Origin of the sequence: Natronomonas salinimetallica, assembly GCF_013839515.1 — an archaeon.
GTDB lineage: Archaea > Halobacteriota > Halobacteria > Halobacteriales > Haloarculaceae > Natronomonas.
This window is the reverse complement of the sequence record NZ_JACDNQ010000008.1, coordinates 50,584-103,792: the sequence shown is the minus strand read 5'-3', so window position 1 is coordinate 103,792 and position 53,209 is coordinate 50,584. Positions and strand designations below refer to the sequence as shown.

The 53,209-nt window shown below is 65.3% G+C and carries 64 protein-coding genes and 2 tRNA genes (1 of these 66 cut by a window edge); 42 read left to right on the top strand and 24 right to left on the bottom strand.

What is annotated here, in order from left to right; genetic code table 11:
* A tRNA-Trp gene (locus tag HZR14_RS08605) sits at window positions 1-165 on the top strand; it begins 15 nt to the left of the window's first position.
* 56 nt (window positions 166-221) lie between these two features.
* Here HZR14_RS08605 and HZR14_RS14195 read toward each other — a convergent pair.
* From HZR14_RS14195 to HZR14_RS08595, 3 genes are all read right to left on the bottom strand, one after another.
* A complete protein-coding gene (locus HZR14_RS14195; protein ID WP_220132498.1) occupies window positions 222-362 on the bottom strand; it encodes a hypothetical protein in 141 nt (46 codons plus the stop codon).
* Between the two features lie 233 nt (window positions 363-595).
* On the bottom strand, window positions 596-1,090 hold the full coding sequence (locus HZR14_RS08600; RefSeq protein ID WP_255479211.1) for a type IV pilin domain-containing protein: 495 nt from the start codon (window positions 1,088-1,090) through the stop codon (window positions 596-598).
* The gene (locus HZR14_RS08595) at window positions 1,090-1,476 is read right to left on the bottom strand and encodes a type IV pilin domain-containing protein (RefSeq protein WP_181692455.1); all 387 of its coding nucleotides are present in this window, start codon (window positions 1,474-1,476) and stop codon (window positions 1,090-1,092) included. Before HZR14_RS08595 ends, HZR14_RS08600 begins: the two co-directional genes overlap by 1 nt.
* A 382-nt stretch (window positions 1,477-1,858) precedes the next feature.
* Here HZR14_RS08595 and HZR14_RS08590 point away from each other — a divergent pair, with 382 nt between their 5' ends.
* Entirely contained in the window at window positions 1,859-4,222 is a 2,364-nt protein-coding gene (locus tag HZR14_RS08590) for a heavy metal translocating P-type ATPase (RefSeq protein ID WP_181692454.1), read from the top strand.
* Between the two features lie 69 nt (window positions 4,223-4,291).
* On the opposite strand, the gene HZR14_RS08585 is transcribed toward HZR14_RS08590, so the two are convergent.
* Window positions 4,292-5,473 carry an outer membrane protein assembly factor BamB family protein gene (locus tag HZR14_RS08585; RefSeq protein WP_181692453.1) on the bottom strand — a complete coding sequence of 394 codons (1,182 nt, stop codon included), beginning with the start codon at window positions 5,471-5,473 and terminating at the stop codon, window positions 4,292-4,294.
* Window positions 5,474-5,744: 271 nt separating this feature from the next.
* On the opposite strand from HZR14_RS08585, the gene HZR14_RS08580 reads away from it, so the two are divergent.
* The gene (locus HZR14_RS08580; RefSeq protein ID WP_181692452.1) at window positions 5,745-6,029 is read left to right on the top strand and encodes a hypothetical protein; all 285 of its coding nucleotides are present in this window, start codon (window positions 5,745-5,747) and stop codon (window positions 6,027-6,029) included.
* 31 nt (window positions 6,030-6,060) lie between these two features.
* Window positions 6,061-6,696 carry a triose-phosphate isomerase gene (gene tpiA, locus HZR14_RS08575; protein ID WP_181692451.1) on the top strand — a complete coding sequence of 212 codons (636 nt, stop codon included), beginning with the start codon at window positions 6,061-6,063 and terminating at the stop codon, window positions 6,694-6,696.
* A 164-nt stretch (window positions 6,697-6,860) separates the two neighbouring features.
* Here the strand turns inward: tpiA and HZR14_RS08570 are convergent, their stop codons facing one another.
* From HZR14_RS08570 to pdxS, 4 genes are all read right to left on the bottom strand, one after another.
* Window positions 6,861-8,774: a helicase HerA domain-containing protein gene (locus HZR14_RS08570; protein WP_181692450.1), complete on the bottom strand. Its 1,914-nt coding sequence runs from the start codon at window positions 8,772-8,774 to the stop codon at window positions 6,861-6,863.
* A gap of 242 nt (window positions 8,775-9,016) precedes the next feature.
* Complete coding sequence (locus HZR14_RS08565; protein WP_181692449.1) at window positions 9,017-9,292, bottom strand: hypothetical protein; 276 nt, start codon at window positions 9,290-9,292, stop codon at window positions 9,017-9,019.
* A 119-nt stretch (window positions 9,293-9,411) separates the two neighbouring features.
* Window positions 9,412-10,629: a DNA polymerase Y family protein gene (locus HZR14_RS08560; RefSeq protein ID WP_181692448.1), complete on the bottom strand. Its 1,218-nt coding sequence runs from the start codon at window positions 10,627-10,629 to the stop codon at window positions 9,412-9,414.
* 106 nt (window positions 10,630-10,735) lie between these two features.
* Window positions 10,736-11,641 (bottom strand): pyridoxal 5'-phosphate synthase lyase subunit PdxS, encoded by a 906-nt coding sequence (gene pdxS, locus HZR14_RS08555; RefSeq protein ID WP_181692447.1) that lies wholly within the window; start codon window positions 11,639-11,641, stop codon window positions 10,736-10,738.
* 136 nt (window positions 11,642-11,777) lie between these two features.
* Between pdxS and HZR14_RS08550 the strand changes: the two genes are divergently transcribed.
* The 5 genes from HZR14_RS08550 (at window position 11,778) to HZR14_RS08530 (ending at window position 14,961) form a co-directional block, all read left to right on the top strand.
* Entirely contained in the window at window positions 11,778-12,464 is a 687-nt protein-coding gene (locus tag HZR14_RS08550) for a DUF1405 domain-containing protein (protein WP_181692446.1), read from the top strand.
* A 215-nt stretch (window positions 12,465-12,679) separates the two neighbouring features.
* Window positions 12,680-13,237, top strand: a complete 558-nt coding sequence (locus tag HZR14_RS08545) for a flagellin (protein ID WP_181692445.1) — start codon at window positions 12,680-12,682, stop codon at window positions 13,235-13,237.
* Between the two features lie 2 nt (window positions 13,238-13,239).
* Window positions 13,240-13,809, top strand: a complete 570-nt coding sequence (locus tag HZR14_RS08540) for a flagellin (protein ID WP_181692444.1) — start codon at window positions 13,240-13,242, stop codon at window positions 13,807-13,809.
* A gap of 3 nt (window positions 13,810-13,812) precedes the next feature.
* Window positions 13,813-14,505 carry a flagellin gene (locus HZR14_RS08535; RefSeq protein ID WP_181692443.1) on the top strand — a complete coding sequence of 231 codons (693 nt, stop codon included), beginning with the start codon at window positions 13,813-13,815 and terminating at the stop codon, window positions 14,503-14,505.
* 261 nt (window positions 14,506-14,766) lie between these two features.
* The gene (locus HZR14_RS08530; RefSeq protein WP_181692442.1) at window positions 14,767-14,961 is read left to right on the top strand and encodes a hypothetical protein; all 195 of its coding nucleotides are present in this window, start codon (window positions 14,767-14,769) and stop codon (window positions 14,959-14,961) included.
* 613 nt (window positions 14,962-15,574) lie between these two features.
* Here the strand turns inward: HZR14_RS08530 and HZR14_RS08525 are convergent.
* Complete coding sequence (locus HZR14_RS08525; protein WP_181692441.1) at window positions 15,575-16,039, bottom strand: type II toxin-antitoxin system VapC family toxin; 465 nt, start codon at window positions 16,037-16,039, stop codon at window positions 15,575-15,577.
* Window positions 16,032-16,316, bottom strand: coding sequence for an AbrB/MazE/SpoVT family DNA-binding domain-containing protein (locus HZR14_RS08520; protein WP_181692440.1), 285 nt, complete (start codon window positions 16,314-16,316; stop codon window positions 16,032-16,034). Before HZR14_RS08520 ends, HZR14_RS08525 begins: the two co-directional genes overlap by 8 nt.
* 197 nt (window positions 16,317-16,513) lie before the next feature.
* Here HZR14_RS08520 and HZR14_RS08515 point away from each other — a divergent pair, with 197 nt between their 5' ends.
* On the top strand, window positions 16,514-16,708 hold the full coding sequence (locus HZR14_RS08515; protein WP_181692439.1) for an antitoxin VapB family protein: 195 nt from the start codon (window positions 16,514-16,516) through the stop codon (window positions 16,706-16,708).
* A gap of 157 nt (window positions 16,709-16,865) precedes the next feature.
* Here the strand turns inward: HZR14_RS08515 and HZR14_RS08510 are convergent, their stop codons facing one another.
* Window positions 16,866-17,201 (bottom strand): type II toxin-antitoxin system PemK/MazF family toxin, encoded by a 336-nt coding sequence (locus HZR14_RS08510; protein ID WP_181692438.1) that lies wholly within the window; start codon window positions 17,199-17,201, stop codon window positions 16,866-16,868.
* Window positions 17,202-17,558 (bottom strand): MarR family transcriptional regulator, encoded by a 357-nt coding sequence (locus HZR14_RS08505; RefSeq protein ID WP_181692437.1) that lies wholly within the window; start codon window positions 17,556-17,558, stop codon window positions 17,202-17,204.
* A 153-nt stretch (window positions 17,559-17,711) separates the two neighbouring features.
* Here HZR14_RS08505 and HZR14_RS14190 point away from each other — a divergent pair, with 153 nt between their 5' ends.
* The 8 genes from HZR14_RS14190 to HZR14_RS14590 all read left to right on the top strand — a co-directional run bounded on the left by HZR14_RS14190 (window position 17,712) and on the right by HZR14_RS14590 (window position 22,529).
* The gene (locus tag HZR14_RS14190; RefSeq protein ID WP_220132497.1) at window positions 17,712-17,843 is read left to right on the top strand and encodes an antitoxin VapB family protein; all 132 of its coding nucleotides are present in this window, start codon (window positions 17,712-17,714) and stop codon (window positions 17,841-17,843) included.
* A gap of 262 nt (window positions 17,844-18,105) precedes the next feature.
* Window positions 18,106-18,531 carry an archaellum stator protein ArlF gene (gene arlF / locus HZR14_RS08500; protein WP_181692436.1) on the top strand — a complete coding sequence of 142 codons (426 nt, stop codon included), beginning with the start codon at window positions 18,106-18,108 and terminating at the stop codon, window positions 18,529-18,531.
* Entirely contained in the window at window positions 18,528-19,010 is a 483-nt protein-coding gene (arlG, locus tag HZR14_RS08495; protein ID WP_181692435.1) for an archaellum stator protein ArlG, read from the top strand. Before arlF ends, arlG (HZR14_RS08495) begins: the two co-directional genes overlap by 4 nt.
* Before the next feature lie 79 nt (window positions 19,011-19,089).
* Window positions 19,090-19,551: an archaellum stator protein ArlG gene (gene arlG, locus HZR14_RS08490; RefSeq protein ID WP_181692434.1), complete on the top strand. Its 462-nt coding sequence runs from the start codon at window positions 19,090-19,092 to the stop codon at window positions 19,549-19,551.
* Between the two features lie 7 nt (window positions 19,552-19,558).
* Window positions 19,559-20,206 (top strand): DUF7500 family protein, encoded by a 648-nt coding sequence (locus HZR14_RS08485; protein ID WP_181692433.1) that lies wholly within the window; start codon window positions 19,559-19,561, stop codon window positions 20,204-20,206.
* A 96-nt stretch (window positions 20,207-20,302) separates the two neighbouring features.
* Window positions 20,303-20,659: a chemotaxis protein CheY gene (gene cheY, locus HZR14_RS08480; protein WP_181692480.1), complete on the top strand. Its 357-nt coding sequence runs from the start codon at window positions 20,303-20,305 to the stop codon at window positions 20,657-20,659.
* Between the two features lies 1 nt (window position 20,660).
* Window positions 20,661-21,857, top strand: a complete 1,197-nt coding sequence (locus HZR14_RS08475; protein WP_181692432.1) for a chemotaxis protein CheC — start codon at window positions 20,661-20,663, stop codon at window positions 21,855-21,857.
* A 3-nt stretch (window positions 21,858-21,860) separates the two neighbouring features.
* Window positions 21,861-22,529, top strand: coding sequence for a chemotaxis protein CheD (locus HZR14_RS14590; protein ID WP_370464970.1), 669 nt, complete (start codon window positions 21,861-21,863; stop codon window positions 22,527-22,529).
* On the opposite strand, the gene HZR14_RS08465 is transcribed toward HZR14_RS14590, so the two are convergent.
* Window positions 22,524-22,697 (bottom strand): hypothetical protein, encoded by a 174-nt coding sequence (locus HZR14_RS08465; protein ID WP_181692431.1) that lies wholly within the window; start codon window positions 22,695-22,697, stop codon window positions 22,524-22,526. The genes HZR14_RS14590 and HZR14_RS08465 overlap by 6 nt on opposite strands.
* 59 nt (window positions 22,698-22,756) lie before the next feature.
* On the opposite strand from HZR14_RS08465, the gene HZR14_RS08460 reads away from it, so the two are divergent.
* From HZR14_RS08460 to HZR14_RS08440, 5 genes are all read left to right on the top strand, one after another.
* Entirely contained in the window at window positions 22,757-22,918 is a 162-nt protein-coding gene (locus tag HZR14_RS08460; RefSeq protein ID WP_181692430.1) for a hypothetical protein, read from the top strand.
* A gap of 206 nt (window positions 22,919-23,124) precedes the next feature.
* Window positions 23,125-23,499: a thioredoxin gene (locus HZR14_RS08455; RefSeq protein WP_181692429.1), complete on the top strand. Its 375-nt coding sequence runs from the start codon at window positions 23,125-23,127 to the stop codon at window positions 23,497-23,499.
* A gap of 76 nt (window positions 23,500-23,575) precedes the next feature.
* Complete coding sequence (locus tag HZR14_RS08450; protein ID WP_181692428.1) at window positions 23,576-24,850, top strand: Single-stranded DNA binding protein; 1,275 nt, start codon at window positions 23,576-23,578, stop codon at window positions 24,848-24,850.
* Entirely contained in the window at window positions 24,847-26,397 is a 1,551-nt protein-coding gene (locus HZR14_RS08445) for a hypothetical protein (RefSeq protein WP_181692427.1), read from the top strand. The genes HZR14_RS08450 and HZR14_RS08445 overlap by 4 nt, the downstream gene beginning before the upstream one ends.
* Window positions 26,398-27,135 (top strand): metallophosphoesterase, encoded by a 738-nt coding sequence (locus HZR14_RS08440; RefSeq protein ID WP_181692426.1) that lies wholly within the window; start codon window positions 26,398-26,400, stop codon window positions 27,133-27,135.
* 121 nt (window positions 27,136-27,256) lie between these two features.
* Here the strand turns inward: HZR14_RS08440 and HZR14_RS08435 are convergent, their stop codons facing one another.
* Window positions 27,257-29,362, bottom strand: coding sequence for a thioredoxin domain-containing protein (locus tag HZR14_RS08435; RefSeq protein ID WP_181692425.1), 2,106 nt, complete (start codon window positions 29,360-29,362; stop codon window positions 27,257-27,259).
* Between the two features lie 148 nt (window positions 29,363-29,510).
* Here HZR14_RS08435 and HZR14_RS08430 point away from each other — a divergent pair, with 148 nt between their 5' ends.
* From HZR14_RS08430 to HZR14_RS08400, 7 genes are all read left to right on the top strand, one after another.
* Window positions 29,511-30,290: a hypothetical protein gene (locus HZR14_RS08430; RefSeq protein WP_181692424.1), complete on the top strand. Its 780-nt coding sequence runs from the start codon at window positions 29,511-29,513 to the stop codon at window positions 30,288-30,290.
* 103 nt (window positions 30,291-30,393) lie between these two features.
* Window positions 30,394-31,686 (top strand): phosphoribosylamine--glycine ligase, encoded by a 1,293-nt coding sequence (purD, locus tag HZR14_RS08425; RefSeq protein ID WP_181692423.1) that lies wholly within the window; start codon window positions 30,394-30,396, stop codon window positions 31,684-31,686.
* A gap of 80 nt (window positions 31,687-31,766) precedes the next feature.
* Entirely contained in the window at window positions 31,767-32,612 is an 846-nt protein-coding gene (locus HZR14_RS08420) for an HpcH/HpaI aldolase/citrate lyase family protein (RefSeq protein WP_181692422.1), read from the top strand.
* A gap of 165 nt (window positions 32,613-32,777) precedes the next feature.
* On the top strand, window positions 32,778-34,037 hold the full coding sequence (locus tag HZR14_RS08415; RefSeq protein WP_181692421.1) for a Glu/Leu/Phe/Val family dehydrogenase: 1,260 nt from the start codon (window positions 32,778-32,780) through the stop codon (window positions 34,035-34,037).
* 422 nt (window positions 34,038-34,459) lie between these two features.
* Window positions 34,460-35,431 carry a phosphomevalonate decarboxylase MvaD gene (mvaD, locus tag HZR14_RS08410; RefSeq protein ID WP_181692420.1) on the top strand — a complete coding sequence of 324 codons (972 nt, stop codon included), beginning with the start codon at window positions 34,460-34,462 and terminating at the stop codon, window positions 35,429-35,431.
* Window positions 35,432-35,511: 80 nt separating this feature from the next.
* Complete coding sequence (locus HZR14_RS08405; protein WP_181692478.1) at window positions 35,512-37,347, top strand: cation:proton antiporter domain-containing protein; 1,836 nt, start codon at window positions 35,512-35,514, stop codon at window positions 37,345-37,347.
* 101 nt (window positions 37,348-37,448) lie between these two features.
* Window positions 37,449-38,183 carry a DUF429 domain-containing protein gene (locus HZR14_RS08400; protein WP_181692419.1) on the top strand — a complete coding sequence of 245 codons (735 nt, stop codon included), beginning with the start codon at window positions 37,449-37,451 and terminating at the stop codon, window positions 38,181-38,183.
* Between the two features lie 15 nt (window positions 38,184-38,198).
* Here the strand turns inward: HZR14_RS08400 and HZR14_RS08395 are convergent, their stop codons facing one another.
* The gene (locus HZR14_RS08395) at window positions 38,199-38,438 is read right to left on the bottom strand and encodes a DUF7120 family protein (protein ID WP_181692418.1); all 240 of its coding nucleotides are present in this window, start codon (window positions 38,436-38,438) and stop codon (window positions 38,199-38,201) included.
* A 110-nt stretch (window positions 38,439-38,548) separates the two neighbouring features.
* Between HZR14_RS08395 and HZR14_RS08390 the strand changes: the two genes are divergently transcribed.
* The 6 genes from HZR14_RS08390 to HZR14_RS08365 all read left to right on the top strand — a co-directional run bounded on the left by HZR14_RS08390 (window position 38,549) and on the right by HZR14_RS08365 (window position 41,881).
* Window positions 38,549-38,701, top strand: a complete 153-nt coding sequence (locus HZR14_RS08390) for a DUF7560 family zinc ribbon protein (protein WP_181692417.1) — start codon at window positions 38,549-38,551, stop codon at window positions 38,699-38,701.
* A 334-nt stretch (window positions 38,702-39,035) separates the two neighbouring features.
* Window positions 39,036-39,581, top strand: a complete 546-nt coding sequence (gene cysE, locus HZR14_RS08385) for a serine O-acetyltransferase (RefSeq protein ID WP_181692416.1) — start codon at window positions 39,036-39,038, stop codon at window positions 39,579-39,581.
* Between the two features lie 88 nt (window positions 39,582-39,669).
* Window positions 39,670-39,870 (top strand): XapX domain-containing protein, encoded by a 201-nt coding sequence (locus HZR14_RS08380; RefSeq protein WP_181692415.1) that lies wholly within the window; start codon window positions 39,670-39,672, stop codon window positions 39,868-39,870.
* A gap of 69 nt (window positions 39,871-39,939) precedes the next feature.
* Window positions 39,940-40,584: a thiamine phosphate synthase gene (gene thiE, locus HZR14_RS08375; RefSeq protein WP_181692414.1), complete on the top strand. Its 645-nt coding sequence runs from the start codon at window positions 39,940-39,942 to the stop codon at window positions 40,582-40,584.
* Window positions 40,577-41,416 carry a hydroxyethylthiazole kinase gene (gene thiM / locus HZR14_RS08370; RefSeq protein WP_181692413.1) on the top strand — a complete coding sequence of 280 codons (840 nt, stop codon included), beginning with the start codon at window positions 40,577-40,579 and terminating at the stop codon, window positions 41,414-41,416. The genes thiE and thiM overlap by 8 nt, the downstream gene beginning before the upstream one ends.
* A gap of 84 nt (window positions 41,417-41,500) precedes the next feature.
* Window positions 41,501-41,881 carry a cupin domain-containing protein gene (locus HZR14_RS08365; RefSeq protein ID WP_181692412.1) on the top strand — a complete coding sequence of 127 codons (381 nt, stop codon included), beginning with the start codon at window positions 41,501-41,503 and terminating at the stop codon, window positions 41,879-41,881.
* A gap of 134 nt (window positions 41,882-42,015) precedes the next feature.
* Here the strand turns inward: HZR14_RS08365 and HZR14_RS08360 are convergent, their stop codons facing one another.
* The 5 genes from HZR14_RS08360 to HZR14_RS08340 form a co-directional block, all read right to left on the bottom strand.
* Entirely contained in the window at window positions 42,016-43,845 is a 1,830-nt protein-coding gene (locus HZR14_RS08360) for an FAD-binding protein (protein WP_181692477.1), read from the bottom strand.
* Window positions 43,846-43,888: 43 nt separating this feature from the next.
* On the bottom strand, window positions 43,889-44,752 hold the full coding sequence (locus HZR14_RS08355) for a succinate dehydrogenase/fumarate reductase iron-sulfur subunit (RefSeq protein ID WP_181692411.1): 864 nt from the start codon (window positions 44,750-44,752) through the stop codon (window positions 43,889-43,891).
* Between the two features lie 2 nt (window positions 44,753-44,754).
* A complete protein-coding gene (locus tag HZR14_RS08350) occupies window positions 44,755-45,120 on the bottom strand; it encodes a succinate dehydrogenase hydrophobic membrane anchor subunit (protein ID WP_181692410.1) in 366 nt (121 codons plus the stop codon).
* A gap of 1 nt (window position 45,121) precedes the next feature.
* Complete coding sequence (gene sdhC / locus HZR14_RS08345; protein WP_181692409.1) at window positions 45,122-45,514, bottom strand: succinate dehydrogenase, cytochrome b556 subunit; 393 nt, start codon at window positions 45,512-45,514, stop codon at window positions 45,122-45,124.
* Window positions 45,515-45,674: 160 nt separating this feature from the next.
* Window positions 45,675-46,688, bottom strand: a complete 1,014-nt coding sequence (locus tag HZR14_RS08340) for a succinylglutamate desuccinylase/aspartoacylase family protein (protein ID WP_370464969.1) — start codon at window positions 46,686-46,688, stop codon at window positions 45,675-45,677.
* Between the two features lie 106 nt (window positions 46,689-46,794).
* On the opposite strand from HZR14_RS08340, the gene HZR14_RS08335 reads away from it, so the two are divergent.
* The 3 genes from HZR14_RS08335 (at window position 46,795) to HZR14_RS08325 (ending at window position 49,015) form a co-directional block, all read left to right on the top strand.
* A complete protein-coding gene (locus tag HZR14_RS08335; protein WP_181692407.1) occupies window positions 46,795-48,141 on the top strand; it encodes a putative ATP-dependent zinc protease in 1,347 nt (448 codons plus the stop codon).
* A gap of 68 nt (window positions 48,142-48,209) precedes the next feature.
* Complete coding sequence (locus HZR14_RS08330) at window positions 48,210-48,392, top strand: DUF7576 family protein (RefSeq protein ID WP_181692406.1); 183 nt, start codon at window positions 48,210-48,212, stop codon at window positions 48,390-48,392.
* Between the two features lie 188 nt (window positions 48,393-48,580).
* Window positions 48,581-49,015, top strand: a complete 435-nt coding sequence (locus HZR14_RS08325) for a CBS domain-containing protein (RefSeq protein WP_181692405.1) — start codon at window positions 48,581-48,583, stop codon at window positions 49,013-49,015.
* 185 nt (window positions 49,016-49,200) lie between these two features.
* Here the strand turns inward: HZR14_RS08325 and panB are convergent, their stop codons facing one another.
* Complete coding sequence (gene panB, locus HZR14_RS08320; protein WP_181692404.1) at window positions 49,201-50,007, bottom strand: 3-methyl-2-oxobutanoate hydroxymethyltransferase; 807 nt, start codon at window positions 50,005-50,007, stop codon at window positions 49,201-49,203.
* A 102-nt stretch (window positions 50,008-50,109) separates the two neighbouring features.
* Here panB and HZR14_RS08315 point away from each other — a divergent pair, with 102 nt between their 5' ends.
* Window positions 50,110-50,349 carry a DUF5822 domain-containing protein gene (locus HZR14_RS08315; RefSeq protein ID WP_181692403.1) on the top strand — a complete coding sequence of 80 codons (240 nt, stop codon included), beginning with the start codon at window positions 50,110-50,112 and terminating at the stop codon, window positions 50,347-50,349.
* Window positions 50,350-50,427: 78 nt separating this feature from the next.
* Here the strand turns inward: HZR14_RS08315 and HZR14_RS08310 are convergent, their stop codons facing one another.
* A complete protein-coding gene (locus HZR14_RS08310) occupies window positions 50,428-50,916 on the bottom strand; it encodes a helix-turn-helix domain-containing protein (RefSeq protein WP_181692402.1) in 489 nt (162 codons plus the stop codon).
* 293 nt (window positions 50,917-51,209) lie between these two features.
* On the opposite strand from HZR14_RS08310, the gene HZR14_RS08305 reads away from it, so the two are divergent.
* A tRNA-Leu gene (locus HZR14_RS08305) sits at window positions 51,210-51,294 on the top strand.
* A 370-nt stretch (window positions 51,295-51,664) separates the two neighbouring features.
* Complete coding sequence (locus tag HZR14_RS08300; RefSeq protein ID WP_181692401.1) at window positions 51,665-52,228, top strand: DUF420 domain-containing protein; 564 nt, start codon at window positions 51,665-51,667, stop codon at window positions 52,226-52,228.
* A 32-nt stretch (window positions 52,229-52,260) separates the two neighbouring features.
* On the opposite strand, the gene HZR14_RS08295 is transcribed toward HZR14_RS08300, so the two are convergent.
* Both HZR14_RS08295 and HZR14_RS08290 read right to left on the bottom strand, forming a co-directional pair.
* Complete coding sequence (locus tag HZR14_RS08295; protein ID WP_181692400.1) at window positions 52,261-52,434, bottom strand: DUF7836 family putative zinc-binding protein; 174 nt, start codon at window positions 52,432-52,434, stop codon at window positions 52,261-52,263.
* A gap of 117 nt (window positions 52,435-52,551) precedes the next feature.
* On the bottom strand, window positions 52,552-53,209 hold a 658-nt coding region (locus HZR14_RS08290; protein ID WP_181692399.1), incomplete at its 5' end, for a transcription initiation factor IIB.

The following is a 53,209-nucleotide window of genomic DNA, read 5'->3' as shown; positions in this document are numbered from 1 at the left end:
CCAGGCATGGCGACTGACTCCAGAGGCCACGCGCCCGGTGACGAGACTCCAGACTGATATACCGAGCGGCCGACTGATCATCGCGCCGCGTTGACGACCCTCTGGAGTTCCGAGGCGCACACCGGAGATATCAGTAAATCGGGGGTTCAAATCCCTCCGTCCCCACTCGATTCTTCTAATTTTTTCACCTTTCGCTGACACTTCTAGGGTACTGAAAACCGTCATTTTTCACCCTCCTGACATTCGTTCTCAGACAGATCTTCAGGAGCCAGGTGCCGCTCGATATCGATGTGTTCGGTGTCGGCCCGTCGACGGTCGAGAGCTTCATCGAGATCGGGCTGATCGTAGTAGCGACGGATCACATCGGGCGTCGTCGCCGCTCGGCTTGCCACCTTCTCGACGGGAATCCCGAGGTTCCGCTGCCAGGTGATCGAGCCGCGCCGAACCGGATGCGGTGATCGACTCGACGGACACTTACTCGAGTGGCTTCGCGGGACGTAGGAGCAGTTCGGTCGACGTCGACCGTGCGGACACTCGACAACGTTGCACGGAAGAGTCGCCTCATATACCCAGCTCGTGATAAAAAGTGAGAAATTTAGCTGTCGAAATTGAACGAAGCTTGTCTCAGAATCTGTGTGTCGTCCGAATTAGGATCTTCCCAGATGAGTCGGACCGTCGTGTCCCCGCTTATACCAGCTCCAGCTTCAGTGACTTCTAGTGTATTACCAGCACTCGTCTGGGTTCCCCAGTCGTTTGTATCCTCAGACCAGTCGCCGGTTTTTACTGAATTATCTTCAAATGCTGTTGATGAACCAATTGTAAGTTTCAAATTGTTTGCGTCAATTTGGTCTCCACCGTTGTGGGTGATTTTGACACCATCATTGTCGGCAGTTCCGTCGTTCAGATTTACGCTCTCAATATTCCACGACGCTTGTGGTGACGACTCAACGCTATCACCCAGACCGAGCACGAACGTTCCGATGACGGCTGCTAGGATAACAGTAATGGCAACCATTAGGATCACACCGATAACTGGGGAGACGGCGCGATCTTCGTCTAATAAATTGAATTTTTGTTGCATAGTACTCATTATGGTTGCGTGCATCCCTCATCACGGAGGATCTGCGTATCGTCGCTATTTGGATCTTCCCAAACAAGGGTATTGGCATCAACAAAGCTAGTTACTATAGTACTGCCTGCAGTATATGGTGAATTGCCGCTTTCGACCGAGTTACTGCCACCATTAACCACTAATTCTGAGTCTGTAAGCTCATCTCCACCATTATGAACAAGATCGCCACTTTCACAAGTGAACGATGCCTGAGGCGCTGAACTGGTCTGGTCACCAAGCCCCAACACGAACGTTCCGATGACGGCCGCCAGAATCACCGTAATGGCGACCATCAGGATAACACCGATAACGGGCGATACGCCTCGCTCGTCTTCCGACCCGTCGAATAACTGTCGTAGTTTCATGATTGTTGTATGTTGCAGCCGGCAGGGGGTCGTTTCAGTTTCGTTCGCCGTGTTCGCCCCGCCGTCGGTCGGCCGGAGGGTTTCCTGACCCGCGCATGGCTGCTTGCTTAAAGCTACGCCGGCACGAGGTAAAAATCTCCCGGTGGATGTAGCCGGTACGTGTCGGGTTCTGAGTGGGTACCTGCGGGGTCGTCTCGCGCCGGGGTCGGATCCGCGGTGGGCGACGATCACTTCCGCCGGATGGTGGATGTTTATATACGGGAGTTGGGGGTGCGGGGGCGTGCGTCGATGCCGGCGGCATCGCCGTCAACGCCGGCGGCATCGCCGTCGATGCCGCCCCGGAACCCAAACCGAATTACTCTCGGAGCCCCAAATTATATTGATGGGATCGTGTACGCTGTGTGATCTGTCGACGCCGTCGGAGCCGGTCACCGACCCCGACGTCGACGGCGCGTTCTGCTGTCGGGGCTGTCTGGAGGTGTATCGGACCCTCGGCGACGTCGACCCAGAGGAGGTCGACGCCGGGGCGCTCCGGGAGGAGGCCGACGCGCCGGGGGTCGGGGGCGAGGCGATCCCCGACGACGTCGACAGCGAGACCGCCTACCTCTCCATCGACGGGCTGCACTGCTCGACGTGTGAGCTGTTCATCGAGTCCACCGCGACCGACATCGAGGGCGTCTACGGCGCGGAGGCGAGCTACTCGACGGACATGGCGCGGGTGAGTTACGACCCCGAGACGTGCGACCGCGAAGCGCTCCCCGACGCGTTGAGTCGATTCGGCTACTACGCCTCCGAACCGGGCGAGGAGCCGGAGGGCTTCTTGGATCGGCTCTCCCTGGGGGAGTACCGCGCCGCCATCGCCGTGATCGTGATGATGCCCGTGATGGCCCCCTACGTTCTGTTCGTCTACCCGACCTACCTCGGGATCTACCCCCGCGACTTTCTCTACGGGTCGAACCTCTATTTCATGGTGTTCGTCCCGCTTTTCGTCTGGAGTACGATCATCGTCGTCGGCGTCGGCTACCCCTTCTTCCGCGGGGCCTACGTCAGTCTGAAGGTCGGCCAGCCGAACATGGACGTGTTGATCGCCCTCGCCGTGGCGGCGGCGTATCTCTACTCGGCGGTCTCGCTTTTCGTCTTGGAGGGCCGGACCGTCTACTTCGACGTCGCGGTGATGATCCTCGCGGTCGTGACCGTCGGCGACCACGTCGAATCGCGGTTCAAAGAGCGCGCGCTCGGGTACTACTCCGAGCTGGCCGAATCGCGGGTGACACACGCCCGACGGCTCGGCGAGGACGGCTCGACCGAGCAGGTACCGATCGAGTCGATCCGCGCCGGCGAACGAATTTTGGTCCGACCGGGCGAGCGGATTCCCGTCGACGGCGAGGTCACAGAGGGCACCGCGGCGGTCGACGAGTCGGTCGTGACCGGCGAGTCGATCCCGGTGGCGAAATCCGCCGACTCGCACGTCATCGGCGGCTCGATCGTCACCGACAACGCCCTCGTCGTCGAGGTCGGCGACGAGCGCACGAGCACGGTCGATCGGCTGATGGAGCTTCTGTGGTCGGTCCAAAGCACCGATTCGGGCGTCCAGCGGGTCGCAAACCGCTTCGCGCTCGTGTTCGTCCCCGTCGTCGTGACGATCGCCGTGTCGACCACCCTCGGGTGGCTCTGGCTCGGTCGGCCCCCGGGCGAGGCGATCCTGATCGGCGTCTCCGTACTCGTCGTCTCCTGTCCGTGTTCGCTCGGCATCGCGACGCCTTTGGCGCTCGCGGCGGGGTCGAACGCCGCCTCCGAATCGGGGCTACTCGTCTTCGACGGCTCGGTCTTCGAGCGGGTCACCGACACCGATACGGTCGCCTTCGACAAGACGGGAACGCTGACCACCGCGGAGATGTCCGTCGTCGACGTCGTCGGGGACCGCGACGAAGTGCTCGCCCGGGCCGCGGCCGTCGAGGGACGCTCGAATCACCCGATCGGGGCGGCGATCCTCGAAGCGGCGCCCGATCCGGCCGCGGACGTCTCCGGGTTCGAACGAAACCCCCGAAGCGTCGCGGCGACGGTCAACGGTGATCGGACGATGGTCGGCCATCCGGACGCCTTCGCCCGGGCGGGCTGGACGGTCCCCGACGGTCTCGCCGACGCCGTCGGTTCGGCGCGGGCGGACGGTGCCCACCCGACACTCGTCGGCTGGGACGGCACCGCGGCCGGCGTCGTCGTGCTTCGGGACACGCCCCGCCCCGGCTGGGAGGACGCCATCGCCGCCCTCGATGAACGCACCGACGTCGTCGTGATCACCGGCGACGACGCGCGCGCGGCGCGGCACTTCGAGACCCACCCCGACGTCGACGAGGTGTTCTCGGAGGTCCGCCCCGAGGCCAAACGCGAGTTGATCCGACGGCTCCGAGCCGACGGCACGGTGACGATGGTCGGCGACGGGACCAACGACGCCGCGGCGCTCGCGAGCGCGGATCTCGGGATCGCGATGTCCCACGGGACCGAACTGACGATCGATGCCGCCGACGCCGTCGTCACGGACGACGACCTCTCGACGGTCCCGGCTTTCTTCGGAATCGCCGACCGCGTCCGGAGCCGGATCCGACAGAACCTCCTGTGGGCGGTCGGCTACAACGTGGTCGCGATTCCGCTCGCGGTCTCGGGACTCGTCAACCCGCTTATCGCGGCCGTGTTGATGGCGATAAGCAGCCTCATCGTCGTCTCGAACTCGCGGCGATCACTCGTGTGATCGAACGCACGCGGTCGTCGGTCCGATCGAGCTCGCCGTGGCCGTTCGTCGGATGCACGGCGGACACGTTCACCGCGAGCCGAGCCCGTACACGGTCCCGTCCGCGTCGCCGAAATAGAGCCACTCGTCGGTGACTGCCGGACCCGCCTGAACGTCGACGTCGGGCTCGAAGCGCCAGACAGTCTCGCCGTCCTCCGGGAGGAGACAGAACACGTTGGCGCTCGTCGAGGCCACGAAGACGTGCTGTTGGGTCGCGGCCGGGCTGGCGATGACTGAACCGCCGGTCCGGAACCGCCACCGCCCGTCGGGTGTCCCGCCGTCGGCGTCGACCGCATAGAGGTAGCCGTCACTCGATCCGACGAACACCGTCCCCGCCGCGACGGCCGGGCTGCCCGGTATCTGTGCGCCGACGTCGAAGCGCCACGACTGCTCGCCGTCGTCGGCATCGAGCGCGTAGAGGACGTTACCCCTCGATCCGGCGTAGACGGTGCCGTCGGCGACCGCCGGCCCCCCACCGACGATACCGCGAGCCCGGAAGCGCCACACCTCCTCGCCGTCGTCGGCATCGAGCGCGTAGACGTGTCGATCGCTCGATCCGACGTAGACGGTGCCGTCGACGACCGCCGGCGTGCTGAGCACCGACGCGCCGGTCCCGAACCGCCAGCGACGCTCGCCCGACGCCCGATCGACGGCGAACACCGAACTGTTGACGCCGCCGACGTAGACGGTGTCGTCGACGACCGTCGGACTCGATCCGATCCGGTCGCCGACGTCGAAATGCCACCGTTCGGTTCCGCCGTCAGCATCGATCGCGTACAGCCGCTCGTCGCCGGAACCGACGTAGACGGTGTCGTCGACGATCGCCGGGGTGGTAGTCACGGGACCGCTGGTCTCGAAGGACCAAAGCTCCGCGCCGACGTACGGATCGAGGGCGTACACGGAGCCGTCGGTGGCACCGACGTAGAGGGTGTTACCGGCGACCGACGGGCTCGCGGCGATGGAGCCGTCGGTCTCGAAGCGCCAGCGCTCGCCGATCTCGGTGTACGGTCCCGAGATATCCGGTGCATACCCGGTATTCGCCGCGTCCCGCGAGAACGTGGCCCACTCGCTACCGACGGAATCGCGCTCGTCGTCGGGGATCGGCGTCGGACGCTGTGCCCCGTCGTCACCGTCGACACACCCCGCGAGCGCGACACCAGCCGCGGCGAGTACGGCCCGTCGACCCATCCGTCGGTCCGCGAGTCGGTCCATACGGTGGTCTCGAACGGTTCGGACAAGAATCACACGGAACGAGCGAGGACGCGGACGGCGGGGACCGACGGTGTGTTCACGACGCGTGTCGCATACGACCCGTACGGACCGTCGTCCGTTCGGTTCCCGCCTCCCGCCCGGCGACGACCGGTGTATCGACACGCCATCCGTCTCGCGGCCGTCCGGGATGCATCTCGCGGAGGCCAGCGCGCGTCCGTAGCGTCACTCACCCACCCGATAACCTATATACCATCACCGAACCATACCCCCCGTGAACCGAGTCTCAGCGATCGAAGGCATCGTGTACGGATACCGGATGATGGCGTACTACCTCGGCGTGATCGTCCTCGGGCAGGTAGCGCTCGCCGGCGGCGCATGGCTGCTCGGAACCGGGTTCGACACCGGATTCGGCCAGGCCCCGAACTGGGGGCTGATCGGGACCGGGGTCATCGTCCTATTAGTCGGACTGTTAACAGTTCTCGCCGGGGGGTTCGGGGCTGGGTACAAACTGATCGCCGACGGCGTCGCCAGGGGACGGTACACGGCTAATAGGTAGTTATTTTTCCGTGGCCGACGCCACCTATACTATGTTCGTTCTGATCAACCTGAAAGCGTATCCGTGTAACCCCGTAGAGATCGCCTCGATCGCCGCGGACGTCGCAGCGGAGACCGGCGTTCGGATCGCGGTCGCACCGCAGGCGGCCGATATCGACGCCGTCGCCGAGACCGGCGTCGAGACGTGGGCCCAACACGTCTCTGGTGTCGAACACGGTTCGCACACCGGGTCGACACTCGCGGAGGCCGTCTCGCGGGCCGGTGCCGAGGGGACGCTCCTAAACCACTCCGAGAACCGCCTCCGGTTGGCCGACATCGACGCGGGCCTGCAGGCGGCCGAACGGGCCGGCCTCGAGACGATCGTCTGTGCGAACAACCCGCGACAGATCGCCGCCGCCGCCCGGCTGGACCCCGACGCGGTCGCCGTCGAACCGCCGGAGCTGATCGGGACCGGGACGCCAGTCTCGAAGGCTGACCCGGACGTCGTCACGGACTCCGTCGAGGCGGCGTCGGACACCGCCGTGCTCTGTGGGGCGGGGATCTCGACCGGCGAGGACCTCGTCGCCGCGGCGGACCTCGGTGCGGAGGGTGTTCTGTTGGCGTCCGGCGTCGCGAAGGCGGAGGATCCGCGGGCCGCTCTCGAATCGCTCGTCGACCCGGTGGCGTGATACCGTCGGCGTGGCTCCATACGAACTGGTGTCGTCAGGGACCGGCGATCGCCCCATCGGACCGGCGCTCATCGCTACGTTGGTATAGCACTACGTATCACGACACGTATCGCACCCCCAGTTCCGGCGGTCGGAAGCCGGAGTGACGTGCGGCCGACGGTGCCCTAGCTGGCGCTTGACGGCGAAGGCTCGGCGTCGGCCGTCGCGGGTCGTTCGGTCTCGGACCGGCCCGCCTCCGAGGACCGAGACGCCGAGTCGGGGGGCAAAAGAGTCGACTCGATGGCCCCGAGGACGGCCGCGACCTCGTCGCCGTCCGGTGGCACTTCCGGCTGTATCGGGTCGGCCAACTCCTCGCGGACGAGTTCGCCGAGGGCGTAATCGTACTGGCCGCATCCGACGTGGGCGACCAGGCCGCGCTGTCTGAGTCGCCGGTTCGTCGCGTACGCGGGGCCCCGGTCGCCGGATCCGCCGGCGGCCGTGTGGGCATCGTCGGGCTCCATCGGGCCGTGCTCACGATACTGTCGGAGCATCTCGACGGCGACGTCTCCGAGGGCGTCGATTTCGTCTCGAACCCTCGAAATCAGGGGATCGTCGGTCGCCGACCCCTCGGCCTCCGGTGAATCCTCGACGTTTCCGGCGGCGGCCGTCGTCCCCTCGGCGTCTCTCGTCCCCTCGGATCCCGATCCATCGGCGGCCCCCTCGGTGTTTCCCCGGTCGGCGAAGCCGTCAGTCACGACCTCGGAAGCGGGAGTATCAGTATCGGAGAGCGCCTCCTCCGTCGCGTCGGCGATCCGGTCGTCCCCCTTCGTCTCGTCCGTCCCGCCCGATCCGACGGTGTCCATCGCAGCCGACTCACTCGAGCGCTCCCACTCGGCGTCCGCGTCGGGGACAGGGGAGGGCTGTGGCTCCCGGTCGCCGTTCCGGACCGCATCGAGTTCCGCTTCGAGTTCCGGATCCCGCTCGATGGGGCCGTCGAGGGCCTCCCCGAGATCGCTCTGTCGACCTACCCCGGCCGACAGCGGGCGGCCCGTCACCTGCTCCATCATCGCCCGCGAGAACCGATCGGCCATCCGTTTCAGATCGCGTGCGTCGGCGAGTTGACGTTCGAGGTCCCGGATGCGTTCCTCGCGCTGTTTGAGTTCCCGTTCGAGCTCCTCCACCCGGTTTGCGCGCCGCTCCTGTTCGTCCGTGATCTCCTGTAATTCGTCGACCAGATCGCCGCTGACGCTCTTTAGCTCCGGACGCTCGAAGTCGTCGAGTCCGGGGGTCGCGCCGGCGTCGAACGTCCGTTTGCGTTCGAACTGGACGCGGCGTATCGACTCGTTCCAGTCCGTCATGAGAAAGCTCTCGCCGTCGGCCATGTCCTCGATCTCGTCGGCGTACTCTCCGCCCAGAATTCGGCTGACGACCTTCGTATCGTTGTTCCAGGTCAGCCGGTGCCAGACGAGCCAATCGCACTGGGTGATGAAGTCTTTTTTGACGTCGGCGGGCCGCTGGCTGATTCCGACGATCCCGAGGCCGTGTTTGCGTCCCCGCTTCGAGATCTTGATCAACATCCGGCCACACTCGTCGATACCGCCGCCCTCGGGGATATACTCGTGGACCTCCTCGACGAGCATCAAGAACGGCTGTTTGCGCTTTTTACCCTTCGCGAACAGCTGTTTCGTCACCTCGGTCAGCAGCTCTCTCGCGTCGGATTCGTCGAGAAACGACGAGACGTCGAGGATGATCGGGACGCTCCCGCCGAGGGCGAGTTCTGCGATTTTCTCGGCGTGTTCGACCCCGACCCGTAAGTCACACTCCTCGTCGGCACCGACATGGAGGATCTCGTACTCCTCTTTCAGCCCGTAGTACTCCCCGTCGATGTCGACAGCGAGCAGGCTGTATCCCCGATCGAGGATCTTTTCGGCGATCACGCTCGCGGAGTTCGACTTCCCCGAGCCCGATTTTCCCGTGACGAACCCGCGGCCGGTGAGCAGGTCGACGACGGGTAACTCGACGTCGCCGCCGTCCCCGTTTTCGACCCCGCTCTCGCCCTCGCCCTGTATCGTGCCGACGGTGATCGTTTCCTCGCCCATCGTCGGAGTTCAGACGCTCGACGGGTATAGTTCTCCGTCAGACGGGCGGCTTGCGAGGATGATCGAGCGGAGACGATGGGCACGCACGGGACGGAGGCGATGGGCACGCACGGGGCAGGATCGACACACGATTTTATATACGAGTACGCGGCTACGGACCCTGTGGGATGACAGCCCCCGGCGACCGGTCGAGACCGTCGTGCGGAGCGCCGACGCCGGAGAGAGGATGCTCCGCCTGTTCGCTATCGGCTCCGGACGATCCAGTGGTGATCGTCTTGGCGTTCGAGCGTCGAACGCTCGCGTAACTTGGCGATGTACCCGGTTGGCTGTCTGACGATTTCGTGTGTCGCGTCGACGCGCACGAGGTTGCCGATCACCTGTGCCGAGGGGGGTTTTTGTGCGGCGCCGCAGTCGTAGACCGTGAGGAGTTCGTTCCCGTCTTCGGTCTCGTGGACGACGACGTGTGCGTGTTTCGAGAGTCGCCAACGCCCGTCCTCGACTTCCGCGAGGTGGTTCATGATCGCGCTGGGGGCCTGGGGCGCAAAAACCTATCCGCGGCCTCATAGGGCGGTCGCCCTCGTGTCCCGGCCACGCCGTCTCCCGGTCGCTCGTCGGTGGTTTGCTCCTTCGAGTCGAATCACTCGAACCACGAGAGCTCCGCCTGCTCGCCGCCGCTTCGGTCGCGGTCTCGGCCACGGACGGTGGGGGAACGACCGTCGGCATCGGTCCCGGCCCACTCGGAGATGGTCGCTTGGTCGCGGTCGTCAAAGGAGAGGTTCGACAGCCGGACGCCGAGTTTTCGGACCGGCTCGGCGTCGAACTCTGCGAGCAACTCGATCGCGACCCGTTCGACCAATCCGGGATCGTCTACCGGTCCCGAGAGCGACCGCGATCGGGTGTTGACCTCGAACGGCGGCGTGACGACTTTGATTCCGATCGTCCGATAGAGCGCGTTCTCCGCGCTTGCACGCCCGGTAACCTCGTCCGCAAGGTCGCGTACCTTCGTCTTTTTCCGTTCGGCGGCCCCGGTCGCCTCGGTGAACGCCGACTCACTCGAGAGACTCTTGGGATCGCCCTTCGGCTCGACCACCCGGTCGTCCTCGCCACGGGACTGCGCGTAGAGATCCCGCCCCCGCTCACCGAACGCGTCGACGAAGACGGCCTCCCGAGCCGAGGCGATCTCGCCTGCGGTCTCGAAGCCCATCTCACGCAGCGCGGAGGCCGTGACGGGACCGGCACCGTGGAGCTCCTCGACGGGGATCGGCGCGAGGAAGGATCCGACGGTATCGGGATTGACGACCACCAGCCCGTCGGGTTTATCGGCGTCGGAGGCGAGTTTGGCGGTCGTCATGTCCGGAGCGATCCCCACCGAAGCGACGACGCCGGCCTCGGCTTCGATCGCCCGTTTTATCGATCGGCCGATCGGTTCGGCGGCCGTCCACTCGACGTCGCCGAGATCGAGGTACGCTTCGTCGATCGAGACGTATCGGACGGTCTCGGCCGCCGCCGACAGGACGGATCGGACCGTCTCGCTGACGGATTCGTAGAACGGCATATCGACGGGGCGATAAACCCCCGACTGTCCGTCGCCATCCGCGTCCGCGTCCGAGCGACGTGGCAACGCCTCTAGCGCCTCCGAGATCGCCATTGCGGACTCGATTCCGTGCTCGCGGGCCTCGTAACTCGCGGTGGCGACGGCACCGTGTGTCTCCCCCGGTTCGTAGCCCATCCCGACGACGAGCGGTTCGCCCTCGAGGGCCGGGTCCCGGAGGCGCTCGCAGGCCGCATAAAAACAGTCCATGTCGACGTGACAGACCACCTGTTCGGGCGGATCGATTCCCGGGAGCCGAGGCATATCTACCGATTCGGTCCCGACCGATTAGAAGCTTCGGAGCGTGCGGCGAGACCGGTCTCCGCGCCTCGGGGGGACAGATGGCTCGGGCCGAGCGTCCCGGAGCTACTCACACACCGCGACCCTGCAGTTTCTCCTCTTCGGGCATCGTCTCGTTGGCCTGGCCTTTCATGCCCTTGCCGATCCCCTTGGCGATGTCGCGGAGTTTCTCCGGATCGTCGTAGTTGTTGACGGCCCCGACGATCGCGGTCCCCATCTCGGTGGGATCCTCCGCGCCGAAGATGCCCGACCCGACGAAGATGCCGTCACAGCCGAGTTGCATCATGAGCGCAGCGTCGGCGGGGGTCGCGATCCCGCCGGCGGCGAAGTTGACGACCGGCAGTCGGCCCATGTCAGCGGTCTCGTGGACGAGATCGCGGGGGGCTTCGTGTTCTCTGGCCCACTCGTCGCGCTCCTCGTATTCCATCCCCGAGAGCTTGCGGATCGAGCGCTGGATGTTGCGCTGGTGGGTGACGGCCTGGTTTACGTCGCCGGTCCCGGCCTCGCCCTTCGTGCGGATCAGCGCCGCGCCCTCGTCGATCCGGCGCAACGCCTCCCCGAGGTTTCTGGCCCCGCAGACGAACGGCGACGTGAACGCCCGTTTGTCGATGTGGTATCGCTCGTCGGCAGTGGTGAGGACCTCCGACTCGTCGATCATGTCCGCGCCGGTCGCCTCGAGGATCTGGGCCTCGGCAGTGTGGCCGATACGGGCCTTTCCCATCACGGGGATCGAGACCTCGTCGATGATCTCCTCTAGGGCGCCGGGGTCGGCCATCCGGGCGACGCCGCCGCGCTTGCGGATGTCGGCGGGGACCGCTTCGAGCGACATGACGGCGACAGCGCCGGCGTCCTCCGCGACGCGGGCCTGCTCGCGCGTGACGACGTCCATGATAACGCCGCCCTTCTGCATCTTCGCGAAACCACGCTTTACGAGGTCCGTCCCACGCTTGAGTTCCTCGAGGTCCGTTTCACTCATGCCGTTTGGTTGGGGCCGAACACACTTAATCCGTGTCGTTCCCCCCGGTCATTTACCGTCGGTTCGCCGAACGGGCCGCGATCGGCCGCCGGCCGCTCTCGGGGGTGTTTTTATTCGCCCGCCCGGAGTGGTCGGTATGAACGCCCGCGGGCTCTTCGAATCCGACGTCCCCCGCGAGGATCTCCCCCGTTACGTCGCGCCGCTGCCGGCGTCCATCGAGAACCTCGCGTTGAACCTCGTCTGGCCGATCGTCCTCGTAAACCTCGCGGGGACGGCCTTCGGCTTCTACTATTATGGCTTCCAGTTCGCCCGAACGCCGGCCGAGATGTGGCTCTTCGTCCCCGACAGCCCCGTCGCGACGCTGCTCATCGCCCTCGCGCTCGCGACGTGGAAACTCGGCCACCCACGGGAGTGGCTGATCGCCCTGGCGTTCTTCGGCAACGTCGTCCTGGGCGGGTGGACCGTCTGGATGCATCTCACCTTCTGGGCGGAGTTCAGCTACCTGCATCCGGTGATGCGGCAGTTCCTGATCTGGAGTCACGCCGCGATGGTGTTACAGGCGTTCGTGTTACACCGGATCGCCGACTTCTCGCCGGCGGGCGTCGGCGTCGCGACGGCGTGGTACGCCCTCGATACGACCGTCGATTACTTCGTCCCGGTCCGCGGGGACCTCCATCACACGTTCCTTCCGGTCTCCCGCGACGAGCCGATGTTCCTCGGCGCGGACGCCCTCGGCGTCGCGGGCGCGGGGGCGGTGGTGCTTCTCGTGATCGCGGTGTATCTCGCGATGGCGACGCAGGTCGAAAAGGAGCGGACTCGGTAGCCCCCACACGGCCGCCCGACCGATTTCCGACCCCCGCCGAGGCGTCCGGGACAGCGTCGATATATATAAACCTTGCTTCCGAGTTACTCCCCAATTCGAAACCGAATACGCGGGTGGAGTTCGCTCGCGCTTTTAGGGGGAATAGGTCTGTAGACTCCGATAACGTCCGAGGCGCATCCCCAGCGAGGGGGGTCGGCGGGCGTGCAATAGAAAGCATGTTCGACACAGACACAGAAACGCAGGATCGCGGTCAGGTGGGGATCGGCACCCTCATCGTGTTCATCGCCCTCGTGCTGGTGGCGGCGATCGCGGCTGGGGTGCTGATCAACACCGCCGGGTTCCTGCAATCACAGGCAGAGGCAACGGGAGAAGAAAGTACGAGTCAGGTGAGTGATTCGCTGCAGGTCTTTGGCGCGACCGGGACTGTCACCAGTAGTCCTGCTGTCGTAGACTCTGCAACCATTCGCGTGGGCCTTGCACCAGGATCTGATGCGATTGATCTCGGTAATGCGGAAGTTGAGTTGATTGGTCCGGGAGGCACAACGACGCTCACGCCTAGCTCAAACACACTAAGCGACTCAACTGAGAGAGCGAATATTGCGATCAGTCAGTCCCAGCTTCAAACTGTTGGCACAGATTCTCTGGGTACTAATGGGCTAGAACCCGGTAACGAGATTGAGGTGACGGTCACGGCTGGTAACGGTGGCCAGACCCAGACTGTTCTTAGAGTCCCCGATCCGCTTGAAGGACATGGAGGTGCGGTGAGTCTGTAACAATGTTCAGAAACGAATCAAAAGCGGAGGACCGCGGTCAGGTAGGGATCGGTACCCTCATCGTCTTCATCGCGCTCGTGCTGGTGGCGGCAATTGCGGCTGGGGTACTTATTAACACCGCCGGGTTCCTGCAAAGTCAAGCAGAGGCAACGGGCGAAGAAAGCACAAATCAGGTGTCGAACGGTGTCGATGTTACATCAGCAGTTGCCAGTAGTGGTGGCGATACGGTCACACTGACAGTTTCACTTCGATCCGGTTCGGACCCAGTCAATCTCGATGATGCCGAAATACAGCTTGTTGGTGACTCTACTACCACACTTGATAACGATCCACTAAACGGTGATAGCAATCTCGGCGCCAACGGTATCAGCGCTGTGACTGCAGAAACTACTGGTAATAACGTATTAGAGAGTCAAGGAGACGTATACGAGATTGAAATCGATATGACATCTGCACTAACTTCTCTTGGTGCCGGTGATGAGGTAGAATTGACACTCACGACGGCTAGCGGTGCGCAAACATTCAAAACGCTCCGTGTCGGTCAATCACCCGACTTCCCGGAGAAAGTGTAAATCATGTTCAGAAACGAATCAAAAGCGGAGGACCGCGGTCAGGTGGGGATTGGTACCCTCATCGTGTTCATCGCGCTTGTGCTGGTGGCGGCAATCGCGGCAGGCGTGCTGATCAACACTGCCGGGTTCCTGCAAAGTCAAGCAGAGGCAACGGGCGAAGAAAGCACAAATCAGGTATCGAATGGAGTCCAAGTGGGTAGCGCCAGTGCTGAAGTCGTCACCGACGACAGTTCCAATGTTGAAATTCAGGTCGTTGAATTGCGATTGAGTTTGACCCCTGGATCTGACCCGATTGACCTCACCTCTGGGACTGTTGAGTACGTTGGAAGCGGTTCCGCTGACACGGTCCCAATCGTGCAATCAAGTTTTGCTGCTTCAGCCTTCCAGTCGTCAGGTAGTATCACGGGAGCGTTAGGCTCAAGTGCGGCTCTTGGGTCTGATGCTGGACCGTCCGGTAATGGTCAACTCGCTAGTAGCTCAGACCGTGTGTCTTTATTCCTTGTTACAGATGGTTCTGAAGGAGCTATTGACGCATTTGGCACCGGTGGTTCGGTTGATAGTAATCCAATTAATGATCTTCCGCTTACGTCCGGTGATGAAGCACAAGTGACCATCACAACTGCTTCGGGTGGCCAGAGTACTGTACGACTAAATGTTCCGGAAATAATTGAAGAAGGACAGGGAGTCAGTTTGTAGGCTCAGATATTTCTAACGGTAGTAAAGATGTCTGGCTATAATCTACCGATCTACCTTTTTGCTTTCTTCAACCGTGCAGCGGCGGTTATAAACGCGGTTTGAACACCGAAATACCACTTTTCATTATATACCCTGAGACCTTCTTATACTGTATGAACCGATGTTCGTTTCTCGCTGCCGCGTCTGTTGGCTGTTTAGACGAGACCGATCATCTGACAGAACTCCGATCCAAAATTGAATCTCGCGGCGTCATCGTCAGGAATGGAACTGAGAGACGGCCTCATCCGGGTCGGCTACGAGTCTAGTTTGGAGCCGCTGAACGACAACCTCGGGGAGGTTGAGATGACGTTCATCAAGCGTATCGACCGCAGGTGGGCAGTCGACCGCCTTGGGGGGCTTGCCCGGGCGGAGTCCCTGATGGCCAGGTACGCAGACGCCGAGTGGGCACAGCGGTAGCTCGACGACATGATGGATGCCAACGAGTCTGGGGGGGCGGATAAGCGAGACGATAGAAACAGACGCTCATACTCAAGAGTGACGGCGACTCCGAGTCGAACAAAACCGAGACGGACAAAAAGTAGCGATGTAACCGAATCGAGATCGAATGCGAGATGTAGGGAAATTTGGAATTTAATTTATTTTTCCCCGTTGTCTTCGGTCTCCGGTCCCCATTTGTCGGGGTCTCCCGGCCCGAACCGATCGGTCGTGGCCTGGGCTGCCCGTATCGAACTGAGCGTTTTTTCCACAGCCTCATCGGCGGCGATCGCCCAGTATTCACCTCGGTGCCGGACGAGCCCGCGGTCTTCCAATCGAGAGAGACACTCCCGCGTGGGAGGCCAGTCGCTTTGTGAATCTCCTTTGGCGTGTACGCTCGACCGGGAGAGGAGGCGAGAAACGAGAGGCCCTCCGCCGCGTTCGTACGCCCCCGGCTTGCAACTCCCCCTCGGTGCTCGTGGTCGGTTTCCGAGGCGATCCGGAGCACCGGAGGGTACTCCTCGTGATCGTGACCCTCAAGAAACCCCGCCTCGGCTTCACCCACGGAACGGCGCTTCGGACGCAACCACGCGACTCATCCACCGAGAAACCGATCCAACTCCACGAACTCCTCGGCGGAGAGGATGACCTCGGTATCGAACGCGTCGAAGCGCTCGAAGTTGTCGTCGACCGTCGCCACGGTTTCGACGCCCTCCTCGATCGCCACCTGCGCGTAGTAGCCGTCCCACCCGCCGACGTTCGCCTCGCCCGCCCGGGCGAGTCCGCCACGAACGGCCCCCTCCGAGGGGCCGTCACACCAGTGGATCCGTCTCGCGTCGAGGAAGTTCCCGAGCAGTCGGGACGCGTCCTCGTTCGAGTAGCCGTAATACGCCGTCAACACCGCGTGTGCGCCGACCACCGCGGGATACGGCACCACGGCGTCGATAGCGCCGGCGACGGCCTCGCGGACGTACGGAAGCGCAGCCTCCCGGACCGGGGTGTTCGCGTGTGCGAGGGCGATCACACCGACGTCGAGCAGGTACGGCCCGCCGTCACGCATCGTCGTCCCGTCCCGCCCCTCGTCGGACCGCGTCCCTGTGTTTTTCAGCGACCGGATCGGGAGCGTCTCGGGCCGGCGGCGACTCGTTTTCGCCGGCGGAGGTTTCGGCGACCAGTCGCTCCATCCGCTCGAGGATGTCGTCGGGGTCCACCTCGGGTTTGACGACCGCTTTCCCGTTTTCCTCGTGTACTTCCACCTCGGTACCGGGCGTGATGTCGAGACGCTCGCGGACCTCCTTCGGGAGGACGATCCGTCCTTTCGAATCTACCCTGGACATATTCCCACTTTAGATGGGAATATACGTAACCGTTTCGACCGAACCACCGGTACCGCCCGGCGACGAGCCACGGTCGGTACGCGGGATCGGACTTGTGCGGTGCTGGCCCCCACCGGACATCTCTCTGCGTGTATCGGGCGTGGTAGGTCGCCTCTCGCGGCGATACGCATTTGTATATATACACACAAACACGACGTATGGGAACGAAGACGATCGGCCTGCGGGAGGAGGTTTACGAGCGACTGAAGGCCCGCAAGCGCGAGGACGAGAGCTTCAGCGACCTCGTCGACCGACTCGTCGAGGAGCGCCGGACGGACTGGCGCGAGGGCTTCGGAACGCTCCCCGACGGCGCTGCCGAGGCACTCGAAGACGCGGCCAACGCGTCGCGTTGACCGAACACTATTTATAAACGCTCCGCTCCCCCACGCCCCGATATTCCCCGTCGTTTCGGGGGCTGAAACCACTGCCCGATGTAGTACGACACGGGAGAAGTAATCGACGAGTACAGCGACCGGCCGCCTGGCCGGTCAACAGTGACGTACACACATATCAGCTCCGTATCGGCGTGTAGCGATGCAGTGCCTCGATCGCTTCAACAACGAGGCGCTCCGCTAGCTCACCCTGTCGGTTCTCCGTGTCCTGGTGTTTGATCGTCGTCACGTACCACGGGGAGATGTACGCCTCTTGCTCCGAACCGCCGCGAACCCACGCCTCGTTCGAGACCTTGATCCCGTCTGCATGCCCTTGTGTCGTCATTCCGACGACGATACACTCCTCGCTGGCGAACGGATGCGCGTCGTCGCTGACGACGAGCCACGGTCGGTACGCGGGATCGGACTTGTGCGGTGCTGGCCCCCACCAGACATCCCCCTGGGTGGCCTTCATTCACGTCTCCTCGTCGTCTTCGACCCCCGGTCCCCATTCCTCGGGATCCTCCGGCCCGAACCGATCGGTCGCGGCCTGGGCTGCCCGCATCGAACTGAGCGTTTTTTCCACGGCCTCATCGGCGGCGATCGCCCAGTATTCACCCCGGTGCCGGACGAGCCCGCGGTCTTCCAACCGAGAGAGCACGACGCCGACACTCCCGCGTGGGAGACCAGTCGCTTCGTGAATCTCTTTCGGCGTGTACGCTCGATCGGGAGAGGAGGCGAGAAACGAGAGGACCGCCGCCGCGTTCGTGCGACCCTGAGCGTTCAGCTCCTCCTCAGGATCAGTCTCGAAGCGTTCGATATCGATCGGCATGCTCGTCGGTATGTAATCTGTTGTAATAGATGTAATGGACGCATCGCTGTGCAGGATAAGAGTGGTCAAGTCCCGTATGGTGGGCTGCAGGCCGGTGGTATGAGCCGTTCGTTCCCCCTAGGTCGATGCGTACTCGTGTTCGTGTACACAACTGTGGGAACGAAGACGATCGGCCTGCGGGAGGAGGTCTACGAGCGCCTCAAACCCCGAAAGCGCGAGGGCTTCGGAACGCTCCCCGACAGCGCTGCCGAGGCACTCGAAGACGCCGCGTCCGCCTCACGCTGACCTGCCCTTATATATATACAGCCCGCTCCGCCGCCCCGATATTCCCCGCCGTTTCGGGGGCTGAAACCGACTGCCCGATTTAGTACGACACGGGAGAAGCAATAGACGAGTGCGGCGACCGGTCTGCAGGCCGGTCGCCCACCGGCAGGTACCGCGCTCCACGCTACTCGAATGAGCCGACCCGACGACACCCCGACGGACGCCAGGCCCGTCAGACGCCCGTCCGTCGATCCGCGACTCTTTTATAAATGGGGTGGGCGACGTGGGTTTTAGCGTCAGCGGCTCTGCGGTCATCATCTTCGTCGGCGTGATGGTCGCCGCCGGCATCGCCGTGCCCTCGCTGGTCGGCAGCATGGGCGCGCTGGCGGACTCCCAGGGCGAGCAAGTCGATAGAGGGATCGACGCGCTGAACACGGAGTTCGAGATCACCTCGGCGACGTACGACCAGAGCGCGGAGGAACTTACGCTGGAACTGAAGAACACCGGCAGCACGACGCTGACGCTCGAAGGGACCAGTGTGCTCGTCGATGGTGATCTCAAGGCTGGCGTCACCGGGACCGGACTGTGGCTTCCGGGCGATACGGCCACCGTCACGGTCACCGGCGAAACAACGAAACCGGCGCGCGTGAAAGTCGTCACGGAGAACGGCATCGCGGAGACGATAAGCGACGGAATCGGGGTAGTATGAGCGGCGTCTCGGCCTCCACGCTGGTGATCTTCATCGCCTCGATCCTCGTCGCCGCCGGGGTGGCCGGGACGCTCGTCGCGACCGTCGGGGACATCTCGAACTCGGCGGAGACGAAAGGCGACGCGATCACCGAATCGATTGACGCCGACTTCGAGATTCTGAACGACGGCGGGGGGTCGAAGTTCTATACTGAACCCGGAACGCCGACAGCACAGATCACGTTTTACGTCAGAAACACCGGCTCAGCGGCGTTATCGAGCGAGACGGACGATATCGACGTATTGGTGAACGGACAGTACGTCGTCAGTAGCGATTTGACGATCGGTTCGGAAAACGACGCCGACGACGGCGTCTGGGCAGAGGGCGAAGTGCTGCAGATTATTATCGAAAGGACCGATACACTCTCAGGTAGCGGTAACCGTCTCACGATCTCGGCGAAAGGAACCGAACGCTCTCTCGAATTCGCGGCCGAAACCTGAACAGAGCCATGACCCGAAACACCCACATTACGACCGAAGCGCCCCTCGAAGCCACAATCACGCCCGGAGGTGTCCGGCGATGAGTGGCGTCTCGGCCTCCCATCTCGTGATCTTTATCGCCAGTATCGTCGTGGCGGCGGGCGTCGCGGGCACGCTCGTCACGCAGGTCGACCGCGTCAGCACGTCGATCTCGGATCAAAGCGAGGCCGCCGAGGAGCGGATCGACACCGACATCCGGATCGTAAGCGACACCGGGAGTCCCGACTCCATCTATACCGGTACGGGGGCACTCACCCTCTACGTCAAGAACACCGGCGGGACGGAGTTACGCGCCAACGCCAGCGCTATCGACGTACTAATCGAAGGGTCATTTAATAGCCCCGACACCGTGGTACGTGTTGACGATGGCACGACGGACCGCTGGCCGCCGGGGACGGTGGTCGAGGTGACGGTCGATTCACCGGAACCGGACCCCGCCGGCGATACCCGCGTCACCGTCTCCGTCCGCGAGAACGAGGACAGCATCAGATTCACGGTATAAATCACCCATGCCCGACGATCCCGACTCCGACGACGACGCTCGCATCGATCCCGCCCCGCCGACCGGCGGCGACGCCGAGGAGGGGAAAGTACTCTCACCGGAGGAACTCGACGTCTCCGAGAGCGAGTACGTCGAGGAGTTAGACGACTCGGGGCGCTACGTCGTCTCGGCGGGATCCGGGCCGCCGAACGTCCCCGACGCCGCATCCGGATCCGGTAGTGGAGGCGACCCCGACGCGCCGAATCGCGCCGATCGGTCCGCGAGAACTCGACAGTCCCCGGCCGACCGACGGTCCTCGGCCGACCGACCCGCAAGCCCCGAGACGGCCCGGACGCTGCTCGCCGAGGAGCTCTCGCGGTCGAACGCCCGCTACGGCCTCGATGTCGTCGCGGAGTTCGAGGGCGACACCGCCCGTCACCGGACGGTCTCGGACGACGTGATAGCGACGTTCGAGGACCTCCTCCGGTGGTACGCGGGCCACGTCACCGACGGGACGCCGCCGGATGAGGTCGTCGACATCCTGCTCCGGGAGTCGACCTTCGAGACCGACGAGACGCCGAACCTCGCGAAGCTTCTGGCCGCCCACGACCTCGATCGGACCGACTCGATCGCGGAGCTGGTCGCCGCGATCCGCGAGGAAGCGGACGGAACGTAGGGCCGAGGACGGACGAACGCCGATCGTTTCCGATCCGTTTCGAGCGCTGAACCCGAACACGGCTTGACGTACTCGGTGGTCGAACGCTTCGAAGAGATGAAGGTCCTGATCGCGGACGACTCCGAATTCATGCGAAGCCTCCTGCGGGAGATCTTAGAGGAGGAGTACACCATCGCCGGGGAGGCCGAAAACGGCGTCGAGGCCATCGAGTTGTACAACGAGAACGACCCCGATCTCGTCATGATGGACATCGTGATGCCGATCCGGGACGGCATCGAGGCGACCGACGAGATCACCGAATCGGATCCCGGCGCGAAAGTGATCATGTGCACCAGCGTCGGCCAAGAACAGAAGATGAAGAGCGCGATCCAGGCCGGTGCACAGGGGTACATCACGAAGCCCTTCCAGAAGCCGAGCGTCCTAGAGGAGATCGAGAACGTGGTGGCCGGGTAGGATGCAGATCGACATCGATTCGCTGGAGACCTACAACCGTCTCGCCCGCGAGGGCGCACAGTCGGCGGCGACGGCGCTGTCGGCGTTGACGGGGATCGAGACGCACGTCGAGGTGACGAACATCTCGCTCGTGGCGCCGTCGGAGCTCGAATACGAGTACCTCGGCGGGGAGTTCTCGGGCGTCCGGATCGGCCTGGACGGGGCCCTCGACGGCGAGACGGTGCTCACGTTCGATTCGGCGGCGCGCGAAACCGTCGCCGACGTGCTGGCACCGGGGGCCGACGAGGGGATGCGCCGAAGCTCGATCGAGGAGGTCGGCAACATCCTGACGAGCGGCTTCATCGACGGCTGGGCGGACCACCTCGACGCGGTCATCGACATCTCGCCACCGACGTACGTCGAGGGCTCGGGCACCGACGTACTGCCGGCCGAGACGACCGGTGCCGACGGGCAGGTGTTCGTCTTCCGGAGCCGGGTCGAATCCGCCTCCGGATCGCTGGATTTCCACATCCTGCTCGTCCCCGAGCGGGAGTCGTTGGTCGAGGCGTTGGATCCCGCGACCGACGACGCGATCCCCTTCGAGAAGCTCGAAGTCTTCAACGAGATGACGAAATCCGGTGCCGAGCGCGCCGCCGAGAACGTCACGACGATGACGGGACTGGAGACCGACGTCGAGGTCAACCGGATGCGCTTCGTGCCGATCGATGCGGTGCCCGCCACGGTGGGCGATCGGCGCTACGTCGGGACGGTCATGGAGTATACGGGCAAGCCGAGCGGGTATCTCGCCATCCTCTTCGATCGCCCCTCCGCGGAGGCGGTCGTCGACGCCCTCGTACCGATGGAGACCGACGGCGAGTGGGGCGAAATGGAACAGAGCGCGATGAAAGAACTCGGGAACATCATGACGAGCGGCTTCATCGACGGCTGGGCGAACGTCCTCGAATCGTCGATCGACCACTCGCCGCCGACGTTCGTCTCGGATATGGGGACCTCGATCATGAGCCCGATCGTCGGCCGGATGGCCCAAACACAGGAGCACGCGTTCTTGCTCGATTCGACGATCCAGACCGACACCGACGGCGTCTTCCGATGTGAACTGTTCGCGCTGCCCGATGGTGCCGAACTCCGGGAGGTGCTGGAGGAGCTTCTCGTCGAACGGGCCGACCAGACCCGCGTCGACCCCGACGAGGTGTTTTGAGCTGTGGCGCGGCTCCCCGGAAGCGAGGGGGACGACGGAGGGGGGAGCGAAAGCCGACGGACGGGCGGAAACCGGGGCGAAAGCGGCGGCCGGAGTGGGCGGGAGAGCCGAGGAGGTGATGGGAGCCGAGGGAGGGACGGAGACCGGATCAGGGGTCGCGGTCAGAACAGGGACGGGAGCGAGAACGCGAATGGCTCCGGGAAGCGCATCAAGGTCTCGATCGCCGAGTTCGCCGTCGCCTCGGCGGGAACCCTCACGACGAGCGGGCTCGGGTCGTGTCTCGGGATCGCGGTGTACGACCCCGACGCGGGGCTTAGTTCCCTCCTCCACCCGATGCTCCCGAGCCGGAACGGTGACGACGACCGCCCGCCGGCCCGGTTCGTCGATTCGGGGATCGACGCCGTCGTCGACGCGCTCTGTGAGGCGGGCGCACGCGAGTCGGCGTTGCGGGCGAAGGTGACCGGCGGCGCTGCAGTCGTCGATTTCGGCGACGACGACGGGGCGTCGATCGGCGATCGAAACATCGCGGCCGCCCGCGAGGTCTTCGACGAGTACGGCGTCGACCTCGTGGGCGAGGAGGTCGGCGGCGGGTGCGGGCGGACGATGCGTGTCGACGCCGCAACGGGCGCTGTCACCGTCGAGCGGACCGACGGCGTCGACACGATGCTATAGATCCCCGGCCGCGGTCGGCTTCACTCTCACGTCCACGTTCGAGTTCATTTCCACGTCCACGTCCACGTCCACTTTCACGTCCACGTCCACTTTCACGTCCACGTCCACGTCCACATCCACGTCCACATCCGCGTCCACTTTCATGTCCACGTCCACGTCCACGTTCACTTTCACTTTCACTCCGCGCATGGCTGACCGATTTACTAGGCCCGTGTGTAGTGACGTGTATGTCCGCACATCCCGACCCACAGACCGACGGTCTCGCCGGCGCTCGCGTCCTCGATATCAGCGGCCTGCCGATCACGCAGGTCGAGGGATATGCCGCGGCGGCCGACGGGGTTCACTTCGAGCGGCGGGGCGGCCGGACGTTTCTCGTCACGGACGGGTGAGACGGACGGGTATCACACGGTACTGGCGAGTGCCCGACCAGGTCGCTTCGGCCGGGGCGCTTCGGCAGGGTCACTTCCGCCGGGTCGCTTCGGCCGACCGGTGTCTCCCTCGGCGTCGGTACCGGCCGGTTCGGCGGTGGATGCCCCTCCGAACGCGGTGGTCTGGAGGCGCGCCGCTTAAGAGGTGCGCGACGAATATCCACGGTATGGAACTCGAAACGATGCGCCCGAACCCGGTGTGGGATGCGGACTCCTGTGAGGAGGCGATCGATGCCTTCGAAGCCGTCGCGGACGACGTCGTCGTGAAGGTCTGGGGCGGCGATTGGTGTACGGACTGTCGTTCACAGCTCCCCGATTTCGGCGCGGCGATGGAGGCGGCGGGTGTCGAGGCGATCGAACACTATCCCGTCGAGAAAGCCGACGACGGCTCGAAGGTCGGCCCCGGCGTCGAGGAGTACGAAATCGGGCTGATCCCGACCGTGATCGTCGAGGACGCCGAGTCGGGGGCCGAACGCGCCCGCTTCGTCGAGGACGCCGACGCGCCGATCACCGTTCACCTGGCCGAACAGCTCGGGAACTGACGAGCGGTCCCCCGATCCATGGGCAGTTACCGCTCGTCACGAACGCTTTTGCCACGGGCAGTCGAACCGACTCTGTATGAGTCTCGACGACGCGGCCGAGGAGCTCGCCTCCACTCTCGGCGTAGACAAAACGGAGGTCAAAGCGGATCTCGAAAAACTCGTCTCCTACTCGGTGCCGCTGGACGAAGCCAAACAGAGCCTTCGGCGTAAGTACGGCGACTCGGGGGCGGAGGGAACGGGTGGCGCACCCTCGGAGACGGACATCGTCGACATCACCACGGATTCGGGCAACGTGACCGTCTCCGCACGGGTGTTGACCGTCGGCAAGCGCTCGATCCGATACGAGGGCGACGAGCAGACGATTTTCGAGGGCGAACTCGCCGACGAGACCGGGCGGATATCCTACACGGCCTGGAACGACTTTTCGCTGTCGCCCGGCGATACGATCACCGCGGGCAACGCCGGGGTCAGAGAGTGGGATGGCGAACCGGAGTTGAACCTCGGCGGGTCGACGACGGTGACGCTCGAGGAGGATCCACTCTCGGTCCCCTACGAGGTCGGAGGAGAGCGCGACCTCATCGACCTCGAACCGGGCGACCGCGGCCGGACGATCGAGGTCCGGGTTCTCGACGTCGAGCGCCGGACGATCGACGGCCGTGACGGCGAGACCGAGATCCTGAGCGGGGAGTTCGGCGACGAGACGACACGGCTGCCGTTCACCGACTGGGATCCACACGCCGAGATATCGGAGGGCGCGTCCGTGCGCCTCGAGGACGTCTACGTCGACGAGTTCCGTGGCGTCCCCTCGGTGAACGTCACGGCGTTCTCGACGGTCGAACCGGCCGCGGCGGTCGACGTCAGCGACTCGGCGACCGAGATGTCGGTCCGAGAGGCCGTCGATTCGGGTGGCGTCTACGACGTCCTGTTGAGGGGGAGTGTCATCGAGGTCCGGGACGGCTCGGGGCTCATCCAGCGCTGTCCCGAGTGCGGTCGAGTCGTCCAGAACGACCAGTGTCGCACCCACGGACAGGTCAGCCCCGAGGACGACCTCCGGGTAAAAGCGATCCTCGACGACGGCACCGATACCGTCACCGTCATCCTCGATCGCGAACTGACCGCGGAGATCTACGGGGGACCCCTCGACGACGCCCTCGATCACGCCCGCGATGCGATGGATCGGGACGTGGTCGCAGAACGGATCGCCGAGGAACTAGCGGGCCGTGAGTACCGCGTTCGCGGCGCGCTGTCGGTCGACGAGTACGGCGCGAACCTCAACGCCGCCGAGTTCGAGGAGCGAAGCGAGGACCCCGAGGCGCGTGCGGCGGCGTTCCTCGCGGAGGTGGACGCATGAGCGACTCGGAGCCCGGCCGTCGGGAGGTCGCCTACCGCCTCTTCGCCGCCGAGTTCGACGACGCGGAGCTGACCTACAGCGAGAGCGACGAGGAGCGCGCCCCGAACTACGTCGTGACGCCGACCGGCGCGCGGGTCAACCGCCTGTTCGCCGTCGGCGTCCTCACCGAGGTGACCGACGTCAACCCAGAGATGGTCCGCGGCCGGCTCGTCGATCCGACGGGGGCGTTCGTCACGTACGCCGGCCAGTACCAGCCCGACGCCTTGGCCGTCCTCGAACGCGCCGACCCGCCGGGCTTCTTTGCGCTCTCGGGGAAGGCCCGGACCTACGAACCCGACGACGGCGACCGGATCTATAGTTCGGTCCGTCCCGAATCGGTGAGCCAGGTCGACGCCGAGACGCGCGATCGGTGGGTCGTGACGGCCGCAGAGCGCACGCTCGAACGGATCGGCGTGATGGCCTCGGCCGCCGAATCGGGCCTCGTCGGCGACCAGCTCCGGGCGGCGCTCGTCGAGGCGGGCGTCGACGAACGGCTGGCCGACGGCGTCGCGCTCGCGCTCGATTACTACGGCACGACACCCGAGTATCTCGACGAACTCCGAGACGTCGCCCTCGATGCCGTCCGGGTCGTAGCGGGCGAGCGCGAGGAAGTCCGCGGGCTCGAACTCGCGCCGGGCGAGGGCGGCGGTAACGCGAGTACGCTGTCGACGGTGGATCTCGCCGGAGCACCGACGCCCGGGAGCGCGGCGGCCGCAGCGGGGGTCGGTGAAGACGAGGACGGGGCCGGAAGCGACACCGACGTCGGCCCTGCGGGCGAGGCGGCGGATTCGGAACCGACAGCCGATGCCGCAGACGAGCCACTCGTCGACGCGACCGACGAGCCGACGTCCTCGTCCGACGCCACGGGGGACCCACCCGCGGAGGCGCCGTCGGAACCGACATCCACGCCGGAAGCGGGCGCCGAAAGCGCGGACGCCGAAACCGCGGATGCCGATACCGCGGAGGTCGATACCGCGGATGCCGATACCGCGGAGGTCGATACCGAACCGGACGACGCCCCCGACGTCGACCCGGAGCCGGTCGGCGAGGACGTACCGGACGATACGGAGGCGGTCGACCCCGGCGAGTTCGAACTCGACGAGGCGGAGCGCCGGGAGGTCGAAGACGAGTTCGGGACGGAGTTTTCGACCGCCGACGAGATCGAACCGGCGGACATCGAACCGGAGGGAACGGCCGCAGAACCGACCGAAAGTGCGGCCGCCGACTCCGCCCACGCCCCCAGCGAGTCCGATACCGCCACCGGATCGGACGGGACGGCGGACGCCGAGGACACCGCCACCCCGGAAGCGGGAGTCGACCTCGATGAGGTGGTGATCGGGCTGATGGGGGAACTGGACGACGGCGACGGTGCCGACAGGGACGACCTCGTCGCGGCGGTCGTCGAGGAGTACGGGGCTGACCCCGAAGCCGTCGAGGACGCGATCCAGGAGGCGCTGATGAACGGGCGGTGTTATGAGCCCTCCGACGACACGCTGAAACGGATCTGAATGCTCGAGCCGGTCCCCGAAAAGCCCGTCGCGATCGCCGACTGCGGCACCGAGCGGGCCCTCGTGGTCGCGGACTACCACGCCGGCATCGAGGTCGGTCTCCGCCGCGACGGTGTCGAACTCGACAGCCGAGCAAAGCGTCGTCGAGAGCGGCTTCTCGGAATCCTCGGGGGCGTTTCGGTCGATCGAGTCGTCTTCCTCGGGGATCTCGGTGACAGCATCGGCGACCCCGGCCGCGAGGAGCGCGCAGAGATTCGAGAGCTACTGGACGCGGTGACGGCCGACTCCCCAGCGACCGTCGTGAAGGGCAACCACGACGGTGGAATCGAACCGGTCGTCGGCGGGATCGACGGCGTCGAGATCACCGGCGGCGAGGGGATCCGGATCGGCGACGTGGGCTTTTCTCACGGCCACACCTGGCCGGCCGGGTCGGTCGTCTCCGCGCCGCTCGTCTGCACCGCCCACGAGCACCCCCTCGTACGGCTGAGCGACGCCGTCGGCGGGCGTCGAACCGAGCGCGTCTGGCTCCGCGGCCGACTCGACGCCTCGGGGTTTCCCGGGACGGACGACGCGGTCGGCGACCGACTCGTCGTCTGTCCGGCGTTCAACGATCTCTCGGGCGGGACCGCGGTCAACGAGGCGGACGGCTTTCTCTCCCCGTTTCTGCCGGACGCGCTCGCCGACGGGGAGGCGTATCTCCTCGACGGGACTCGGCTCGGACCGTACGAGCGGGCGTGATCCGAACGACAGCATACCATGGTGGACGGGCGCGGCCCCGCTATCGAGTCTCATACTGCCGGCTGTCCGTCGCGACCGCCTGTCGCACCCCGACTCGCTCGCACTTGGACAGCCAGCAGTATCAGGAGTCCTGCAGCCACGCGATCGCCTCGTCCATCGAGTGCTTCGGCGGCGAGCAGGTAAACGACCGGCAGGCGTACACCGTCTCGCGGCCGTCGACCGCGTCTCGACCCGCCCAGATCGGCGGCGCGGCGTCGAGGCCCAGGGCATCGAGCCACGCCGACAGCCCCGCCTCCGTCGGGGGGCGAACGCTGAGGGTTCGAGCGGGGAGATACGACGTTTCGAGCGTCTCGCGCCAGGCGTCGGGCAGGCCGTCGGCGGCGACGGTCAACTCGGGAGTTCCGATCGACCGATCGACGGCGACGAGGGTGAGCGAGGTGTGTGAGAGGGGGTTCGACTCCAGTGTCGACGTATGTGTCTCCAACACCGCCTCGACGGTCCCGTCGAACCCGGCGTCGGGGACGAACGCCGACAGCGATTCGAGCAGCCGGATGGCGACGCCCGTACTCGACGGCGTCGAGCTGTCGGCGAGCTGTTGGGGCCGCGCGAGCAGCTCCTCGCCGCCCGTCGGCGTGAAGTACAGCGTCCCCGCCGAGTCGTCGTAGAACGCCTCCTGGATGACGCGGCCGAGTTCTACGGCGAACGCGAGGTGTTCGACGTCACCGGTCGCCTGGTACAGGTCGAACGCTCCGCGCCCGAGGTACGCGTAATCCGCGAGGTAGCCCTCGATGCCGACCTCGCCGCGCTCGAAGCGGCGGTTCAGCCGGCGCTTCTCGTCGTTCCACAGCCGTTCGCGACAAAACGAGAGGGCCTCGGCGGCGACGTCGGCGTAGGTTGAATCGAGGACGACCGATCCCTCGGCGAGCGCGGAGATCATCAGCCCGTTCCAGCCGGCCAGAATCTTCTCGTCTCGGGGGGGTCGCGAGCGTCGTTCTCTGGCCTCGAAGAGCCGTTCTCGTGCCTCGTCGATCGACGCCTCGACGGCATCGGTATCCATGACGGCGTCGGCCGCCAGTTCCCCGGCCGGCGTCGACTCGGTGAGCACCGTCGTTTCGTTCTCGAAGTTCCCCGTGCCGGTGACGCCGTAGCGCTTACAGAACAGGTCCGCGGCGGTGCCGTCATCGACCGCCTCCTGGACGGTTTCGGGCGTCCAGACGTAGAACGCGCCTTCCTCTCTCGTCCCGGTGCTGTCCTCGCTTTCGGCGTCGAGCGTCGAGTAGAACCCGCCGTCGGGATGGGTGAGCTCCCGGTCGACGAACTCGAAGGTCTCGCGGGCGACCTCGGCGTAGCGCTCTCGGCCGGTCAGTTGATACCCGGCGAGAAACGCCCGCGGGATCTCGGCGTTGTCGTAGAGCATCTTCTCGAAGTGCGGGACCGTCCACTCGCGGTCGACACAGTAACGATGGAAACCGCCGCCGACGTGATCGTAGAGCCCGCCGGAGGCCATCGCGTCTAACGTTTCGAGGGCGACGTCGCGGTAGGTATCGCGGTCGGTTCGCTCGAAGGCCCGAAACAGGAGGTGAATCCGCCCCGGATGCGGGAACTTCTGGCCCTGCCCCCAGCCGCCCTCCTGTCGGTCCGCGCCCCGAACGGCGGCGTTTGCCGCGGTGTCGAGAAACCCCTCGTCGGGGGCCTCGGCCGCCCGATCCGGCGTCCCCTCGAGTTCGTTTTTCGTCGAGTTCGCCCACTGGTCGGCCTGGGATTCGAGCCGTGGGCGCCGTTCGGAGTCGTTCCAGGAGGCCGCGATGTCGTCGAGAACGGACCCGAACGCCGGCATGTTGCCCGTCGCCTCCGGGGGGAAGTACGTCCCGACGTGGAAGGGTTTTCCCTCGGGGGTGAGCCACACCGACAGCGGCCACCCGCCTGACCCCCGAACCATCTGACAGACGTTCATATACAGGGTATCGATGTCGGGGCGCTCCTCGCGGTCGACCTTGATCGGAACGAACTCCTCGTTGAGCCGTCGGGCGACCGCGGGGTCTTCGAAACTCTCCTCGGCCATCACGTGACACCAGTGGCAGGCGGCATAGCCGATCGATAGAAAGATCGGAACGTCCCGCTCTTTGGCCAGGTCGAGCGCCGCCTCGTCCCAGGGCTGCCAGGCGACGGGGTTGTCGGCGTGCTGGCGGAGATACGGCGAGGCGGCCTCGTCGAGACGGTTTTCCATACCGACTGGGAGGCACTCGCGGTACTAAACGCCGCGGCTTTCGACAGCGTTTTGATCGGTCCTCGGAGGAATACCCGGCGGTGGCGTCCGGGCGGCCTCTCGGCACGCAACGGAACATTATTTGAGTCGCCGACGTCTCCGAAGGCATATGGAACGATCGCGCAGGGACGTGCTCCGTGCAGGCGGCTCCGTGCTCGCGACCGCAGGCGTCGCGGGCTGTATCGAAGAGCGCGTGACGCGACGGGAGACGCGGGCGACCGATTCGGCGACGTGGACGCTCTCCCCCGCCGACGAGGGGGTCGCTCTCGATGCCGAAGGGTTCGGGAACTACGTCGAACGGATGCGGGACACGTACGGGGACAGCGGTGTCTGGGGAACCGACACCGAGCGCCCGGAGACGTTCGGCATCGCCTACGCTGGACGGTACGCGATCACCCGGGAGACGCCGGGAAACCCGACGGAGGGCGAATTTAGCCTCACACCCGAGGCCGTCGACCCCGAAGCGCCGATGTTGATCGCCGACACCTGTATCGTGCGATACGATCTCGGCGACGACCGCTATCGGTACTGGCTGTGGGTCGCCGCCGATCCGACCGACGGCCGCCTCGTCCGGGAGGTGCGTCTGACGACGCTGTCGACGGGGCTCCGCTTCGGAACCGGAACGGTCGTCGGTGCCGCGACGCCGACCGTCGGGGACGGCGAGGGGTCAGTCGGCTTCGAGACGCCGCCGTCGGGGACGTTCCCGGTCAGTGGGGGCTCGATCGACACGACGGCGATCCAGGAGGCAGGCGGGCTCTACGCCGTCGAGTGGCGCGGCAAACTCGACGCCACACAGTCGGTAAATGGCGTCTGTACGGTCGAGCGAAGCGGCGCGTACGACGTCTCCTGGACGATGTCACTCGGATACGGCTTCGAGGAGGACGTCTAGGCGTCAAAGACGAACCGACGACGTTGCCGGTATGCGCACGTCCGTGGGCACCCGTCCGCTTCGAAGGACAACGCTTACACTCCCGTGAGTTCCGTTTTCGCGTATGACAGAGACGGTGCTTCTCGTCGGCGGCGGTGGGCGCGAACACGCCATCGCCCGCGCGGTCGCGGGATCGGAGTCGGCCGAACTGTACGCGTGTGCGTCGAACCGCAACCCCGGGATCGCCTCGCTGGCGGCGGGGTATCGGGAACTCGACGAGACGGACGGCGACTCGATCGTCGAGTACGCCGAGTCGGTCGGGGCGACGCTTTCGGCCATCGGCCCCGAATCGGCGCTGAACGCGGGGGTCGCGGACGCCCTCGACGACGCCGGGGTGTACGCGTTCGGCCCACGGGAAGCCGAGGCACGGATAGAGACGGACAAGGCGTTCCAGCGGGAGTTCATGATCGAGGAATCGATTCCGGGCTGTCCCGACTTCGAGACGTTCGAGGACGGCGAGGCGGCCGCGGCGTACATCCGCGAGTACGACGGCGACCTCGCGATTAAGCCCCGGGGACTGACCGGGGGGAAGGGCGTCCGGGTCATCGGCGACCAGATCACGGAGTCCGAGGGCATCGAGTACGTCCTCGAAAGCGAGTACGACGCCTTCGTCTTGGAGGAGCGACTCGTCGGCGAGGAGTTCACGATACAGGCGTTCGTCGCGAACGGCGAGTACCGTGTCTCCCCCGCCGTCCAGGACCACAAACGCGCCTACGAGGGCGACGAAGGTCCGAACACGGGCGGGATGGGTTCGTACAGCGATGCGACGAACGCGTTGCCGTTCATGACCGCCGCGGAGTACGATGCCGCGGTCGACGTGATCGACGCCGTCGTCGAGGCGATGCCGGAGTACAAGGGAGTCCTCTACGGCCAGTTCATGTTGACCACCGATGGCCCGAGGGTCGTCGAGTTCAACGCCCGCTTCGGCGATCCCGAGGCGATGAATACGCTGCCGATCCTGGAGACCGATTTCGTCGAGTTCTTGATCGCGGCCCGCGAGGGTGAGGAGCTGCCCGAGCTCGCGTTCTCGGATCGTGCGACCGTGTGTAAATACGCCGTTCCGGACGGCTATCCGGTCGACCCGGAGGCCGGGGCGAAGGTGGCGATCGACGCCGAAAGCGCCGGTGAGGCGACGCTTTTTTATGCCAGCGTCGACGCCCGCGAGGACGGCATCTACACGACGACGTCGCGGTCGTTCGCCGTCGTCGGCGTCGCGGAGTCGATCCGTGAGGCCGAAGCGATCGTCGAGGACGCCTTCGAGCGAACCGGAACGGAGGGGCTCCGCGTCCGACACGACATCGGAACGTCCGACCTCCTCGAAAAGCGCATCGATCACATGAACGAGTTGCGCGACTAGAGACCGCGACCCCCGGAGAGACCGCGACCCCCGGAGAGACCCCTACCTTGATTTGCGTCGCCTTCGGATGGACGGTACTCATGGCACGACGCAGCGTCCTGTTTTCGCCCGGGGACGAACCGGCGCTGATGCGCAAAGCACCCGCATCCGGCGCGGATACCGTCGTATTCGACCTCGAGGATGCGGTCGCACCCGCCAACAAGAACGCCGCACGTGCGGCCGTCGCCGACGTGCTCTCCGATCCCGCCTTTGACCCCGACTGTGAGGTGTGTGTGCGTCTCAATCCCGACCGTGATACCGCACTCTCGGACGCCGAGGCGATCACCTCGAAAGACCCACGGCTCGACTCGATCATGGTCCCGAAGGCCGAATCGGCCGACGACGTGTTGGAGCTCCACGAGCTGGTCGCCGCGCGGGGCTGTGACCGCCCGGTCATCGCGCTGTGTGAATCCGCGGGCGGGATCCTCGCCGCCGAGGAGATCGCGGCGGCCGGTCCCGTCCGGGCCGTCGCGTTCGGTGCCGAGGACCTCGCGGCCGACGTCGGCGCGACGCGGACCGAACGCGGCGAGGAGGTCTCACATGCCCGCCAGCACGTCGTGTTGGCCGCCGGGGCGGCCGGCGTCGACGCCATCGACACGCTCGTTACGGATATCGAGGCGACCGACCGACTCACGGAGGAGACCGAGTTCGCAAGGGTGCTCGGTTACGACGGGAAGATAGCGATCCACCCGGCACAGGTCGAAATCATAAACGAGGCGTTCACGCCGGCCGCCGAGGACGTCGAGTGGGCAACGCGGGTGCTCGACGCGGCCGGTTCGGCGGCGGAGCAAGGCGTCATTCGCGTCGACGACGAAATGATCGACGCGCCGCTGATCGCGCGCGCGGAGACGATCATCGATCGATACGAGGCGGCCGACGAACACTGAATCGGAGCTCCGGTCGAGGAGGGCGAGGCGTGCAAAACACGCCGACCTGCTCCGCCGCGGGACTCACAGCGAAAACGCAAAAATTGCCATTCAGCGGGTCCTACATCATCGATACGTCAATTTAACGTCGTTAGTATTAAGCACCTACTGGACAATCGTCCGGTCATGTCCAACGAGGTCAATCCCTTCGAGAGCCTACAGGAACAGATCGAGGACGCGGCGACGCACATAGACGTCGGCGACGGTGTGCTCGACCGGCTCAAAAACCCGGAGCGGATACTCGAGACGAACCTCTCGGTCGAACTCGACGACGACTCCGTCGGCGTGTTCCGGGCGTACCGCTCGCAGTTCAACGGCGATCGCGGCCCCTACAAGGGCGGGATCCGCTATCACCCGGGCGTCTCCCGCGACGAGGTAAAAGCGCTCTCGGGCTGGATGGTGTATAAATGCGCCGTCGTCGACATCCCCTACGGCGGCGGGAAGGGCGGCATCGTCATCGACCCCCAGGAGTATTCCACGGACGAACTCGAGCGGATCACCCGCGCGTTCGCGACGGAGCTTCGGCCCATTATCGGCGAGGATCGGGACGTCCCGGCACCGGACGTCAACACCGGCCAGCGGGAGATGAACTGGATCAAAGACACCTACGAGACGCTCGAAGGTACGACCGCGCCGGGCGTCATCACCGGCAAAGCGATCGACTCGGGTGGATCCGCGGGCCGCGTCGAGGCGACCGGCCGGTCGACGATGCTCACCGCCCGCGAGGCGTTCGATTACCTTGGGCGGAGCCTCTCGGGGGCCTCCGTCGCAGTCCAGGGGTACGGCAACGCCGGCAGCATCGCGGCGGAGCTGCTGGAAGACGCCCACGACGTGACCGTCGTTGCGGTGTCTGACTCCTCGGGAGCGATCCACAACCCCGAGGGACTGGACGCCCACGACGTGAAGGCGTTCAAAAACGAGACCGGCTCCGTGACGGGCTATGAGGGTGCGACCGAGGAGCTGACCAACGAGGAGCTTTTGACCCTCGACGTCGACTTGCTCATCCCGGCGGCGCTGGAAAACGCCATCGACGGCGAGTTGGCGCGTGACGTCCAGGCCGACGTGATCGCCGAGGCGGCCAACGGCCCCCTGACGCCGGAGGCCGACGACGTCCTTACGGAAAAGGACGTCATCGTCGTCCCCGACATCCTCGCGAACGCGGGCGGGGTCACCGTCTCGTACTTCGAGTGGGTCCAGAACCGCCAGCGGTTCTACTGGACCGAAGAGCGCGTCAACGAGGAGCTCGAACGCCACATCGTCGACGCCTTCGACGGCCTCCTCGAGTGTTATGAGGAGTACGACCTCCCGAACTTCCGGACGGCCGCCTACGTCGTCGCGATCCAGCGGGTGTTGAACGCCTCCGAGGAAGCCGGTAGCTGGCCCTGAGCGGCCGGATAGCCCGCTTTCGCTGATCGGTTCCGTCAGGGATTCCGGACGACAAAACAGCGTCAGGACAGCCACCGCAGACCACACGCCTCCCCAACCGACTGCGCTGCTCGCTTGCTCCCTGCGGTCGCGGCGCTTTGCTGCTCATCCCTCGCACGTGGATCCGTGGCCGGCCTCCGGGTGCGAGACCTCCGGTCCCGCACCGCTCCGGCACGGCCGCGAGCGCGCGCCACCGCAGCGCCGGTCTGTCGTTATTTCGTCGGCGATCGTGAAATAAGCGCCGTCGGGGGCACCCCCGGCCGGCATGGTCGCAGTGGGGGACGAAACGGCAAAGACGCGCGCGGCGGCGGGAGACGAACGGAAAACCCGCGCGCGGCGGCGGGAGACGAAACTGCAAAGACGCGTCCCGCGGAGGAAGTGGTATGAAGGCGACTGCGAAGGCCCACCCGATCCAGGGCCTCATCAAGTACCACGGGATGCGCGACGAGGAGCTTCGGCTCCCGTATCACGACTCGATCTCCGTCTGTACCGCCCCCAGCCACACCACGACGACGGCCGCGTTCGAGTCGGATCTGGCGGCGGACCGCTACGTCGTCGACGGCGAGGAGCTAACGGGACGGGGGGCCGAACGCATCGGGAACGTCGTCGACCACGTCCGGGAGCGTTCGGGGATCGACGCCCGCGTCCGCTTCGAGTCCGAAAACGACTTCCCGACGAACATCGGCTTCGGCTCCTCCTCGTCGGGCTTTGCCGCGGCCGCGGTCGCGCTCGTCGAGGCGGCCGGCCTCCGGATGACGCTGCCGGAGATCTCGGCGGTGGCCCGCCGGGGCTCCTCGTCGGCCGCCCGCGCGGTCACCGGCGCGTTCTCGCATCTCCGCACGGGACTCGACGACGTCGACTGCCGCTCGGAGCGCATCGAGACCGATCTGGAGGACGACCTCCGGATCGTCGCCGCCGAGATCCCGGCGTTCAAACACACCGAGGAGGCCCACCGCGAGGCCGCCGAAAGCCACATGTTCGAGGCCAGGATGGCCCACATTCACGGACAGATCGCGACGATGCGACACGCCCTCCGGGAGAACGACTTCGAGCGTGCCTTCGAACTCGCCGAACACGACTCGCTGTCGCTCGCGGCCACGACGATGACGGGGCCGGCAGGGTGGGTCTACTGGGAGCCCGAGACGCTGTCGGTCTTCGAGGCCGTCCGGGAGCTCCGCGAGGACGGCGTCCCGGTCTACTTCTCGACGGACACCGGTGCGTCGGTGTACGTCAACACGACCGAGGCGTACGTCGACCGCGTCGAAGGCGCGATCGCTGATCTCGGCGTCGGGACGCGGGTCTGGGCGGTCGGCGGCCCCGCGACGGTTCTTGACGAGCGCGACGCGCTGTTCTAGCGGCATATGATCGGTACATCCGGCAATATAAACACCCCCTGACCCCATAATCCGGATACGTGTCAGCCAGTCTGTTACCGATCATCGCGGTCATCCTCATTTCGGGACTCGGCGTCCAGTTGCTCGCACATCGCCTGAAGATCCCGAGCGTGGTCTTTTATCTCGTTATCGGCGTCGTGTTGGGGCCGGAGGTGCTCGGGCTCGTCACGCTGGACACCTTCGGAAACGGCCTGGAGACGATCGTCGGAATTAGCGTGGCGATCATCGTCTTCGAGGGCGCGTTCGCGCTCCGGATCGAGCGCATCCGGGGGGCTTCGACGGTCTCGTTCCGGCTGGTGACGGTGAGCGCCACCGTGATGTTTTTGGGGACGGCCGCGGCGGTCCGGCTCTTCGAGGGAGCCGACCCCGAGATCGCGCTCCTCATCGGCGCGTTGTTGGTCGCGACGGGACCGACCGTCATCACGCCGATTCTCGACGTCGTCCGCGTCAGAGACCACGTCGCGACCGCCCTCGAAACCGAGGGAATCGTCAACGACGTGACCGCTGCGATCGTCGCCGTCGTCATCTTCGAGACGCTGTTGTTGGACGATCTCGGTATCCCCTCGACCGTCTTTTCGTTCCTGCAGCGCTTCGGCATCGGCGTGGCCGCGGGCGTGCTCGCGACGGTCACGATCTACCTCCTGTTGAACAGCGAACTCGTCCCCGAACGGGACGTCCAGGCCTCGCAGTTTCTCGTCCTGTCGGCGGCGGTCGGGGCGTTCGCGGCCGCGGAGGTCGTCGCCGCCGAGGCGGGTATCGCGGCGGCGGCGACGAGCGGGGTCATCCTCGGAAACCTCGATCTCAACAACAGAGAGGAGATCGAACAGTTCACACAGAACGCGACGCTCATCGTCCTCTCGTTCGTGTTCATCTCGCTTGCCGCCCTGATCGACATCGAGGCCATCCTCCAACTCGGCGTCGGCGTGGTCGCGATAGTGCTCGTGATCATGCTCGTCCTGCGGCCGGTGGGGGCGATCATCGCCACCGTCGGCGTCGAGCGATTTACCTGGCCCGAACGCCTGTTCATCGCGAGCGTCGGCCCGCGCGGAATCATTCCGGCGAGCGTGGCGACGCTTTTCGCCATCGAACTGGAGCTGGCGGGCAACATCGAGGCCGGACAGCTGTTGGTCGGGACGGTGTTCGCCGTCATCTTCGCGACGGTCGCGATCGAGGCCGGGCTCGCACGACAGATCGGGGACGCCCTCGAGGTATCACCAATGCGCACGATAATCATCGGCGGCGGCCGGGTCGGCCGGGCGCTCGCTACACGGCTGGAGAACAGAGGCGAGTTCGTCGTTATCATCGAAAGCGACGACCGAGAGATCGAACAGTCACGGTCGGAGGGGTTCACCGTATACGAGGGGGACGGTACCGACACGCAGGTATTGAAAAGGGCGGGGATCGAGGACGCAAAGCGGTTCATCGCGGCGACCAGGGACGACGATATCAACCTCCTCGCGTGCCAACTCGCCATCACCACGTTCGACATCGACGCGGTCTACGCCCAGGTGAACGAACCGGACAACGTCGAGGCCTTCGAAAGCATCGGCGTGACCGCCGTCGACTCTCCGACCGCGACGGCAGTGGCCATCGACGACGAGATCGAGCGGCCGGCGATCACCCACTGGATGAACAAACTGGGTGACAGCCACGATGTCCAAGAGGTCGAAGTGACCTCCGAGGAACTCGCGGGCAAGACGATCGAGGATCTCAACTCGGAGATTCCGGACGGCTGTTTCGTCGCTATCATCAGTCACAACGGGGAAAACGACGTGCCGTCGGCGGATCGCGTGCTCGAATACGGCGACAACGTTACTTTCGTCGGCGATGCCGACGCCGTCAGGCAGGCGATGAACCGGTTCCATCCCCACGACTGATACTGCTGGCTGTCCCCAGCGTATGCGAGTCGCGGTGCGACGTCCGTTCGCGACGGACAGCCGGCGATACGCCTACATGGTCCGGGTGAGACGGCTCGCACGTGAGCGAACACTACGTCGGCAGCGTCGCCCGCGATGGCGAGTGGCTCGCCGTCGCCTACACGGCCGAGGGGTTCGACCACGCGGCCGTCTTCGAGGGTATCGGGGAACTCTGGACCCGATACGAGGAGTCCGCGGCACGAATCGTGATCGACGTCCCGATCGGCCTCGAGGCCGCGAGGACGCCGCGGCCGAACGAGCGGGCCGGACGACGGGTGCTGGGCGAGCGGGCCGACGCGATCGTTCCGGCCCCCGTGCGTGAGGCGGCCAAAAAGCACCGATATCGGGCCGCGAACAGGGTCCACGAGCGCAAGACGGGCGAGGAACTCCCGCGCGCCGCCTTCGAGCGCGCCCCGTCCGTCGCCGCCGTCGACGAATTCCTCGGCGCGATCGAGGAGGCCCGGCCGGTCTGTTTCGAAGCACACCCCGAACTGTGTTATTTGGCCTTCGCGGGCGAAGTGATGGCCGAACCGCCGGACGTCGCGGCGGGACACGCGGAACGAATGCGGGCGCTCGTGGCGTTCGACCGTGACGCGCCGCCGACCGTCCAGTCGGTCGCCGAGGCGACCACCGGTTCCCGGCTCCCGATCACCGCCGTCCTCGACGCCGTCGCGCTCGGATTGACGTCACGTCCGGGTCCCGAGTCGCTCCGCTCGCTCCCGTCAGATCCGCCGACCGACGAGCGGGGGCTCTCGATGTGCTATGGCTACCGGAGCGATACCGCGTTTTCGGAGTAACGGCCCTCGATCCGCTCAAAACGAGTAATCGTCGCCGTCGTCGGTTCGGGCGGCCGGGTCCTGTTGATCCTCGGTCATCTGTGTGAATAGGTCCTGGTCGGGTTCCTCCGTCGTTTCGGAGGGGGCGTACGCCGAGACGCCCATCGAGAGGAGTTCCTCGACCGCCTGTTCGCGGTTGAGGAACTCGCCTTGATCGACCAGGCGGGCGATTTCGCTGTCGATTCGATCCGGCAACGAGACTTCGACTTCGGGCATATACGCCGATTTGAGGTTCAGTAATGTAAGCCCTCTGTTCACCGCAATCCGATTCCCACCCGGCAGGAATCACAGCTGACGGTTTGTGTGGGCACCGAGTTGTCGGGGACATGCAACACGAGAATACGACCGACACGTTCGTGTGCTTCGAGTGTCGAGGCGAGATTCCCGTCGATACACGGACCAGACAGGCCCTCATCCGGTGTGGCTGTGCCGTCTGCGGGGCCGCCGTCACCGAGGGTGCGTTCGCCAGCTGTCGTTGATCTCCCCCGGTCGACCGGAATCGTCCCCCGAGTGATCGACAGTTTTTATATCATCGTTTCCCCAACACGGGGTATGGCGTGGCATCCCGGTACCGACGTCGGCCCGGCCACGTATCGGATAGCCGTCGGCTTCCACCGCCGGTACCGTCCTCCGTTTTCGGGCCGTCGCTTTCGCCGTTCCTCTCGCTTTCGCCGTTCCTCTCGCTTTCGCCGTTTTCGTTTCGTTCGTTGCCCCCGTTCCGGGGTCCGTGATCGCCGTCCCGCCCGTTGTCATCCGTTCTGAACGCAGTCTCCCGTCGCGTTTCGGTTTTAACCCCTCCCCAACCCCCTACAAATGGTACTCGACACGATCAAAGAGGACGTTCGGACCGCACGCACGAAGGATCCGGCCGCGAGGAGTGCCGTGACCGTCGCACTGTTGTACTCCGGTGTCCACGCCGTCTGGGGATACCGTATCGCACACGCGCTGTGGAACCGTGGGCACCGTTTTAGCGCCCGCTTTCTCTCACAGGTCGTTCGGTTTCTCACCGGCATCGAAATACATCCCGCCGCCGAGATCGGCCGCCGACTGTTCATCGACCACGGTGCCGGCGTCGTGATCGGCGAAACCGCCGAGGTCGGCGACGACGTCCTCCTGTATCACGGTGTCACGCTCGGCGGCGATTCGATGCGCCGCGAGAAGCGACATCCGACGCTCGGGGACGGCGTCACCGTCGGCGCGAGCGCGACGCTGCTCGGGGATATCGTCGTCGGCGAGGCGGCGTCAGTCGGGGCCGGAAGCGTCGTCGTCGAGGACGTCCCGCCCGGCGTGACCGTGACGGGTGTCCCCGCGGAACCCACCGGGGACGTAACACAGGTGCGCCAACGGAGGTCCGGGTGATCGGATTACGCACCCACCGTGTCAGACAGTCCCGAAAGCACGCCCCGGATCCGAAGCGATTAGGTGACCCCGGTCGCGGTAGTGAACGATGAGCACCCCCGTCATCGTCGCGGTCATGGCGTTCACGACCGGATTCCTCGCCGGGGCGGCCTTCGCCGCGATCGGCGTCCCGATCCCGGCCCCGCCGACCATCGCCGGCGTGCTCGGAATCGTCGGCATCTACGCCGGATTCAGGATCGTCGAGTATTTCGACGTCGGATACGATCTGGTTTCGGCGCTCGGTTTATAACTCGGAGGGCCGGACGGACGATACCGAACGGAAAGACCGATGCCACGCCGGCGAATATTATCTGGTTGTATGAATCAGAACTTCGGCGTGTATCTGGTGACCGACGCGGGGCTTTCGGAAGGGCGCTCGACCGTCGAGATCGTCGAGGCGGCGATCGACGGCGGCGTCGATGTCGTCCAACTCCGCGAGAAGGGCGCAAGCGCCCGCGAACGATACGAACTCGGTCTCGAACTCCGCGAGTCGACGCGGGCGGCCGGCGTGCCGTTGATCGTCAACGACCGGATCGACATCGCCGCGGCGATCGACGCCGATGGTGTCCACCTCGGAGACGACGATCTCCCGGTACCCCTCGCCCGCGAGCGACTCGGCGAGGACGCGATCGTTGGCCGCTCCGTCTCGACACCGGCGGCCGCCCGCGAGGCGGAGTCGGCGGGTGCGGACTATCTCGGCGTCGGCGCGGTCTACGGGACGACCTCCAAGGAGACCACACCCGAGCAATCGAACGTCGGACTCGAGCGGATCCGGGCGGTCCGGGAGGCTGTCGACGTTCCGTTCGTCGGTATCGGCGGCATCACACCCGACAACGCTGCCGCCGTCGTCCGGGCCGGTGCCGACGGCGTCGCGGTCATTTCGGCGATCACGGGGTCGGACGATCCCGAGGCCGCGACGCGTCGGATCGCCGAGGCCGTCGAAGGGGTGGGTATCGATGCCTGAGATCGACGGCGGCACGGACGCTGGCCTTCCGGCCGCCCTCGATGCGATCGAAACGTCCGAACCGCTCGTTAACTCCGTCACCAACAACGTCACCGTCAACGACGTAGCGAACGTCACGCTCCATTGGGGTGGGCTCCCGGTCATGTCCGACGACAAACGCGAGGTCGCCGACATGGTCGCGGCCGCGGACGCCTGTCTGTTGAACATGGGTACCGTCGACGAGTCCGGCGAGGCGACGATGCTCACCGCGGGGGAGGCGGCGAACGACGGCGACGTCCCCCTCGTCGTCGATCCCGTCGGCATCGGCGCGACACCGACGCGGACGCGGGTCGGGACCCGGCTCTTAGCGGACCTCGACGTGGCGATCGTAAAGGGCAATCACGCCGAGATCTCTGCGCTCGCGGGCGAGGACGCGGAGGTCCGCGGCGTCGAGTCGGTCGGCGAGTACGCCGACGTCGCCGAGGCGGCGCTGTCGTGTGCCCGCGAGTACGATACCGTCGCCGTCGCCTCCGGCGAGACGGACGTCGTCGCCGGTCCCGGGGCGGCCTACGAGATCTCGGCTGGCGACGACATGATGGGACGGGTCGTCGGGACCGGCTGCATGCTCGGCGTAACGCTTGCGACGTTCGCCGGCGGCGGGACCGAAACACCACTCGAGGCCGCGCTCTCGGGAACCGTCGGGTTCGGGCTCGCCGGCGAGCGCGCCGCGGACGGGGGCGAATGGAACGGTCCGGCGAGCTACCGGATCGCGTTCCTCGACTCGGTCGCCGGAATGAGTTCGGATCCGCCGACCGACGGGGGAGACCGAATCGAGCGGGTCGCGACGACGTAGGAGCCGTTCGCCGTCTCGCGGCTCGAATCGTCGAGCGGTGGGATCGGGCGTGAAACCTATCTTGGTGGCCCGTGAAGCGGCGGTATGAGCACGTACAAACGCGTCAACTACCGCGACATCGACCCCGTCTCGGGCGGGATGCACTTTCTTAGAGAGCCCCTCGACAGCGAGCGTGTCGGGGTGACGGTCACCCGGTGTGAGCCGAACTGGAACAGCAGACCCCACGATCACACGGAGAACGGCCACGAAGAGATATACGTCCTCATCGAGGGCTCGGCGACGGTCGTCGTCGACGGCGAATCGGTCGATATGGAGAGCGGCGACGCCATCTGGATCCCGCCGGAAGCGACCCGACAGATCAGAAACGACGACGAGGAGAGCGCGTTCGTGTTGGTGAGCGCCCCGGTCTCGATCGAACCGGCGGACGGCAACGCGGAGTGGAGCACGGACGGATTTATCGGGTGACCGCCTCCCGCGTTTTCGAGGGGGCTTCCATCCGGCATTGGCCGGGAGGCAAGGTTTCTCGCCCGATCGGCTGACGCCGCCGGTCCCGGAGCCCGTTCTTCGTCAAATCTTGCTCCGTCCAGCCGACGGACGTATCAGTACGAGCGGACTTTCGGCTCGTACTCTTTGCTTTCGCCTTCGAGGACGACGGGCTTGTAGTAGAGCCTCGGCGTGCCCTCGTTCCAGGAGATCATCGTGTGTTTGAGCCACTCCTCGTCCTTTCGTTCTTGGTGTTCGCGCCGCCAGTGAGCACCACGGAATTCGTCGCGCGCCAACGCGCCGAGCGTAATCGTCTCGGCGATGTCGATGAGATTCCGGGTTTCGATCGTGTGGATCAGATCCGTATTGTACGTCCGGGAAGGATCCGAGACGGCCACGTCCTGGTAGCGCTCGCGGCACTCGCGGATGACTTCGAGAGCGTCCTTGAGGCTCTCTTTCTCCCGGAAGACGTTGACGTTCTCGGTCATCGCCTTCTGGAGGTCCCCACGGATCTCGGCGTGGTTGGTGCCGTCGCGTTCGAGCATGTCTTCGACCCGGCTCCGTTCGTACTCGACGGCGTGTTCGACGACTTCGGTCGGCTCGACCAACGCTCCATCGGCGGCGACGTCGCCGTCGGTCGAGTCGAGCGCGCCCGGTTCGACCGGCGTGTCGAGACCCTCCTCGGCCTCGGACTCGGCTGACGATCCGATCGGAACCTCGGCCTTGCCGAGGTCCCGGCCGGCGGCGTGGTGGCCGGCACGGGCACCGAAGACGATCAGTTCCGGCAGGGCGTTGCCGCCGAGTCGGTTCGAGCCGTGAACCGACGCACACGCACACTCGCCAGCGGCGTACAGCCCGTTGATACACGTTTCGCCGTGCTCGCTCGTTTCGATGCCGCCCATGTGGTAGTGCTGTCCGGGCTTGACCGGCATCGGCTCCTCGACCGGATTGACGCCCTCGAAGTCCTCCGCGAGGTGGATGATGTTCTCGAGGCGGTCGTAGATCCGCTCCTCGCCGAGATGCCGCATGTCGAGATAGACGTACTCGTCGTTGATCCCGCGGCCCTCGTTGACTTCGGTCAGTTCGGCGCGTGAGACCACGTCCCGGGAGGCGAGTTCGCCGTCGTTGTTGGCGTAGCCGTGTTCGAACATGAACCGCTCGCCCTCGCGGTTATACAGGATGCCGCCCTCGCCTCGGACGCCCTCGGAGATGAGCACGCCGGTCGACGGGAGTGTCGTCGGGTGGAACTGGACGAACTCCATGTCCTCGACCGGGACGCCTGCACGATACGCCATCGCCGCGCCGTCCCCGGTGTTGGCGACGGCGTTCGTGGTGTGATCGAAGACCTGTCCGTCGCCGCCGGTTGCGAGGATGACGCCGTTGTTGGCTCGGAAGCCAACGACGTCGCCGGACTTGATGTCGTAGGCGACACAGCCGTGGCACTCCCGGTCTTCGGGGTCGTCGTGGTCTGTGACCGCGAGTCGGCTGACGTAGAACTCGTCGTAGACCGTGATCCCGCGTTTGACGACCTGCTCGTACATCGTGTGCAGCAGGTGGTGGCCGGTCTCGGCACCGGCATAGGTCGTTCGGGGAAACGAGAGCCCGCCGAAGGGGCGCTGGGAGACGCGGCCGTCGTCCTCGCGGGAGAAGGGCATCCCCCAGTGTTCGAGTTGGATGACCTCCTCGGGAGCGTCCTGGGCGAGCGTCTCGATGGCCGGGGCGTCACCGAGATAGTCCGACCCCTTCATCGTATCGTAGGCGTGGAGTTCCCAGTCGTCGCCGTCCCGCAAAGCCGCGTTGATCCCGCCCTCGGCGGCACCGGTGTGCGAGCGGACTGGGTGGAGTTTCGTGACCATTGCCACGTCCGCGCCCTCCTCGTTGGCTGCGATCGCGGCCCGGAGCCCGGCACCGCCAGCACCGACGACGATCACGTCGTGTTCGTGTATTGTCATGGTATTATGTTGGGTTTTGAGCGACTTGAGACTACTGCTACCAGAACTTCAGGTTGCTCTTGACTGCCTCGCGTTTCAGTTCCTGGATGTGCTCCGTCAGGGGGATATCCTTCGGACAGACTTCCGTACAGGAGAACTGCGTTTGACAGCGCCAGACGCCGTGTTCCTGTTCGATGATGTTGAGGCGGTGTTCTTTGATGTCCGCTCCCTCCCGTTTGTCCATCGCGAATCGGTATGCCTTGTTGATGGCCGCCGGGCCGAGGTACTCGTTGTCGCCCGCCGCGATGTTACACGAGGACATACACGCGCTACACCAGATACAGCGCGTCGACATCTTGACCTTCTCGCGGTTCTCTCGGGTCTGTCGCTGCTCTTCGAGTTCCCCGTCCGGGAGGTCGTTCGTCTGGAAGTACGGCTCGACTGCTTCCATCTGGTCGTAAAAGTGCTCCATGTCGACGACGAGGTCCTTGACGACCTCGGCGTGTGGCAGCGGTTCGATCCGAACCGGCCACTCCAAATCGACCATCTGGGTCTTACAGCCGAGTCGCTGTCGTCCGTTGACGAAGAGCGCGTCCGAGCCACAGATCGCCTGCCGACAGGAGTGTCGGAAGGTAAGGCTCGAATCGAAGTGGTCCCGCGCGTAGATGAGCGAGTCGAGGACCGTCATTCCCTTCCGGAACGGTACCTCGAAGGTGTCGAAGCGGGGGTCCTTTTTCCCCTCGACCTCGGGGTCGTAGCGGAACACCTTGATCCGAACCGTCTCGTCGGCCTCGGAGAGGTCCGTCTCCGCACGCTCCCGCATGTCGTCGCGTTCGCCCGTCTCCGAGCGTCGGCGTTGTTGCTGGTCGGACGTTTCTTCGGCTTCCGTATCCGTCTCCCGCTCTTGGACTTGCGTGCTCATTGTTAGAACAGCCCCGTCATGGCGCTCGCGACGCGGGTCCCCTGGACGACGAGGAGCGTCCCCGCGACGATGAGAAGCCATTTAACGACGGTCTTTTGGGTGCCGTCGAGACCCTGATTGACGAGGGCGTTGTAGACGCCGTTGACGCCGTGGAACGCCGCGGTGATCAAGAACAACACCATCGTCGAGAAGTAGCCGACCTGGCTCATCCGGACTTGCGACCCGGCGAAGGTGATGTCGGCCGCGTGGTTGACGAAGTGCAACAACAGGAAGTGGTACGCCAACACGACGACGAGGAACGCGGCCGTGATCCGCTGGAGCAGCCAGCGGGTTCCCTTGGGCTCGAACGACGAGTAGTGTTCGGCCATGTCAGAACGCCCCCAGGAGGAACGTCGGGATACTCGCGACCGCGATGGCCGCGGTTCCTATCAGTGCGGCGTAGAACGCCTTGTCCTGTGCCTCCAGTCCAACGCCCAGGTCGACGAAGAGCAAGCGGATGCCGTTGAGGATGTGAAAGGCGGCGACCGCGAGCAGGCCGACCTCGAGGAACCGGACGATAAGCAGGCTCTCGAGCCCCTGGAGCGTCTGTGTATACGTCGCCCCGTCCACGGTGGCGGTGCTCAACACCGCCACGTGTGTAAAGAGGTAGCCGATGAGTACCCAGCCGGTGAACTTGTGGAATATCCAAGCCCACATGCCGGCGGAGAACTCCTGCCACCGCCCGAAGTCCTCTATCAGACCTCGGTCGTACGATTGACTCATGCATCGTATGGTCGGTACCCCGCTGGTATAGTAGTTACTACCTGCGAACGTCTCGCAGGCGTTCGGCGGCATTTCTTTCCGATCGTGAGCCCGTTCGCGCGTACATATTCCCGTTCTGAATTTATAAGAATCGGACTGAGGGCTACCTAATTAAAAAAGGTTATGGTTCGCTCGGGGCGCGGCGGCTCCGGCGGAACGCCCGAAGCGTCGGTCCGTCGAGGGCCACGAGATGACAGAGTGGGTTGCCCGGGTAGACGAGGGGGTTTTCGAGGACGCCGATGAGCACGCCGGTAAAGGGCGCTTCGACGGTCGTCACGTCGGTCTTGAACGGGTTCGTGATCGTGCAGACCGGGTCGCCGGCCTCGACCAGCGAGCCGCGGTCGTTGTGCATCTCGACGAGGCCGCCCGTGTCCGCCCGGAGCCACGTCTTCTCCTCCGCGGCGTCGATGACGGTTCGCCAGCCGGGCCACTTGACCGGGTCGGTCTCCGACATGCCGAACTCCGACATCACCGAGAGGACGCCCTCCAGCGCCGCGTCGATGAGCGGTCGCTGAAACCGGTGGGCCTCGCCGAGTTCGACCGTGATCGTCGACGTGCCGGCGGCGCTCGCCTCACGGCGCAACGATCCGCTCGGCCCCTCGCCGGCGATGATGACGTTCGAGGCGAACGCGTTCGCGACCCGAGCGACCGACGGATCGTCCATGTCGGCACGGACGTGAAGCATGTTCGTCCGGCCGCGCGTCGACGTGTGAAAATCCAGCCCGACGTCGCATGGCCGGATGAAGTTCTCGAACACCCGGGCCGCGATCCGCTTTGCGCTCGTCGTCGAGTCGTCGCCCGGAAACGACCGGTTAAGATCGCGGTCGTAGATCGGCAGGTACCGCTGTTGGGCGATGAAGCCGGGGACGTTGAGAACCGGCAGACAGACGAGCGTCCCGCAGAGATCCGAGTGATCCCACTCGTGGGCGACCTCCCGAACGATCTCGATTCCGTTGAGTTCGTCGCCGTGGGCGGCGGCGGACAGACAGAGCGTCGGCCCCTCGTGTTCGCCGTTGACGACGGTGACGGGAACCCGGACCGGATCGCCCAGGTACGTCTCGCTGACGGTGAAACGGACGTTGGCGGTCTCGCCGGGGTCGACGGCCCCGCCGTCGTAGGTGAATCTCGCGGACACATCCGAGCCACGACGCGGAAGGCTATAAGAGCGCTGTCCGCCGGGGCGGAGTCCCGCCCCGTAGCCGGACCGGCAGTGTTTTGCCGAAACCAAACGCACCCACGGTATGTCCGATTCACCTACTGTCGGCGTTCTCAGCCTCCACAGTTCGAAGGAGACGAAAGCCATACTCAACGCGATCGACGACCTCGGCTGCGGGACCGCGTGGCTCCGTGCGGAAAACACCGTCGTCGACATCGAGGACGGGACCGTGACGCTCGAACCCGACGTCGACATCGTCGTCAACCGGCTGTTGCTCTCGAAGGAAGAACAGCCCGCCGAGGCGCTGGGGCTGGCGACGATGCTCGATCGGATCCGCCCGGTATTGAACACCCCGACGGCGACGATGACCGCGATGCACAAGTTCGCGTCCGGGACCGCCCTCGCGGAGGCGGGGCTTTCGGTCCCCGACGCGCTCATGGCGCTTTCGGGCGAGATACTGAACACCCGCCGGGACCGCTTCGGCGAGGAGGTCGTCTACAAGACCGCCATCGGGACCCACGGCGGCGGTACCTGGAAGCTCGATACCGACGACCACATCAACCCGATGGTCGGCTCACGGCAGGCGTTCCTCCAGGAGCTCATCGAACACGACGAGATGCGCCACCACGACCTCCGGATCTACGTCGTCGGCGAGCGGATCGTCGGCGCGATGAACCGCTATGCGCCGGACGGCGAGTGGCGGACGAACGTCGCGTTGGGGGGCCGCGTCGAGAACGCGACCGAGGAGCTGCCCGAGGCGGTCGCGACGATGGCCAAGCGGGCGACCGACGAGGTCGGCCTCGACTACGCGGGTGTCGACGTCGTCGAGGGCGAGGACGGCTACTACATCCTCGAAGTGAACCCGACGGCCGGCTTCCGGGGACTATTTAAAGCAACCGGCCGCTCGCCCGCGCCCCACATCGCCCGCCTCGCCATCGAGCGGGCCGGCGGCGACGTCGACCCCGAGCGGGTTCACGAGCTCACGGCGACCCTCGACGACTCCCGGCCGGCATGCATGCCGAAACCCGAGACGTCGGTTCCGACGGAGACGCCCGTCATCGGCTACGTCGAGGAGGTCGTCACGATGGGGACGAGCGGCCAGCGGACCGTGATGGCGAAGTCCGATACGGGCGCGACGCGGACGAGCATCGACGCCCACCTCGCAGCCGAGATCGGCACCGGGCCGATAAAGGACATCGTGAAGATCAAATCCGGGAGCGTGAAATCCAGTCGCTCTCGGCCGGTCGTCGACTTGGTCGTCGGCGTCGGCGGTACCCAACACACCGTGACGGCGAGCATCGAAGACAGAGGTCACATGGAGTATCCGCTGCTCTTGGGGCGGGACATCCTCGAACACTACCACGTCGACGTCCGTCGGCAGGCCGACGAGACCGAACCGGCGGCGCTCGACGAAACGACGCTCGAAGAGTGACCGAGTACGGGAGGGCGTTCTCACGAAACACAACCGTTCATATGCCCGCCACCCAACGGTGCAACGAGATGGTCGACCCGACATCGGAGCTCGCCGAGGACGTAACGGAGGAGACGGCACCCCGCTGTGCGGTTTGTAGGGAGCCGATCGTGAACGAACCGGGCCACAGAGTCGTCACCCGGATCGAGGACGGGGCGGTCTCGACGACGCACTTCTGTGGGCCGGCGTGTCGGGAAGGGCGGAGCGACTGATACTGCCGGGTGTACGTCTGGCAAGACCCTCACCACCCGGAGTGGCGAATATCGTCGGGAGAGTACAGCCGGCAGTATGAGCGCCGCGACCGTGTGCCCGCCCGATGAGCAGCGGCATCCCCATCGACATCGATTTGGGTCGACGTAGATGCCACACTATTATGAACATTGATGAGATACGTCCGAGTATGACAGAACAGGATGCGGGCGTCGAGGAGTTGATGTCGTCGCCGGTCGAATCCGTGCCATCGGACACGACGATGGCCGACGCAGCCCGGACGCTAACGAAAGAGAGCATCGGATCGCTCGTCGTCGGCGATGACAGGATCCTCGGGATCGTTACCGAGTCGGATCTCGTCTCCGCGGTCGGCGAGGAGCGCGCTCCCGAGACCCCCATCGAGGGGCTGATGTCCGACCCGGTCGTCACCGTCCGTCGGAGCGAATCGGTCCGGACGGCCGCAGAGCGGATGGGCCACAACGGCGTCAAGAAACTGCCCGTCGTCGAGGACGGTAAGGCGATCGGGATCATCACGACGACGGACCTCGCGCTCCATCTACCGGATTACCAGGTGAACATGGCCCATCAGGCCGAAGCGGACATCGTCGACGGCGAGTGGGAATGAAATCCTCCGCGTCGCAAGCGGCGTAGCGCCGCTCCGACGGAGGAGCCGATCCCCGAGCGCCGGAGGCCGCCGCCCGCCATCCGCCGGACGGGCGCGGACGTCCGTGTATCGTCGGCGGGGATCGGATCCCGGGCCTCCAAACACCGAAGCGGGGACGGGAACGACGCCGATCCGCGGCAGATCGATCAGTACACGTCGTCGAGGCCGTCCTCGTGGTGGCTGTGTTCCTCGCCGGGGAACGTCCCGGCCTCGACGGCGTCGGCGTAGGCGGCGATCGCCTCCTTCATTTCGCCGCGGACGTCCCCGAACCGTTTCGAGAACGGGGCCGTCCCCTCGGAGAGACCGATCACCTCGTCGACGACGAGCACCTGGCCGTCGCATTCGGCCCCGGCACCGATCCCGATCGTCGGGATCGTCAGGGCGTCCGTGATCGCCCCCGCGAGGTTGGCCGGGACGTGCTCTAAGACGAGCGAAAACGCGCCCGCCGTCTCGTGTTCGCGGGCGAGACGCAGGATGTCCTTGGCCGAGTCCGCGTCGGTTCCCTGCCGGTAGAGTCCCGTCTCGTTTTCGCGCTGTGGCGTCAACCCGAGGTGTGCCTGCACGGGGATCCCGACGTCCGTGAGCCGCCGTGTCAGCTCTACCGTGTGGGGACCACACTCGAGTTTGACCGCGTCGGCGTTGGCCTCCTTCAGCATTCGACCACAGCGTTCGATCGCGTCGTCGTCGCTCGCGCCGAAGGAGAGAAACGGCATGTCGGCGACGACGAGGGCGTCCTCGGTCGCCCGAGCGACGGCCGCGGTACGGCTTGCGATCTCGTCGACGGTGACCGGGAGTGTCGACTCGTAGCCGAGTCGGGTGTTGCCGACCGAGTCACCGACGAGCGCCACGTCGACGCCGACCTCGTCGATCAATCGGGCAGTCGGGGCGTCGTAGGCGGTGAGCATCGTGATCGGCTCCTCGCCGGCCTTCGCGCGGATGTCTTTCGCTCGCATATCTCCGACTATGCCGCGGTGGGGTTAAGCGCTCCCACTCGGGACCCCCGCCGGCGGCCCGGAACCGTAACCGATTACCCGCCGAGCAACGGAACTCGGGACATGTCGCCCCGCGTCGAGACGACGGATCCGGACGGCGTCGACTACGGGTGGGTCATGCAGACGACGTTCGTCCTGACCATCGTCGTCGGTGTGCCCGCCGTCGCGTTGCTCTCGCTCCCGTTCGAGTTGATGACGTGGGGCCAGCGGGCGAACTTCGCGATCCGGGCCGGCGCGGTCGTCTGGCTCTGTATCGGTATTCCGGTGTATCTCTACGCCCGGCGGGAGAACGCCTCGACGTAGCGTCGGGGGACGACCCACAGTCACGCGACGCCCTCGAAAGAACACCGAGGGCGACCGGACACTGCTCACGCCGCGGCGTTATTCGGCGAGTTCGACGCCGAGATACTCCTCGAGGGCTTCGATCGCGGAGCCGCCGACGTTCGCGCGGGCGGCCCGGCCCTGTTCGATCGCGACGAGATCGTCCTCGTCGATACCGGCCTCGCCGGCGAGCTCGTCGGTCTGAAGCCCCGCCGCCTGACGGGCTTCCTCGACGGTCTCACCGTACCCGCCGACGAGATACGGCAGCGGATCGTCCTCGTACTCCGTACCCTCCTCCCAGTCGGTCTCGACGGATCGTGCGTCGTCGAGTTTGGCGGTGTTCTGTGCCGCCTTCCGTCGGCGCTCGCGTTCGCGGTCCCCGCCGGTGTCCGTCCGCGACTCCGTCTCGCCGTGTTGGGCACACTCACTGCAGACGTCGAGTCGCGCCCCGGCGACGGTCGCGGTCGAAAGCGACGACTCCTCGGCCCCACAGAGTTCGCAGGCACCGCCGGAGTCGCCCCCGACGCCGCCAGTGGAGTATTTAGCCATGTTCGGAAGAACTTCGGGAACGCACTTGAACTTGCGGTACCGGAGCCGGACAGTGGACACGCCCGAGTGCCGTCGCCGTGAGCACGCCCGAGTGCCGTCGCCGTGAGCACGCCCGAGTGCCGTCGCCGTGAGCACACACCCTCCCTGCCAGGACGGCCACTCGATCCGAAGCGGGACGCCGATACCCACACAGCACACCGGTCGGATCGCCGACAGACGGACGGAGTGCGGCATCAAAGGAAAGCCCTTTTATTGCACCCCGAATTACGGAAGAGTGCGGACAGACACACCGTGCGTGGGTAGCCAAGCCAGGCCAACGGCGCAGCGTTGAGGGCGCTGTCCTGTAGAGGTCCGCCGGTTCAAATCCGGTCCCACGCACTGTTAGCGGCCCACCGCCGCCGGATTCAGTGCGGGTGCTCGCAGACAGCACCCACGCAAACTTCTACAACGCCGATAGCGTCGGATACTCCTCCCTATAGTGAACATCGCAACTACGTACACATCGATCGCACTGCCGCCGTGCGGTCGAGTGTGTCTTGTCTTCCGATCTCTACTATAGCGGTCCGCCGGCCAGCGACGTGCGTGTGAATCGATCGGTCGCGGTTCGCGGCGTTCGTGGAATGAATGCGGCGACCGACGAAACCGACCCCGGCGAGACCACCGCTACCGACGGAGCTGCCGCCGATGAAAAACATCTATTCCACCGCCGATGAAAAACATCTATTCCACCGCCGCCGGTACGGTGCGTATGGCGACTCACGAATGGGCCCGGGAACACATTCCGGCGCTGACCGTACTCCTTTCGGCCGTCTCGCTCGCGCTCGTCTTCGGCGCGGTGTTGGGGATGGTCCCGGCCGGGGTCCTCCCCCGTTCGGCGTTGCTCTTGACGCTCGTTCCACACCTCAACGCGCTCATCAGCCTGACCGCGATCGGAACGATCCTCGCCGGAATCAGGGAGATCCAGCGCGGGAACGTCGCCCGCCACCGGGTCCGGATGCTCGCGAGTTTCGGGCTGTTCGCGGCCTTTTTACTCCTGTATCTCTACCGCGTCACCATCCTCGGCCCGAGCGAGTTCCCCGGCCCCGAAACCGTCCGAACGTACCTCTATCTGCCGTTCCTTGCGGTACACGTCTCGCTCGCGGTGTTTTGCGTTCCGTTCGTCTTCTATGCGCTGCTGTCGGCGGAGACGCGCCCGGCCGCGGAGATACCGGACACGAATCACCGTCGTGCTGGCCGTGTCGCCGCGGGCCTGTGGCTCGTCTCTTTTTGTATGGGGCTCGTGATCTACGCGCTGTTGTATCACGTCTACTGAGACTTATGCGCCAGTACGGCCGGCGAAGTCCTTCAGAACGTTTTGAGCGTCTGGAGGTCGTGCTCCGTTCGGGCGAACTCCGAGAGCCGACGGCTCGCGTGACACCCGGGACAGTGAAACGTCCGTCCGGGGTCGGGGAGTTCGGCCGGCGATTTCTGCCACGATTTACCGCACTCGGGACACAGAAGTCGGGCGTACGTCTCCATGCCGGCTCTTACACCGGCTAGTATGAAAGCTTTTACCACGGATTCGGTCGGAGAAAACGGTCCGCGTCCGCGACTCGGCCGTCACTGCCTCGGGCGAGCGGCTGCGATACCGCCGGGTTAGGCCGTCACGACGTCGCCGGCTTCCAGCAGCTCCTTGTAGCGGTTACGGATGGTGACCTCCGAGATGTCCGCGACGTCGCTGACGTCGTTTTGCGTGACTTTCTCGTTGCAGAGCAATGCTGCAGCGTAGACGGCGGCGGCGGCGAGGCCGACCGGCGACTTCCCGGAGAGGATGCCGTCGCCACGGGCCGCCTCGATGAGATCGCGTGCGCGGCGCTCGACCTCGTCGGAGAGGTCGAGATCGCTCACGAACCGTGGGATGTAGCTCTCGGGGGCGGCCGGCTTGACTTCGAGGTTCAGCTCCCGGATAATGTACCGGTAGGTGCGGGTCAACTCCATCCGATCGACGCGGGAGACGCGCTCGATCTCGTCGAGGCTACGGGGGATGCTCGCCTGCCTCGCGGCGGTGTACAGCGCGGCGGTGGCGACACCCTCGATGGAGCGGCCGGGGAGGAGGTTTTCGTCGAGCGCGCGTCGGTAGATGACGCTTGCGGTTTCGCGGACGTTTTCGGGGAGGCCGAGCGCGGAGGCCATCCGCTCGATTTCGCCGAGGGCCTGTTTGAGGTTGCGTTCCTTGGAGTCACGCGTCCGGAAGCGCTCGTTCCAGGTACGGAGCCGTTGCATCTTCTGGCGCTGGCGGGTCGAGAGCTGTCGT

What these genes read in the sequence shown, in the direction of transcription:
- HZR14_RS08600 (WP_255479211.1), bottom strand. Translation starts at nt 1,090, where the DNA reads ATGAGTACTATGCAACAAAAATTCAATTTATTAGACGAAGATCGCGCC.
- HZR14_RS08595 (WP_181692455.1), bottom strand. Translation starts at nt 1,476, where the DNA reads ATGAAACTACGACAGTTATTCGACGGGTCGGAAGACGAGCGAGGCGTA.
- HZR14_RS08590 (WP_181692454.1), top strand. Translation starts at nt 1,859, where the DNA reads ATGGGATCGTGTACGCTGTGTGATCTGTCGACGCCGTCGGAGCCGGTC.
- HZR14_RS08585 (WP_181692453.1), bottom strand. Translation starts at nt 5,473, where the DNA reads ATGGACCGACTCGCGGACCGACGGATGGGTCGACGGGCCGTACTCGCC.
- tpiA (WP_181692451.1), top strand. Translation starts at nt 6,061, where the DNA reads ATGTTCGTTCTGATCAACCTGAAAGCGTATCCGTGTAACCCCGTAGAG.
- HZR14_RS08570 (WP_181692450.1), bottom strand. Translation starts at nt 8,774, where the DNA reads ATGGGCGAGGAAACGATCACCGTCGGCACGATACAGGGCGAGGGCGAG.
- HZR14_RS08565 (WP_181692449.1), bottom strand. Translation starts at nt 9,292, where the DNA reads ATGAACCACCTCGCGGAAGTCGAGGACGGGCGTTGGCGACTCTCGAAA.
- HZR14_RS08560 (WP_181692448.1), bottom strand. Translation starts at nt 10,629, where the DNA reads ATGCCTCGGCTCCCGGGAATCGATCCGCCCGAACAGGTGGTCTGTCAC.
- pdxS (WP_181692447.1), bottom strand. Translation starts at nt 11,641, where the DNA reads ATGAGTGAAACGGACCTCGAGGAACTCAAGCGTGGGACGGACCTCGTA.
- HZR14_RS08550 (WP_181692446.1), top strand. Translation starts at nt 11,778, where the DNA reads ATGAACGCCCGCGGGCTCTTCGAATCCGACGTCCCCCGCGAGGATCTC.
- HZR14_RS08545 (WP_181692445.1), top strand. Translation starts at nt 12,680, where the DNA reads ATGTTCGACACAGACACAGAAACGCAGGATCGCGGTCAGGTGGGGATC.
- HZR14_RS08540 (WP_181692444.1), top strand. Translation starts at nt 13,240, where the DNA reads ATGTTCAGAAACGAATCAAAAGCGGAGGACCGCGGTCAGGTAGGGATC.
- HZR14_RS08535 (WP_181692443.1), top strand. Translation starts at nt 13,813, where the DNA reads ATGTTCAGAAACGAATCAAAAGCGGAGGACCGCGGTCAGGTGGGGATT.
- HZR14_RS08530 (WP_181692442.1), top strand. Translation starts at nt 14,767, where the DNA reads ATGGAACTGAGAGACGGCCTCATCCGGGTCGGCTACGAGTCTAGTTTG.
- HZR14_RS08525 (WP_181692441.1), bottom strand. Translation starts at nt 16,039, where the DNA reads ATGCGTGACGGCGGGCCGTACCTGCTCGACGTCGGTGTGATCGCCCTC.
- HZR14_RS08520 (WP_181692440.1), bottom strand. Translation starts at nt 16,316, where the DNA reads ATGTCCAGGGTAGATTCGAAAGGACGGATCGTCCTCCCGAAGGAGGTC.
- HZR14_RS08515 (WP_181692439.1), top strand. Translation starts at nt 16,514, where the DNA reads ATGGGAACGAAGACGATCGGCCTGCGGGAGGAGGTTTACGAGCGACTG.
- HZR14_RS08510 (WP_181692438.1), bottom strand. Translation starts at nt 17,201, where the DNA reads ATGAAGGCCACCCAGGGGGATGTCTGGTGGGGGCCAGCACCGCACAAG.
- HZR14_RS08505 (WP_181692437.1), bottom strand. Translation starts at nt 17,558, where the DNA reads ATGCCGATCGATATCGAACGCTTCGAGACTGATCCTGAGGAGGAGCTG.
- arlG (WP_181692435.1), top strand. Translation starts at nt 18,528, where the DNA reads ATGAGCGGCGTCTCGGCCTCCACGCTGGTGATCTTCATCGCCTCGATC.
- arlG (WP_181692434.1), top strand. Translation starts at nt 19,090, where the DNA reads ATGAGTGGCGTCTCGGCCTCCCATCTCGTGATCTTTATCGCCAGTATC.
- HZR14_RS08485 (WP_181692433.1), top strand. Translation starts at nt 19,559, where the DNA reads ATGCCCGACGATCCCGACTCCGACGACGACGCTCGCATCGATCCCGCC.
- cheY (WP_181692480.1), top strand. Translation starts at nt 20,303, where the DNA reads ATGAAGGTCCTGATCGCGGACGACTCCGAATTCATGCGAAGCCTCCTG.
- HZR14_RS08475 (WP_181692432.1), top strand. Translation starts at nt 20,661, where the DNA reads ATGCAGATCGACATCGATTCGCTGGAGACCTACAACCGTCTCGCCCGC.
- HZR14_RS08460 (WP_181692430.1), top strand. Translation starts at nt 22,757, where the DNA reads ATGTCCGCACATCCCGACCCACAGACCGACGGTCTCGCCGGCGCTCGC.
- HZR14_RS08455 (WP_181692429.1), top strand. Translation starts at nt 23,125, where the DNA reads ATGGAACTCGAAACGATGCGCCCGAACCCGGTGTGGGATGCGGACTCC.
- HZR14_RS08450 (WP_181692428.1), top strand. Translation starts at nt 23,576, where the DNA reads ATGAGTCTCGACGACGCGGCCGAGGAGCTCGCCTCCACTCTCGGCGTA.
- HZR14_RS08445 (WP_181692427.1), top strand. Translation starts at nt 24,847, where the DNA reads ATGAGCGACTCGGAGCCCGGCCGTCGGGAGGTCGCCTACCGCCTCTTC.
- HZR14_RS08440 (WP_181692426.1), top strand. Translation starts at nt 26,398, where the DNA reads ATGCTCGAGCCGGTCCCCGAAAAGCCCGTCGCGATCGCCGACTGCGGC.
- HZR14_RS08435 (WP_181692425.1), bottom strand. Translation starts at nt 29,362, where the DNA reads ATGGAAAACCGTCTCGACGAGGCCGCCTCGCCGTATCTCCGCCAGCAC.
- HZR14_RS08430 (WP_181692424.1), top strand. Translation starts at nt 29,511, where the DNA reads ATGGAACGATCGCGCAGGGACGTGCTCCGTGCAGGCGGCTCCGTGCTC.
- purD (WP_181692423.1), top strand. Translation starts at nt 30,394, where the DNA reads ATGACAGAGACGGTGCTTCTCGTCGGCGGCGGTGGGCGCGAACACGCC.
- HZR14_RS08420 (WP_181692422.1), top strand. Translation starts at nt 31,767, where the DNA reads ATGGCACGACGCAGCGTCCTGTTTTCGCCCGGGGACGAACCGGCGCTG.
- HZR14_RS08415 (WP_181692421.1), top strand. Translation starts at nt 32,778, where the DNA reads ATGTCCAACGAGGTCAATCCCTTCGAGAGCCTACAGGAACAGATCGAG.
- mvaD (WP_181692420.1), top strand. Translation starts at nt 34,460, where the DNA reads ATGAAGGCGACTGCGAAGGCCCACCCGATCCAGGGCCTCATCAAGTAC.
- HZR14_RS08395 (WP_181692418.1), bottom strand. Translation starts at nt 38,438, where the DNA reads ATGCCCGAAGTCGAAGTCTCGTTGCCGGATCGAATCGACAGCGAAATC.
- HZR14_RS08390 (WP_181692417.1), top strand. Translation starts at nt 38,549, where the DNA reads ATGCAACACGAGAATACGACCGACACGTTCGTGTGCTTCGAGTGTCGA.
- cysE (WP_181692416.1), top strand. Translation starts at nt 39,036, where the DNA reads ATGGTACTCGACACGATCAAAGAGGACGTTCGGACCGCACGCACGAAG.
- HZR14_RS08380 (WP_181692415.1), top strand. Translation starts at nt 39,670, where the DNA reads ATGAGCACCCCCGTCATCGTCGCGGTCATGGCGTTCACGACCGGATTC.
- thiE (WP_181692414.1), top strand. Translation starts at nt 39,940, where the DNA reads ATGAATCAGAACTTCGGCGTGTATCTGGTGACCGACGCGGGGCTTTCG.
- thiM (WP_181692413.1), top strand. Translation starts at nt 40,577, where the DNA reads ATGCCTGAGATCGACGGCGGCACGGACGCTGGCCTTCCGGCCGCCCTC.
- HZR14_RS08365 (WP_181692412.1), top strand. Translation starts at nt 41,501, where the DNA reads ATGAGCACGTACAAACGCGTCAACTACCGCGACATCGACCCCGTCTCG.
- HZR14_RS08355 (WP_181692411.1), bottom strand. Translation starts at nt 44,752, where the DNA reads ATGAGCACGCAAGTCCAAGAGCGGGAGACGGATACGGAAGCCGAAGAA.
- HZR14_RS08350 (WP_181692410.1), bottom strand. Translation starts at nt 45,120, where the DNA reads ATGGCCGAACACTACTCGTCGTTCGAGCCCAAGGGAACCCGCTGGCTG.
- sdhC (WP_181692409.1), bottom strand. Translation starts at nt 45,514, where the DNA reads ATGAGTCAATCGTACGACCGAGGTCTGATAGAGGACTTCGGGCGGTGG.
- HZR14_RS08335 (WP_181692407.1), top strand. Translation starts at nt 46,795, where the DNA reads ATGTCCGATTCACCTACTGTCGGCGTTCTCAGCCTCCACAGTTCGAAG.
- HZR14_RS08330 (WP_181692406.1), top strand. Translation starts at nt 48,210, where the DNA reads ATGGTCGACCCGACATCGGAGCTCGCCGAGGACGTAACGGAGGAGACG.
- HZR14_RS08325 (WP_181692405.1), top strand. Translation starts at nt 48,581, where the DNA reads ATGACAGAACAGGATGCGGGCGTCGAGGAGTTGATGTCGTCGCCGGTC.
- panB (WP_181692404.1), bottom strand. Translation starts at nt 50,007, where the DNA reads ATGCGAGCGAAAGACATCCGCGCGAAGGCCGGCGAGGAGCCGATCACG.
- HZR14_RS08315 (WP_181692403.1), top strand. Translation starts at nt 50,110, where the DNA reads ATGTCGCCCCGCGTCGAGACGACGGATCCGGACGGCGTCGACTACGGG.
- HZR14_RS08310 (WP_181692402.1), bottom strand. Translation starts at nt 50,916, where the DNA reads ATGGCTAAATACTCCACTGGCGGCGTCGGGGGCGACTCCGGCGGTGCC.
- HZR14_RS08300 (WP_181692401.1), top strand. Translation starts at nt 51,665, where the DNA reads ATGGCGACTCACGAATGGGCCCGGGAACACATTCCGGCGCTGACCGTA.
- HZR14_RS08295 (WP_181692400.1), bottom strand. Translation starts at nt 52,434, where the DNA reads ATGGAGACGTACGCCCGACTTCTGTGTCCCGAGTGCGGTAAATCGTGG.